The organism is Devosia sp., assembly GCF_028290625.1.
In the GTDB taxonomy this organism is placed as follows: Bacteria; Pseudomonadota; Alphaproteobacteria; order Rhizobiales; family Devosiaceae; genus Devosia.
In genome coordinates, this window is record NZ_JAQGJM010000011.1 from 54,972 (window position 1) to 97,447 (window position 42,476).

46 protein-coding genes are annotated in these 42,476 nt (G+C 63.4%); 26 read left to right on the top strand and 20 right to left on the bottom strand.

Annotated elements, in window-relative coordinates; all coding sequences use genetic code 11:
* Positions 1–27: 27 nt before the first annotated feature.
* The 4 genes from JWR51_RS05630 to JWR51_RS05645 all read right to left on the bottom strand — a co-directional run bounded on the left by JWR51_RS05630 (position 28) and on the right by JWR51_RS05645 (position 5,022).
* The gene (locus JWR51_RS05630; RefSeq protein WP_299744860.1) at positions 28–408 is read right to left on the bottom strand and encodes a VOC family protein; all 381 of its coding nucleotides are present in this window, start codon (positions 406–408) and stop codon (positions 28–30) included.
* Positions 409–435: 27 nt separating this feature from the next.
* Entirely contained in the window at positions 436–1,038 is a 603-nt protein-coding gene (locus tag JWR51_RS05635; protein ID WP_299744863.1) for a sigma-70 family RNA polymerase sigma factor, read from the bottom strand.
* A gap of 375 nt (positions 1,039–1,413) precedes the next feature.
* Entirely contained in the window at positions 1,414–3,543 is a 2,130-nt protein-coding gene (locus tag JWR51_RS05640; protein ID WP_299744866.1) for an EAL domain-containing protein, read from the bottom strand.
* 255 nt (positions 3,544–3,798) lie between these two features.
* Complete coding sequence (locus tag JWR51_RS05645; RefSeq protein WP_299744869.1) at positions 3,799–5,022, bottom strand: argininosuccinate synthase; 1,224 nt, start codon at positions 5,020–5,022, stop codon at positions 3,799–3,801.
* Between the two features lie 129 nt (positions 5,023–5,151).
* Between JWR51_RS05645 and JWR51_RS05650 the strand changes: the two genes are divergently transcribed.
* The 3 genes from JWR51_RS05650 to JWR51_RS05660 all read left to right on the top strand — a co-directional run bounded on the left by JWR51_RS05650 (position 5,152) and on the right by JWR51_RS05660 (position 6,682).
* Positions 5,152–5,616, top strand: a complete 465-nt coding sequence (locus tag JWR51_RS05650; protein WP_299744872.1) for an Lrp/AsnC family transcriptional regulator — start codon at positions 5,152–5,154, stop codon at positions 5,614–5,616.
* A 64-nt stretch (positions 5,617–5,680) separates the two neighbouring features.
* On the top strand, positions 5,681–6,031 hold the full coding sequence (locus JWR51_RS05655; RefSeq protein WP_299744875.1) for a hypothetical protein: 351 nt from the start codon (positions 5,681–5,683) through the stop codon (positions 6,029–6,031).
* A 3-nt stretch (positions 6,032–6,034) separates the two neighbouring features.
* Positions 6,035–6,682, top strand: coding sequence for a LysE family translocator (locus JWR51_RS05660; protein WP_299744878.1), 648 nt, complete (start codon positions 6,035–6,037; stop codon positions 6,680–6,682).
* A 151-nt stretch (positions 6,683–6,833) separates the two neighbouring features.
* On the opposite strand, the gene JWR51_RS05665 is transcribed toward JWR51_RS05660, so the two are convergent.
* The 5 genes from JWR51_RS05665 to thpR all read right to left on the bottom strand — a co-directional run bounded on the left by JWR51_RS05665 (position 6,834) and on the right by thpR (position 10,837).
* Positions 6,834–7,253 carry a GNAT family N-acetyltransferase gene (locus JWR51_RS05665; protein ID WP_299744881.1) on the bottom strand — a complete coding sequence of 140 codons (420 nt, stop codon included), beginning with the start codon at positions 7,251–7,253 and terminating at the stop codon, positions 6,834–6,836.
* Positions 7,254–7,404: 151 nt separating this feature from the next.
* On the bottom strand, positions 7,405–8,607 hold the full coding sequence (rlmN, locus tag JWR51_RS05670) for a 23S rRNA (adenine(2503)-C(2))-methyltransferase RlmN (RefSeq protein WP_299744884.1): 1,203 nt from the start codon (positions 8,605–8,607) through the stop codon (positions 7,405–7,407).
* Between the two features lie 272 nt (positions 8,608–8,879).
* A complete protein-coding gene (locus JWR51_RS05675; protein WP_299744887.1) occupies positions 8,880–9,383 on the bottom strand; it encodes an invasion associated locus B family protein in 504 nt (167 codons plus the stop codon).
* Positions 9,384–9,544: 161 nt separating this feature from the next.
* The gene (locus JWR51_RS05680) at positions 9,545–10,072 is read right to left on the bottom strand and encodes an invasion associated locus B family protein (RefSeq protein WP_299744890.1); all 528 of its coding nucleotides are present in this window, start codon (positions 10,070–10,072) and stop codon (positions 9,545–9,547) included.
* A gap of 225 nt (positions 10,073–10,297) precedes the next feature.
* The gene (gene thpR, locus JWR51_RS05685; protein WP_299744893.1) at positions 10,298–10,837 is read right to left on the bottom strand and encodes an RNA 2',3'-cyclic phosphodiesterase; all 540 of its coding nucleotides are present in this window, start codon (positions 10,835–10,837) and stop codon (positions 10,298–10,300) included.
* A 214-nt stretch (positions 10,838–11,051) separates the two neighbouring features.
* Between thpR and JWR51_RS05690 the strand changes: the two genes are divergently transcribed.
* Together JWR51_RS05690 and JWR51_RS05695 are read left to right on the top strand one after the other, a co-directional pair.
* Positions 11,052–11,822, top strand: coding sequence for a Bax inhibitor-1/YccA family protein (locus JWR51_RS05690; RefSeq protein ID WP_299744896.1), 771 nt, complete (start codon positions 11,052–11,054; stop codon positions 11,820–11,822).
* Between the two features lie 77 nt (positions 11,823–11,899).
* The gene (locus JWR51_RS05695; RefSeq protein WP_299744899.1) at positions 11,900–12,397 is read left to right on the top strand and encodes a GNAT family N-acetyltransferase; all 498 of its coding nucleotides are present in this window, start codon (positions 11,900–11,902) and stop codon (positions 12,395–12,397) included.
* A gap of 186 nt (positions 12,398–12,583) precedes the next feature.
* Here JWR51_RS05695 and JWR51_RS05700 read toward each other — a convergent pair whose 3' ends face one another.
* The 4 genes from JWR51_RS05700 to JWR51_RS05715 form a co-directional block, all read right to left on the bottom strand.
* A complete protein-coding gene (locus JWR51_RS05700) occupies positions 12,584–13,057 on the bottom strand; it encodes a GNAT family N-acetyltransferase (RefSeq protein ID WP_299744902.1) in 474 nt (157 codons plus the stop codon).
* A gap of 19 nt (positions 13,058–13,076) precedes the next feature.
* On the bottom strand, positions 13,077–13,469 hold the full coding sequence (locus tag JWR51_RS05705; RefSeq protein ID WP_299744905.1) for a DUF2794 domain-containing protein: 393 nt from the start codon (positions 13,467–13,469) through the stop codon (positions 13,077–13,079).
* A 483-nt stretch (positions 13,470–13,952) separates the two neighbouring features.
* Positions 13,953–14,690: a thioredoxin family protein gene (locus tag JWR51_RS05710; protein ID WP_299744908.1), complete on the bottom strand. Its 738-nt coding sequence runs from the start codon at positions 14,688–14,690 to the stop codon at positions 13,953–13,955.
* Between the two features lie 86 nt (positions 14,691–14,776).
* Complete coding sequence (locus JWR51_RS05715; protein ID WP_299744911.1) at positions 14,777–15,157, bottom strand: VOC family protein; 381 nt, start codon at positions 15,155–15,157, stop codon at positions 14,777–14,779.
* 148 nt (positions 15,158–15,305) lie between these two features.
* On the opposite strand from JWR51_RS05715, the gene JWR51_RS05720 reads away from it, so the two are divergent.
* Entirely contained in the window at positions 15,306–16,034 is a 729-nt protein-coding gene (locus JWR51_RS05720) for a hypothetical protein (RefSeq protein ID WP_299744914.1), read from the top strand.
* A gap of 51 nt (positions 16,035–16,085) precedes the next feature.
* Here JWR51_RS05720 and acnA read toward each other — a convergent pair whose 3' ends face one another.
* Entirely contained in the window at positions 16,086–18,758 is a 2,673-nt protein-coding gene (gene acnA, locus JWR51_RS05725) for an aconitate hydratase AcnA (RefSeq protein WP_299744917.1), read from the bottom strand.
* A 159-nt stretch (positions 18,759–18,917) separates the two neighbouring features.
* Here acnA and ccmA point away from each other — a divergent pair, with 159 nt between their 5' ends.
* Genes ccmA through JWR51_RS05760 form a run of 7 tightly spaced genes read left to right on the top strand, consistent with a single transcriptional unit; the run spans position 18,918 to position 22,303 of the window.
* Entirely contained in the window at positions 18,918–19,553 is a 636-nt protein-coding gene (gene ccmA / locus JWR51_RS05730) for a heme ABC exporter ATP-binding protein CcmA (protein WP_299744920.1), read from the top strand.
* Positions 19,550–20,215: a heme exporter protein CcmB gene (gene ccmB / locus JWR51_RS05735; protein ID WP_299744923.1), complete on the top strand. Its 666-nt coding sequence runs from the start codon at positions 19,550–19,552 to the stop codon at positions 20,213–20,215. The genes ccmA and ccmB overlap by 4 nt, the downstream gene beginning before the upstream one ends.
* 10 nt (positions 20,216–20,225) lie before the next feature.
* Positions 20,226–20,990, top strand: a complete 765-nt coding sequence (locus JWR51_RS05740; protein WP_299744926.1) for a heme ABC transporter permease — start codon at positions 20,226–20,228, stop codon at positions 20,988–20,990.
* Entirely contained in the window at positions 20,987–21,160 is a 174-nt protein-coding gene (gene ccmD, locus JWR51_RS05745) for a heme exporter protein CcmD (protein ID WP_299744929.1), read from the top strand. Before JWR51_RS05740 ends, ccmD begins: the two co-directional genes overlap by 4 nt.
* Positions 21,160–21,693: a DsbE family thiol:disulfide interchange protein gene (locus JWR51_RS05750; RefSeq protein WP_299744932.1), complete on the top strand. Its 534-nt coding sequence runs from the start codon at positions 21,160–21,162 to the stop codon at positions 21,691–21,693. The genes ccmD and JWR51_RS05750 overlap by 1 nt, the downstream gene beginning before the upstream one ends.
* 45 nt (positions 21,694–21,738) lie before the next feature.
* Entirely contained in the window at positions 21,739–22,014 is a 276-nt protein-coding gene (locus JWR51_RS05755) for a type II toxin-antitoxin system ParD family antitoxin (RefSeq protein WP_299744935.1), read from the top strand.
* Positions 22,004–22,303 carry a type II toxin-antitoxin system RelE/ParE family toxin gene (locus JWR51_RS05760; RefSeq protein ID WP_299744938.1) on the top strand — a complete coding sequence of 100 codons (300 nt, stop codon included), beginning with the start codon at positions 22,004–22,006 and terminating at the stop codon, positions 22,301–22,303. The genes JWR51_RS05755 and JWR51_RS05760 overlap by 11 nt, the downstream gene beginning before the upstream one ends.
* Here the strand turns inward: JWR51_RS05760 and JWR51_RS05765 are convergent.
* Positions 22,300–22,497: a DUF1674 domain-containing protein gene (locus JWR51_RS05765; protein ID WP_299744941.1), complete on the bottom strand. Its 198-nt coding sequence runs from the start codon at positions 22,495–22,497 to the stop codon at positions 22,300–22,302. The two genes, JWR51_RS05760 and JWR51_RS05765, sit on opposite strands and share 4 nt — an antisense overlap.
* A gap of 96 nt (positions 22,498–22,593) precedes the next feature.
* Here JWR51_RS05765 and htpX point away from each other — a divergent pair, with 96 nt between their 5' ends.
* The 4 genes from htpX to purH all read left to right on the top strand — a co-directional run bounded on the left by htpX (position 22,594) and on the right by purH (position 28,651).
* Positions 22,594–23,577 (top strand): zinc metalloprotease HtpX, encoded by a 984-nt coding sequence (htpX, locus tag JWR51_RS05770; protein ID WP_299744944.1) that lies wholly within the window; start codon positions 22,594–22,596, stop codon positions 23,575–23,577.
* A 9-nt stretch (positions 23,578–23,586) separates the two neighbouring features.
* Positions 23,587–24,891: an RsmB/NOP family class I SAM-dependent RNA methyltransferase gene (locus JWR51_RS05775; RefSeq protein ID WP_299744946.1), complete on the top strand. Its 1,305-nt coding sequence runs from the start codon at positions 23,587–23,589 to the stop codon at positions 24,889–24,891.
* A gap of 301 nt (positions 24,892–25,192) precedes the next feature.
* Positions 25,193–26,836: a heparinase II/III family protein gene (locus JWR51_RS05780; RefSeq protein WP_299744949.1), complete on the top strand. Its 1,644-nt coding sequence runs from the start codon at positions 25,193–25,195 to the stop codon at positions 26,834–26,836.
* 231 nt (positions 26,837–27,067) lie between these two features.
* Positions 27,068–28,651, top strand: coding sequence for a bifunctional phosphoribosylaminoimidazolecarboxamide formyltransferase/IMP cyclohydrolase (purH, locus tag JWR51_RS05785; RefSeq protein ID WP_299744952.1), 1,584 nt, complete (start codon positions 27,068–27,070; stop codon positions 28,649–28,651).
* Positions 28,652–28,786: 135 nt separating this feature from the next.
* Here purH and JWR51_RS05790 read toward each other — a convergent pair whose 3' ends face one another.
* Together JWR51_RS05790 and JWR51_RS05795 are read right to left on the bottom strand one after the other, a co-directional pair.
* Positions 28,787–29,959 (bottom strand): ATP-grasp domain-containing protein, encoded by a 1,173-nt coding sequence (locus tag JWR51_RS05790; RefSeq protein WP_299744954.1) that lies wholly within the window; start codon positions 29,957–29,959, stop codon positions 28,787–28,789.
* A 77-nt stretch (positions 29,960–30,036) separates the two neighbouring features.
* The gene (locus JWR51_RS05795; protein ID WP_299744957.1) at positions 30,037–31,350 is read right to left on the bottom strand and encodes a hypothetical protein; all 1,314 of its coding nucleotides are present in this window, start codon (positions 31,348–31,350) and stop codon (positions 30,037–30,039) included.
* Positions 31,351–31,564: 214 nt separating this feature from the next.
* Here JWR51_RS05795 and leuC point away from each other — a divergent pair, with 214 nt between their 5' ends.
* The 3 genes from leuC to JWR51_RS05810 all read left to right on the top strand — a co-directional run bounded on the left by leuC (position 31,565) and on the right by JWR51_RS05810 (position 34,952).
* Positions 31,565–32,971, top strand: coding sequence for a 3-isopropylmalate dehydratase large subunit (leuC, locus tag JWR51_RS05800; protein WP_299744960.1), 1,407 nt, complete (start codon positions 31,565–31,567; stop codon positions 32,969–32,971).
* Entirely contained in the window at positions 32,962–33,390 is a 429-nt protein-coding gene (locus JWR51_RS05805; RefSeq protein WP_299744963.1) for a metallopeptidase family protein, read from the top strand. The genes leuC and JWR51_RS05805 overlap by 10 nt, the downstream gene beginning before the upstream one ends.
* Before the next feature lie 260 nt (positions 33,391–33,650).
* The gene (locus JWR51_RS05810; protein WP_299744966.1) at positions 33,651–34,952 is read left to right on the top strand and encodes a GGDEF domain-containing protein; all 1,302 of its coding nucleotides are present in this window, start codon (positions 33,651–33,653) and stop codon (positions 34,950–34,952) included.
* Between the two features lie 12 nt (positions 34,953–34,964).
* On the opposite strand, the gene JWR51_RS05815 is transcribed toward JWR51_RS05810, so the two are convergent.
* Both JWR51_RS05815 and deoD read right to left on the bottom strand, forming a co-directional pair.
* Positions 34,965–35,264 (bottom strand): hypothetical protein, encoded by a 300-nt coding sequence (locus JWR51_RS05815; protein WP_299744969.1) that lies wholly within the window; start codon positions 35,262–35,264, stop codon positions 34,965–34,967.
* Between the two features lie 67 nt (positions 35,265–35,331).
* Positions 35,332–36,042, bottom strand: a complete 711-nt coding sequence (gene deoD / locus JWR51_RS05820; protein ID WP_299744971.1) for a purine-nucleoside phosphorylase — start codon at positions 36,040–36,042, stop codon at positions 35,332–35,334.
* 97 nt (positions 36,043–36,139) lie between these two features.
* Between deoD and JWR51_RS05825 the strand changes: the two genes are divergently transcribed.
* The 6 genes from JWR51_RS05825 (at position 36,140) to leuB (ending at position 40,439) form a co-directional block, all read left to right on the top strand.
* On the top strand, positions 36,140–36,601 hold the full coding sequence (locus JWR51_RS05825) for an SRPBCC domain-containing protein (protein ID WP_299744974.1): 462 nt from the start codon (positions 36,140–36,142) through the stop codon (positions 36,599–36,601).
* Between the two features lie 83 nt (positions 36,602–36,684).
* Positions 36,685–37,635: an N-acetyl-gamma-glutamyl-phosphate reductase gene (argC, locus tag JWR51_RS05830; RefSeq protein WP_299744976.1), complete on the top strand. Its 951-nt coding sequence runs from the start codon at positions 36,685–36,687 to the stop codon at positions 37,633–37,635.
* A 262-nt stretch (positions 37,636–37,897) separates the two neighbouring features.
* Complete coding sequence (leuD, locus tag JWR51_RS05835) at positions 37,898–38,503, top strand: 3-isopropylmalate dehydratase small subunit (protein ID WP_299744991.1); 606 nt, start codon at positions 37,898–37,900, stop codon at positions 38,501–38,503.
* 14 nt (positions 38,504–38,517) lie between these two features.
* Positions 38,518–38,904 (top strand): RidA family protein, encoded by a 387-nt coding sequence (locus JWR51_RS05840; protein ID WP_299744979.1) that lies wholly within the window; start codon positions 38,518–38,520, stop codon positions 38,902–38,904.
* 5 nt (positions 38,905–38,909) lie between these two features.
* Positions 38,910–39,323 (top strand): GNAT family N-acetyltransferase, encoded by a 414-nt coding sequence (locus JWR51_RS05845; protein WP_299744982.1) that lies wholly within the window; start codon positions 38,910–38,912, stop codon positions 39,321–39,323.
* A gap of 15 nt (positions 39,324–39,338) precedes the next feature.
* On the top strand, positions 39,339–40,439 hold the full coding sequence (leuB, locus tag JWR51_RS05850; protein WP_299744985.1) for a 3-isopropylmalate dehydrogenase: 1,101 nt from the start codon (positions 39,339–39,341) through the stop codon (positions 40,437–40,439).
* A 95-nt stretch (positions 40,440–40,534) separates the two neighbouring features.
* On the opposite strand, the gene JWR51_RS05855 is transcribed toward leuB, so the two are convergent.
* Positions 40,535–42,476: malate synthase G (locus tag JWR51_RS05855; RefSeq protein ID WP_299744988.1), on the bottom strand; the 1,942-nt coding region annotated here is incomplete at its 5' end.

Below are 42,476 nucleotides of genomic sequence, written 5' to 3' on the forward strand. Positions count from 1 at the left end.
GCGGGCGGCCGAAGCCGCCCCACATGGTTACTTCAGCGAGCGCGGCAGCTCGCCCGATTGCCAGAGCCCGAGGCCAAAGCCATCCGGGTCCAGAAAGTCGGCGCTCCAGCCTCCGGGCGCCTCGGACACCGGGGTGACGATGGTCACGCCCTTGGTGGCCAGTTCCGCCACGATGTCGTCGATACCCCCGTCATCGACCGTAAAAATCACTGCCGGCGTATTCCCGCGCACGCCATCCATCTGAAAGAAAATGAGGTCGAGGCCGCCTAGCGTGCCCTGCAGCCAGAACGGCTCGGCGCCCTCTTCGCGGCTGAGCGCGAGGCCAAGGGTCTCGCTATAGAACTTCTCGGTGCGAACAATGTCGCTGACATAAAAGACGATGCTGGCGCTTTTGGCTTTAAAGCTCATGGGAGCCCTCCTTGCTGGTTACGTCCCCTATTGCCGCGGCGCCGGCTTTTGTGAGCGCCGCACGATGAAAAGATGGCCATCCGGATCGTGGCTGGCAAACATGCCGCCATGCCGCAGCAGGCTGGGCAGCAGCGCATCGCGGATTTTGCCATAGGCAAGGTCGAGACTAAGCCCCGGCAGGTCGGCGGGCAGCGCCAGGCCCGCCAGCACCACGCGGCGCCGCAGGTCGCTGATGCGCTGGCGCAATGCGGCGTCGGTGAGATTGAGCAGGTAGGCGATTTCCCGCCGGTTGTGGCCCGAGAGGGTGAGGGCCGCGACGGCCTTGAGCGCCGGCGGCAATGCGGCCAGCAAGGTGGCGACGTCCGATGGCTCGGTGGTTGGCGCTGGGGGCGCCTGGGCCTGCCACAGGGTTTCGCGCTTGCTGCGCCGCGCGGCACTGCGGCTGGCCATACGGGCCTTGTTGCGCACCGTGCCGGTCAGCCAGCGGGCCGTCTCGGGCGCCTCGAAATCGGTGCGGCCCGCCAGCACCGCCGCCAGCAGGGCCTCCTGCACCATATCATCGGCCGCGCCCGCATCGCGGCCTTCGCGACGGGCTATGGCACGGAGCTGGGCATAAAGGGCGGGGCGCATATGCCACATTTGGCAAAAGGCCCAATCAAACGCAATCGCCGCCCTCCCGGGGGAAAGCGGCGATTACTGAAGAACGCCGCACCCCGGCGGGGGCGCGGCTGGCCGTTCCGGTCTTGCGGCTTAGGCCAGGAACGGCGTGGCGGCGGCGAGCACTGCAACCATACCGGCACCGACGCCGGTCCATTTGGAAGATGGCGCCGTGACGCCTTGGTCTGCATATCCATCTGAAATCTTCGTCGTGCAGGGTCGGGCCCTGCGCCTGGTTACTGACGATATGTTCAGCTACGGGCCAGGTCGGGCAGAGTTTCAGATTTCTGGATGCAAAATTTCTGCGCGGCGCCGCAACGTACGAAACGGCCACGCGGTCGCGTGCGGCTAAGAGGCTTTTTTGCGCTGCGTCTGGCGCGTCGCTACTTCGCTGTGGAGCAGATTGGCGAGGGCCGCGGGCGGCAACGGCGGCGAGAACAGGAAGCCCTGTACCTCATCGCAGCCCTGGCTGCGCACCATTTCGAGCTGGTCTTCGGTCTCGACGCCCTCGGCAGTGGTCGACATGCCCAGGCTCTGCCCCAACCCGATCACCGCCTTGATGATCGCAAGGCTATCGCCGCGGCTGGTGAGATCGCGCATGAAAGAGCGGTCGATCTTGATCTTGTCGAAGGGGAAAGATCGGAGGTAGCTCAGCGACGAATAGCCGGTGCCGAAATCATCCATGCAGATGCGCACGCCCATGGCGCGCAGGTCGTGCAGCGCCCTGAGTACGCTTTCGCTTTCGGCCAGCAGCAGCGATTCGGTGATTTCCAGTTCCAGCCGCGTCGCCGGCAGCTTGGCATCGGCCAGAGCCGACTTCACCAGCCCGACGAGATCGCGGTTCTTGAACTGCACCGGCGACAGGTTGACGGCGATACGGATATCGCCCGGCCAGGTGGCGGCGGTGAGGCACGCCTGACGTAGCACCCATTCGCCGATCGGCACGATCAGCCCGGTTTCCTCGGCAATCGGGATGAACTCGACCGGCGAGATGGTGCGCTCCTCATGGTCCCAGCGCAGCAGCGCCTCGACGCAGGTGACGCGGTTTTCGCTCAGGCCCAGCAGGGGCTGGAACACCAGCCGCAATTCCTGGCGCTGCAGCGCCATGCGCAAGCCCGCCTCGATCGAGCGGCGCTGCTGCAGCACCGCATCCATGCCGCTTTCGAAGAAATGGTAGGTAGAGCGGCCTTCGCTCTTGGCCTTGTAGAGCGCGAGATCGGCGTTCTTGACCAGGGTATCGGTCTTTTCGCCATCGCCGGGGCCGACCGCGATGCCGACGCTGGCGCCGATCTCGATCTGCTGACCGCCGATCATGAACGGGGCAGCGATGGACTTGATGATGCGGTCGGCCACGCGCGCCGCATCGGCCGCATCCTCGACCGGGCGCATCAAGAGGGCGAATTCGTCGCCGCCCAGCCGCGCCAAAATATCGGTTTCGCGCGTCGTGCCCCACAGCCGCGCCGAGGCCTGCTTGATGACCTCGTCGCCGACCGCATGGCCCAGCGTATCGTTGACGGCCTTGAAGTGATCGAGGTCGATATACAGCACTGCCGCCATTTCGCCGCGCGCCAGCCCGGCCTCGGCCTTGGCCATCTGTTCGAGGAACTCGATCCGGTTGGGCAGGTCGGTCAGCGCGTCATGGCGGGCCAGGTGGCGAATGCGCGCCTCGTTCTGGCGCTGCTCGGTAATGTCCTCGTGGGTCGACACCCAGCCGCCATCCTTCATCGGATGGTGCTGCATCATGATGGTGCGGCCATTGAGCTCGTGGATGTTCTTGCCATATTCGCGGCGCGCGATGACGTCGCGCCGCCACAGCACATATTCCTCGCGCGTGCCGCCGGCGCTCATGCCGACATCGAACAGATGGCCGAGAATGTCTTCGAGCTGGATGCCCGGCTTGATCAGCCGCTCGGGCAGATTGTAGATTTTGACATAGGGCTGGTTGCAGATGACGAGCCGCCCGCGCGGGTCGAACATGCAAAGGCCCTGGGAAATATTGTTGACCGCGGCGTCGAGACGGATGTTCTGGCGTTCCAGCTCGAGCTTGCGCTTCTGCACCATTTCGGTGCGGGCCATTTCGTCGGTCACGTCTTCATGGGTGACCACCCAGCCAATGGCTGGCGAATACACATGGGCGGTTTCGATAACGCGGCCGCCATGCACCACTTCCTGCGTCTTGGCCCGCGCGCCGCTGCGATTGTTCAGCAGCTCGTCCGTATAGGCCTCGTAGAACGCCTGGGGCGTCTGTTCAGGATGATTGCCCAGCGTGCCCGACAGGTTGACCACGTCTTCAAGCGTCATGCCGCGCCGCAATGCAGCGCTGGAAAAGCCATAGATATCGCGGTAATTCTTGTTCCACATGACCAGGCGGAACTGCGGCGACCAGACGCAAAAGCCATAGGGAATGCTCTCGAGCGCTGCATCGAGTAGCAAGGCCTCTGCCATTTCGCTCAGATTGCCTGCGTCTTCTGCCTGCACCCGATCAATCTCCCGCCCTAGCGCATTCTGCACGACGCTGTGATGACAAGCTAGAGGGCGCTGCTTAATGGGGACTTAAAACGATTTCAGGGGGGCCGGATGGTCGTGCATGCAGGCCCATGCGGCGCCCCACCCACGGACCTTCCCCCGGACTTGATCCGGGGGCCGCTCGTCGCGCATGCCGTGTTGACAGGGGCCCGCGGATCAAGTCCGCGGGAAGGCCGGTGGGGAGGCTAGATCGCCACCCTGATCAATCTACCGGCCAGCCTTCTTGTTGCGGGCAGCATAGGTCTTCAGGCGTAGGCCATTGAGCTTGATGAAGCCCTCGGCATCCTTGTGATCGTAGGCCACCGCGCCTTCTTCGAAGGTCACGAGGTCCATCGAATAGAGCGAATAGGGGGAGGTGCGGGCGATGACGCTGGCCGAGCCCTTGTAGAGCTTGAGCGTGACTTCGCCGGTGACGAATTCCTGACTCTTGTCGATCAGTGCCTGCAGCATGACGCGCTCGGGAGCGAACCAGAAGCCGTTATAGATCAGCTCGGCATATTTGGGCATCAGCTCATCCTTGAGATGGGCCTCGCCACGGTCGAGCGTGATGGATTCGATGCCGCGATGCGCCACCAGCAGGATGGTGCCGCCGGGGGTTTCGTAAAGCCCGCGGCTCTTCATGCCGACGAAGCGGTTTTCCACCAGATCCAGCCGGCCGACGCCATGCTTGCCGCCCAGCTCGTTGAGCTTGGTGAGCAGGTTCGCTGGGCTCAGCTTGACGCCATTGACCGAGACCGCGTCGCCCTTTTCAAAGCCGACGGTGATGATCTCGGGCTCGTTGGGCGCGTCTTCCGGATTGACGGTGCGCTGCGCCACATAATCGGGGGCCGGCACTGCGGGGTCTTCCAGCACCATGCCTTCGGACGAAGTATGCAGCAGGTTGGCGTCGACCGAGAACGGAGCCTCGCCGCGCTTGTCCTTGGCGATCGGAATCTGGTTGCGTTCCGCATAGGCCAGCAGCTGGGTGCGGCTGCGCAGGTCCCACTCGCGCCACGGCGCGATGACGCGGATCGAGGGATCGAGCGCATTGGCGGTCAGTTCGAACCGCACCTGGTCATTGCCCTTGCCGGTGGCGCCGTGGGAAATGGCATCGGCGCCGGTTTCCTGGGCGATCTCGACCAGCCGCTTGGCGATCAGCGGGCGCGCGATCGAGGTGCCGAGCAAATAGACGCCCTCATAGACCGCATTGGCGCGGAACATCGGGAACACGAAATCGCGCACGAATTCCTCGCGCAGGTCCTCGATGTGGATTTCCCGGATCCCCATCATTTCGGCCTTCTTGCGCGCCGGCTCGAGTTCCTCGCCCTGGCCCAGATCGGCGGTGAACGTCACCACCTCGCAATTGTAGGTTTCCTGCAGCCATTTGAGAATGATCGAGGTATCGAGCCCGCCCGAATAGGCCAGCACGACTTTCTTGATGTCTTTTGCCATGAGTAGTTCGTTCCCGGTGTGATTGCGTGGAACGATAAAGCAGATCAGGCGCAACAATCTTGCGAAAACGTCACGCATGGCCGATGGTGTGGCAGAAAACGCCGAACTCTCCGCGCCTGGAAGCAGAAAATGCCAACAACGCTCGACGCCATCGACAAGCGCATCCTGCGCGCCTTGCAGCGCGATGGGCGCATGTCCAATGTCGAACTCGCCAATGAGGTGGGCCTGTCGCCCTCGCCCTGCCTCCGTCGGGTCCGGCTGCTGGAGGAATCCGGCGTCATCGATCGTTACGTGGCGGTGCTGGACGGGGCCAAGGTCGGCCTGACGCTGACCGTCTTCGCCCGCGTTTGGTTCAAGACCCAGGACGCCGAGATTACCCACCAGTTCGCCGAGACGGTGCGGAAATTTCCCGAAGTGGTCGAATGCTACCTGACCACTGGGGAATGCGACGCCATCATGCGCATCGTCACCGCCGACCTGCACGCCTACTGGCGCTTCCAGTCCGACTACCTGATGCGCATTCCCAGCGTGCAAAGCGTCAAGACCGATGTGCCGATGGAAACCATCAAGCGCAGCTACGAGCTGCCGCTGTGAGGCTCGCCTATCCGCGCGCGGCGCGCTACAGCTAGGCCATTGCCGTATTGCCGCAGAGCCCGTCATGTCCGCCGCCTTCCTTCGCCCCGCAATCTTGATCCTGGCGCTTGCCGCCCCAGGCCTGCCGGCCTTTGCCCAGGCGCCAGCTTCGGTAAAATACGAGTGCGAAGACCCGACCGGCTTTGAAGTGCTGGCGTGGATCACGCTGACAGGCACGCATTACAGCCTTACCTCCCAGATGCAGGTCAGCGGCGAGGGTGACCTTTCCCTGCAGGACGGCGGCAGCGGCCTGGTGGTCCTGTCCGGCCCGCTCGCCAAGGATTTCGGGCTGCTCGGCGCCAAGCCGGCCTCGGGGCCAAAACTGACTTTCGTCGATGAACGCGGCCCCGTTATGATCTGCCAACAGCAAGGCTGACCCATGCCCAGTTTCGTGCCCGACCTCTCCGTGATCCTGACCTTTGCGCTGGCCGCCTTCGTGCTCGCCATCACGCCGGGCCCCGACATGGCGCTGCAGATGTCGCGCGCCATCAACTATGGCCGCGCCCATGGCTTTGCCACCGCCGCCGGGGCGATGACGGGCGTCGTCGTGCACACGACCCTGGTGGCGTTGGGGATTTCGGTGCTGATCGTAGCGGCGCCGACGGCGTTCTGGGTGCTCAAGATTGCCGGGGCGATCTATCTGCTGTGGCTGGCCTACCAAGCCATCGTGCATGGCGGCGGCTTGCGGCTAGCCGCCAAGGCGGCGCGAGTGCCGACGCTCAAGGAGAGCTTTGCCACCGGGGTGGGCATCAACCTGCTGAACCCAAAGGTGCTGCTGTTCTTCATGACCTTCCTGCCGCAATTCGTCGATCGCCATGATGCGGCGGCCCCGGCGAAACTGTTTTTCCTCGGGGCCGAGTTCATCGTGGTCTCGATCCCGCTGGCGATTGCCATGGTGTTGGCCGCGGAGAAGCTGGCGGGGGTATTGCAGGCCAATGTCTGGGTCAGCCGCGCGCTGAACTGGACGTTTGCGGGGGTGTTTACTGCGTTCGCGGCGACGATATTGCTGGCCGAGGGACGGAAATAGGCGGGCTTTGCGATACCCCGATGCGGCCCACTCACCGCATCCTTCCCGCGGACTTGATCCGCGGGCCTCTCATAGCACGGCGTGAGCGGATAGTGGCCCGCGGATCAAGTCCGCGGGAAGGACGGTGGTTGGGGAGCCACCTCGCTGAGCTTCAAAGCTTGAATTCGTAATATTTGATCGTGTCTTCCGCGCCGCCAAACCGGCGGTAGAGTCCGTTGGCCGCGTCGTTATCGATCTCGGTGCCGAGCCAGGCCTCGACACAGCCCAGCTCGCGGCCCCAGGCGAATAGCTCGGTGAGCATTGCGGTGGCTACACCCTGGCGCAGATAGGCCGTGGCGGTGCCGACTTCATCGACATAGAGCTCGGTGACCTTATCGGGATGGCGGTGCACCACGCCGGCGCATTGGCCGACCACCAGGTCGCCATCCAGCGCCAGCACCATGATGTGCCCGGGCGCGGTCAGATAGGCAGATAGGCGCTCGGGATGGATCGGCTCATCGAACACATCGGCGGCGATATTGGCGAAGAGACCAACGTCGACGGCAGTGATGCGGCGGATGGTGAAAACCATGGTCAATCCCCCAGATCCGGTGCCCGCCCACGTGGTTCGAGGCTCGAAGAGCTCGCACCTCGCCATGAGGGCTCAATCCTATCTCAACAGGCCCAGTAGTCCTCATGGTGAGGCAGGAGCGTAGCGACTCTCGAACCACGAGGGCGTGGCACTATCCCGCCAGCGCTTCGCGGTCTTTCTTGCTCAGGCGTTCGGTTTCGCTCTTGAGCTGGCCACACGCCGCAAAGATATCGCGGCCGCGGGGGGTGCGGACGGGGCTAGCGTAGCCAGCCGCGTTGACGATATCGGCGAAGCGCTCGATGCGCGACGAGGGCGAGGTGCCGTAATTGCTGCCCGGCCAGGGATTGAACGGGATCAGATTGATCTTGGCGGGAATGTTGGCCAGCAGCCGCACCAGTTCGCGCGCATCGGCATCGGTATCGTTGATGCCGTCGAGCATCACATATTCGAAGGTGATGCGGCGGGAGTTGGAGACGCCGGGATAGTTGCGGCAGGCATCGAGCAGTTCCTTGAGCGGATACTTCTTGTTGATCGGCACCAGCACATCGCGCAGGTCGTCATTGACCGCATGCAGCGAGATGGCCAGCATCACGTCGATTTCGCGGCCGGTCGGCTCGATATAGGGCACGACGCCCGAGGTCGACAGCGTGATGCGGCGGCGGCTGAGGCTCATGCCATCGCCGGCCTGGGCGATCAGCAGCGCCTGCTTGACGTTCTCGTAATTGTAGAGCGGCTCGCCCATGCCCATCATCACCACATTGGTGATGGCGCGGGTATCGCCATGGGGCACGAGGGCCCCATCGTTCGGGCGCACGCCGCCGGGGAAATCGCCCAGGCGTTCGCGCGCCATCAGCACCTGGCCGAGGATTTCGCCTGCGGTCAGGTTGCGCACCAGTTTTTGCGTACCGGTGTGGCAGAACGAGCAGGTCAGCGTGCAGCCCACCTGGGAGGAGACACACAGTGTCCCGCGGTCTTCCTCGGGGATGTAGACGGTCTCGACTTCGACCGGCGGATAGTTCGGATTGGCCGGGTCGCGAAAACGGAACAGCCATTTGCGGGTGCCGTCGCTCGAAACCTGCTCGGAGACGATTTCGGGGCGGTCGAGGATAAAACTGTCGGCCAGCAGCTGGCGCACCGGCTTGGCCACATTGGTCATCTTGTCGAAATCGGTGACGCCGTTGACATAGAGCCAGTTCCACAACTGGCTGGCCCGCATGCGGCTTTCCTTCTCGGCGATCCCGACACCCTGCAGCGCTTCGGCCAGCATCGGCTTGCTCAGCCCGATCAGCGACGGCCGACTGAGCGAGGCAGGACGGATGGCGCTGGAATGGTCGAGATTGAGAGCAATGCTCATGGCAAAGGGCGTCCGGACTTTAGGGAGTGGCGCGGCCAATAGCATATAGGCGCAGTTTGCGCAAAGTCAGGGGGTGCGGACGGGCAATGCGTGGAGCGCAGCGCGCACTTTAGGTGGAGCAACAAGCATCCCCAACCACCGCGCCTCCCGCGGACTTGATCCGCGGGCCTCTGACAGCTTGTGCCGAATTGAGAGTGGCCCGCGGATCAAGTCCGCGGGAAGGCCCGTGGTTGGGGAGGCATTTGGGGATATACAATACTCAAGTTAAAGTCTTAGCTGCAATCCGCCATCGCCTGCGAGGCAGCCGTGGCGCCGGACAGCGAGAAAGTCTCGGTGATCTTGATGCCGGCAGCGGACGTGCCTTCGACCACCATGCTCGAGCCGGCGCGGATGGCGCTGGCCAGCGTCGCGCTCTGGCTGGCGTCGTCGAGCCAGGCAGCGTCGTTCTGGGTGAACAGGTTAAACACCTGCCCGCTGACATTGACCGTGGCGGCGCTATCGGGCGCGAAGGTGAAGCCGGCGACCAGGTTGAACTCGTTGGCGATGTTCTCGCCCGGGCGATTGGTGATGTAGAGGCTGCCCTGCGTATAGCCATCGGGCTCGGGCGAAACCTTCTTGGGCTTGGTCATCGCAAAGCAGACCGGGCCGGTGCCATCCGCCGCCGCATAGGACGACCAGTCGCGATAATCTCCGAGCAGGCGCACATTCTGCGCAGCGGCCGATCCGGCCATGATGACGGTGGCGGAGATCGCCAGCAGCAGTGCGCGCAGGGTCATTGAACTTGGCCTCATCAATTCTGCAGACGATATCGCAAGGATCGCCTCGCCCAATTATGGCGTTTGCGCGCCGCGGGCAACCGCAAACTCGCGCCCTTCACACCATAGTCATGCAAAGGCCCCCGCCACTGGACGGAGGCCGGAGCCATGTGGGGTGCCGATCAGGCGCAGGCTGCGTCGATGGCTTTCATCGCCGCGGTGGCGCCGCTGAGCGAATAGGTATCGCTGGTATTGGTGCCGCGCTGGCTGGTGCCTTTGACGACCAGATTGGTGCCGGCCTTGAACGCCGCCACGAACCCGCCTTCGTCGCCGGTCGAGGCCAGCCAGCCGGCCGAGCCTTCCACCACCATCGGATAGACCTTGCCATCGATCGCCGCGCTCGCCTTGGCGTCGGTGGCATTGTACGGATAGCCGATTATGGTCTGGACTTCGTTCTTGGTGCCCATTCCCTTGCGGTGGATGATCATGAAATGGATCGGGTCGCGATTGGCGCCACTGGGTTCACTCGCGGAGGGCGCGGCTGAGATATAGCAGATCTTGCCGCTCGCATCGGTCGCTGTCCAGGCGGACCAGGCGTTGAAAGTGCCCAATTCGGTTGCGGCCTGTTGCTGTGCCTGCGCGGCAGGCGCCAAACCCATCAATGCGGACACCGCAAGCCCAAGGACCAGGCCACCGGTTTTCGTCATCATTGCCAATACATCCTCTGTTTAATCGGTCCGTGGTCGAGAACACGCGCCCGCAAGCTTGCCCCCAACAGCGTTACCAGGAAGTCAAATGCCGCCGCATTTGATTAAAACCTGCAATGGAAGCCAATCATGACGGCAATTTGGCGCGAAGTTCAGCCGTTACCAGCGTTTGCGCCGCTATGGTTAAGGTTTCGCTAACATAAGCGTGAACGTGATGGTTTTAAACGCCTATGCGGCAAGGGGGTAGCTCTGCTCGACCACATAGGGACCGCCGCCAACGGAGTCCTTGCTGGAAAACAGCACGAAGCGCCCCACGGTGAAGCTCAGTGGCTCGAAGCGGCCAGATTGGGCCAGGAACCACGCCACATCCTGCGCGCTCGATCCGCGCAGCCGCGCCAGCGACACATGCGGCACGAATTTGCGCCCCTCTGGCTCCAGCCCTGCCCGTTGCAGCACCCGCTCCTGCGCCGCCTGCAGCCGCACCAGGTTCTCGTTGACATCGACGCCGGCATAGAGCGCCCGCGGGGTATTGCCCCCAAAGGTCGCCAAATGGTTGAGCCGCACCTGGAACGACATGGAATTGCTGAGCCGGTCGAGGCTGTCGGCAACATCATTGGCGGTGGTGTTGTCCACGTCGCCAATAAAGCGCAGCGTGATGTGATAGTTTTCGGGATCGATCCAGCGCGCGCCCGTGAGGCCACCACGCTTCATGGAGAGTGCCAATCCCACTTCGGCGGGGACTTCGAGGCCGGTAAAGAGCCGGGGCATATAACCCTCCTCTTTGAAAAGGACGACGAACACAGGAGCGACTTGCCCACCAAGCCTAGCACAAGGATTCCGGGCGAACAGGGCCTTATTGTCACGCTCCGCGGAGCGGCCTTGTAAAAGACTGGGTCTGCATCCATATTCTTGGCCAAGTGGCAGGAAATGCCTCCGGCGGAGCAGAAATCCGCATCCGATTGCTAGGGAAAGGATCACGACTATGGCTGAATATGACCGTCAGACCCTCAATACGCGGGCCGGCTCGGCCGCTGCCATTGACGAGGGCCTACGCAGCTACATGCTGCGCGTTTACAATTACATGGGTATCGGCCTGGTCGTGACCGGCCTCGTGGCGTATTTCGCCAATGCCGCCGCGCTGACCACCAATGCCGACGCCGCCGTTGGCACGCTCGCCAATGGCACGATGGTCACCCAATGGGGCGCCCTGCTCTATACCAGCCCGCTGGCCTGGGTCGTCATGCTGGCCCCGCTCGCGTTCGTGATGGTGCTGAGCTTCGGCATCAACAAGATGAGCGTCGGCACCGCACAGCTGGTGTTCTGGGCTTTTGCCGCCGTCATGGGCCTGTCGCTGTCGTCGATCTTCCTGGTCTATACCGGCGCTTCGATCTCCAAGGTGTTCTTCATCACCGCCGCTACCTTCGGCGCGATGAGCCTTTACGGCTACACCACCAAGCGTGACCTGACCTCGATCGGCAACTTCCTGATCATGGGCCTGATCGGCCTCATCATCGCCTCGATCGTCAACATTTTCCTCGCATCCTCGATGCTCGACTTCGCCATCTCGGCTGTCGGCGTGCTGATCTTCGTCGGCCTGACCGCCTATGACACCCAGAAGATCAAGGAAAGCTACAACGAGGCGCATGGCATGGACGTGATGGCCAAGAATGCCATCATGGGCGCGCTGTCGCTCTACCTCGACTTCATCAACCTGTTCATGATGCTGCTGCGCCTGTTCGGCAACCGCAACTAAACACCAGATTTGGTGGACGACAAATCGGGCCGCGGTCTACAAGGACCGCGGTCTTTTTGTTTTTGCCGGTAGCCGCCATGTCTGAAATCAGCCTGCGCCCCTTCGCCTGGAGCGACGTCCCCGCCATCACCGCCATCTACCGGCACTATGTGGAGACCTCGACGGCAACGTTCGACACCGAGGCGCCGGGCGAACTCAAGATGGCCGAGAAATTCGGCCACATGCTCGAGGAGCGCCACCCCATCGTCATCGCCGAACGGGCGGGCGAGCTGGTCGGCTATGCCTATGCGTCGACCTATCGCCCCCGCTTCGCCTACCGCTTCACCTGCGAGGATAGCCTCTATATCCGCCCCGATGCCACCGGCGCGGGCCTGGGCCGGCGGCTGCTGAGCGAACTGATCACACAGAGCCAGGCCTTCGGCTTCAAGCAGATGATCGGCGTCATCACCGCCGAATCCGCCGCCTCCATCGCCCTGCACGAGAAATTCGGGTTTCACACGGTGGGCCGGCATACGGCGCTAGGGCTGAAGTTCGATCGGTGGCTGGATGTCGTGCATATGCAGAAGGCGCTGTGATGAGTGCGACCCAAAAGGGCCCGCCGCCGGATGACTATGATCCAGTCGCCCCGCTCACGGATTAAGAGATCAAAGGGTTGAGGCCTGCTCGGGAATTCTTCGCCGAGCACGGTCTGCCTATGCCCAAGCCGCTCAGCCGGCCGAAAGCTGAGCGCACCAAGCTGACGTGAAGACAAGGACAATGCCTTAGGCCACGAGCTGCTTGCGCATTGGGTAGCCGTTGACCACGCGACCGCCGGCCTGTGGGCCAGCCGCTTGCCAGCCGCGGCTTTCATAAAACCCACATGCGGTCAGGGTCGCTTCGAGGCGACCCTCGCTGTGCCCAAGTGCGAGCAGGGCTGCTTCGAGCCGCGTCAGCATGGCGCTGCTAATGCCAGAAAAACGTGCGGCGGGGTCGACGTAATTGAGGGCGACATGGCCATCTGTGGTCACCGCGCCGACGGCGACGATGACACCCTCGCGCTCGGCCACGTAGATGTGCAAACCTGGATTGGCCAGCATGGCGGCTACGCCGGCCTCGCTCTTGTTGCGTGTCCACGCTGCGATCGCGCTGGGATCGCCTCCATGGTCGGCAGCGCACAGTTCGGTGATTGAATTCGTCAGCACTAGACTCATGGCCGGCACATCGGCTGGCGTCGCCAGGCGAATTGCGTCACTCACAATCGGGCACCGGCGATAATTACCCCACCACGGCCAGTTGCGGGTCGAGCACGCGCAGCACGACCGCGATGTCGTGGCCGCGCTTGAGAATGCGGCCCTGCTGGTTGGTTACGGTGTATTGTCCCTGCTTGTTGCGCATTTTGGGGGTCTTTTCCACGATGAACAGCGGTCGTTCGGAGACGCGGGCATAAATCGAAAACACGGCCCGGTCGCGCAAGAAATCCATGGCATAGTCACGCCATTCGCCCTGGCCGACCTTGCGGCCATAGACATTGAGAATTGTCGCCAGCTCGCGCCGGTCGAACGCCACGATACCCGGCACCTTGCTGGCTGCCGGAACCGCCGGCGGATCACTGATATGGACCAGCGACAGGCTGACATTGTCCTGGTCTGGGGTACGGCCTTGCGCCAAGTCCCTAAGCCTCCGCGTCATTGTGCTGTCATGATTGCCAGATTTGCCGGGACTGGCAAGCGCTTTGCGCGCGCCTCGCTCACAAATGAAGATTCCCCATTTTGGTCACATTCTGTCCCTGTCCTCGCCAAAATGCGCAGTCAATGTCTCCCCATTGCCTCCAGTGATCGGCAGCCGGGCTGAATGAGCCCCCAAACCTGAGGCCCGGCTGTTGATCGCCTCCAAGTTGACCAGTCAATCTTCTCCCCTCCCTGCCCCCAGGGAGGGGATTTGTTTTTGGGGGTATGGTCCGCGTGAGTTGTGTTGCCGGCTGCATGCCACGCCCTCGTGGTTCGAGGCTCGTGAAGAACTCGCACCTCACCATGAGGGCTACTGGAAAATCATGGTCCGTCAGTAGTAGTCCTCATGGTGAGGTGGGAAGCGAAGCTGACCCTCGAACCACGAAGGCGTGGCACCGTATCCAGGCAAATTAATCCAGCAGCCTTACTTCTCGAACGCCGCGGCCCCGATAATCGCGCCCGGTAGGCCATCATCGTCCTGCTGCACCAGCACGGCGACGCCGGTGCTGTTCTGGTCGAGCACTTCGTCGAGCGGCAGCTTGAGCTGGGCGCCGGTTGCGGCTTCCCACATGCCCAGCACCTGCCGCTTGGTCACCACCTGGGTATAGACCATGGTCTTGCCGGCATTCTCGCCGCTGTCGATCTTGACTTCCGCACGGTCGCGATAGGTCACCAGCCACACCACCGCATCACTCTCGCCGGCGCGCGGCGGCACGGCAATCTTGAGCATGTTGCTGGTGGTGGTGATCGTCACCGGCAGGCTGAGCGTGGCGACATCGAGCGCCGTCTGCACTTCGGCGCGGCGCGAGCCGACCACGTCCTTGGTGCCGTTGATCACCATTTGCGGCGTGTAGATGCGCGAGGAATGCCAGCCCTTGGCATAGGAGCGCTGCAGGTTGGAATTGTCGGCATTCCCGAACGTGTCGGGCCAGCCCACATAATCCCAATAATCGACATGATAGGCCAGTGCGATGACGTCGTCGTCGTCGGCAAGGCTCGTCAGCAAAGCATCGGCCGGTGGGCAGGAGGCGCAACCCTGGCTGGTGAACAATTCCACCACCGCCTTGGGATGCGCCCGCAGCGTCTCCGCCGCCGCCGGGGCGGCAAGGGCGAGGACTGCGGCAAAACCGGAAATGGGGCCAAGCAGGCGTCTTGCGATCATGGGCATCGTTGTAAGTCAGCCCGACATGGTCTCGCCAGTCAATTCAGGGTGAGAAGCTAAATTGCAGCGGCCCAGGGTTTTACGCCTCAATAATCGCGAAAAACCGCTTCGACATTGTAGCCATCCGGATCCAGCACATAGGCAGCGTGATAGCGCGGATCGTATTTTTCGCGCGGACCGGGCGCCCCATTATCGCGGCCGCCAGCCGCAAGGGCTGCGTCGTAGAACGCCTGCAGGGCCTGCGCGCTTTCGGCCGGAAAAGCGAAGTGGATCGCCTCGGGATGCGGCACACCCTGCTTGAGCCAGAAATACATCGCGCGATTGCTGCCGAAGCCGATCAGGTCGGCATGACCGTGCGGCCCCTCAAAGTGCACGCCATGGGTAATGCCGAGCGGCGCCAGGGCAGCGCGATAGAAAGCAGTGGAACGGTCGGTGTCGGAGACCGTGAGGACGATATGGTCGAGCATGGCGTTTCCTGTGGCTGAATGTCGATTGGTCCTAAGCGTCCAGCGCGACAGGCGCTGTCAGCAGTGCGATGTCCTAAGCCTTTGTGGGAATACAAATTGCCGGATTAGACCGGTTCTGCTCTGGTGATGGCTTTGGGGGAATAGACGCATGCGAACATTTCTGGGACGGCTGCCGCGGATACAGACGGCGCTGTGGCTGGTCATCATGGCCCTGCTTTCTGCAGCCCCGGCTACCGCCCAGGATCTGGGCGGCGTGACCAACATGTCCCGCAGTCCCGGGCATGGCACCCAGGTCGAATATGTGGCCGAGGGCGGCAAGACCTATCTCTGGTATCCGGGCAATACCAACATCCTCAAAGGCCAATGGAAGGTCGAGGACGGCAATATGTGCTTCGCCTATGGGGCCAACAGCTACAACCCGGTGACCAAGCAGCGCGGCGGCTGGGAATGCCAGCCGGTCCGGGCCTATCAGGGCGGAATCGCCCAGCAGGTGTCGGGCGACCCGATGGGGCTGGCGGGACGACGGGCCGTGCCGTTCGATCTGACCGGCCAGTCGATCTCGCTCGACCAGATCCTCGCCAGCGTGATTAATCCGGGCCCGCCTGCCATTGGCGGGGACTTCAGTTGCGAGGGGGTCATCGCCAATGCCGAACGCAGCAAGAGCGACATGTCGATCGCAGCCGGCACTTATTTCAGCGGCATGTTCATGGGCAAACGCTGCGTCGACGTGGACTACGCGCGCGCCTTTGCTCTAGCCGAGAAATCCGGCACCGGCGTGGACGGCTATCTCAAGGTGCTGCGCGAGCGCGCCGCCACCGGCAATCCACGGGCCGAGTCGGCGCTGCGACGGCTTGGCTACGAACTCACGGCCCAATAACAAAAATGGCGGCCCGGAGGCCGCCATTTTCAAATCCGAAGCCCGAAAGCCCTACGCGGCGACGAGGCTGCGCAGCACATATTGCAGGATGCCGCCATGCTTGTAGTAGTCGAGCTCGTTGGCGGTATCGATGCGGCAGAGGGTTTCCACGTTGAGGCTGGTGCCATCGGCGCGGGTGATTTTCACCGTCACCATGGAGCGCGGCACGATCGAGTTGACGTCATCGATCGACACAGTTTCGGTGCCGTCGAGGCCCAGGGTCTGCCAGCTTTCGCCGTCCTTGAACTGCAGCGGGATGACGCCCATGCCGACCAGGTTCGAACGATGGATACGCTCGAAGGACTGGGCGATCACGGCGCGCACGCCGAGCAGGTTGGTGCCCTTGGCCGCCCAGTCGCGCGATGAACCGGTGCCGTATTCCTTGCCGGCAAACACCACCAGCGGCGTGCCGGCGGCCTGGAACGCCATGGCGGCATCATAGATGGCCATCTGCGAGCCATCGGGCCCCTTAGTATAGCCACCTTCGACGCCGGGCAGCATCTGGTTCTTGATGCGGATATTGGCAAAAGTGCCGCGCATCATCACTTCATGATTGCCACGACGGGCGCCGTAGGAATTGAAGTCCCGGGGCGCAACCTGCCGCTCTTCGAGATACTTGCCCGCCGGGGTGGTGGCCTTGAACGAACCGGCTGGCGAGATGTGGTCGGTGGTGATCGAGTCGAGGAACAGCGCCAGCACCCGTGCATTGGACACATCGGTGATCGGCTTGGGCTCCATAGTCATGCCCTCGAAATAGGGAGGGTTCTGCACATAGGTGGAGCTGCCGTTCCAGCCATAGGTTTCGCTGTCATCGATGGCGATGTTCTGCCAATTGGTGTCGCCCTTGAAGACGTCCGAATAGCGGCCCTGGAACATCTCCTTGGTGACGTGCTTGCGCACGATCTCGGCGACTTCGAGGTTGGTCGGCCAGATGTCCTTGAGGTAAACCGGCTGGCCATTGCTGCCAGTGCCGATCGGATCCTTGGTGATATCGATCTTCATCGAGCCGGCCAGCGCATAGGCCACGACCAGCGGCGGGGAGGCGAGGAAGTTCGCCTTGACGTCGGGGTTCACGCGGCCTTCGAAGTTGCGATTGCCTGACAACACCGAGGCGGCGACGATATCGCCGGCCTGCACGGCCTTGGAGATTTCCACCGGCAGCGGGCCGGAATTGCCGATGCAGGTGGTGCAGCCGTAACCCACGAGGTTGAAGCCGATGGCGTCGAGGTCGGCCGAGAGGCCGGCGCTATCGAGATAATCGGTGACCACCTGCGAGCCGGGGGCCAGCGAGGTCTTGACCCAGGGCTTGGAGTCGAGGCCGAGCGCGCGGGCCTTGCGGGCCACGAGGCCGGCGGCGACCAGCACCGAGGGGTTCGACGTATTGGTGCAGGAAGTGATCGCAGCGATCACCACGTCGCCATGGCCGATGGTGTAATCGGCGCCATCGACCGGCACGCGCACGTCATCGGTCTTGCCGAATTCCTTGGGCAGGGCCAGGGCGAATGCCTGCTTGGCATTGTCGAGTGCGATACGATCCTGCGGGCGCTTGGGGCCCGAGATCGACGGCACGACGGTGGTGAGGTCGAGTTCGAGCGTCGAGGTGAACACCGGATCGGGCGAATTGGCGTCGCGGAACATGCCCTGCGCCTTGGAATAGGCTTCGACCAGCGCCACACGATGCGGGTCACGGCCCGAGGTGGTGAGGTACTGCAGCGTATCGGCATCGACCGGGAAATAACCGCAGGTGGCGCCGTATTCGGGCGCCATATTGGCGATGGTCGCCTGATCTTCCAGCGAGAGATAATCGAGCCCGGGGCCGTAGAATTCGACAAACTTGCCGACCACGCCCTTCTTGCGCAGCATTTCGGTGACGGTCAGCACCAGATCGGTTGCTGTGATGCCTTCGTTGATCTTGCCGGTCATCTTGAAGCCGACGACTTCGGGGATCAGCATGGTGATCGGCTGGCCCAGCATGGCGGCTTCAGCCTCGATGCCGCCGACGCCCCAGCCGAGCACGGCGAGGCCATTGACCATGGTGGTGTGCGAGTCGGTGCCCACCAGCGTATCGGGATAGGCGACGGTCTCGCCGTCTTCGTCGCGGATCCAGACGGTCTGGGCCAGGTATTCCAGGTTCACCTGATGGCAGATGCCCGTGCCGGGCGGCACGACGCGGAAGTTGTCGAATGCCTTCTGGCCCCAGCGCAGGAATTCGTAGCGCTCGCCATTGCGCTCATATTCAAGCTCGACGTTCTGGCCGAACGAGGCGGCGCTGCCAAAGCTGTCCACCATCACCGAGTGATCGATAACGAGGTCCACCGGCACCAGCGGGTTGATCTTCTGCGCATCGGCGCCGAGCGCCTTGGTGGCATCGCGCATGGCGGCCAGATCCACCACGGCGGGCACGCCGGTGAAATCCTGCATCAGCACGCGGGCCGGGCGGTAGGAGATTTCCTGCTCGGAGGTGCGGCTCTTGAGCCATTCGGCGACGGCCAGGATATCGGCGCGCGTCACGGTGCGGTCGTCCTCGAAGCGCAGCAGGTTTTCCAGCACCACCTTCATCGAGCCGGGCAGCGCCGAAACGCCCGCCAGACCATTCTTTTCGGCCTCGGGAATGGAAAAATAGGTGTAGGTCTTGCCGCCGACCACCAGGGTCTTTTTCGACTTGAAGCTGTTCAAAGAGGCCATCGGGTCCCGCCCTGTCATTCGATTTGCTGCTGTGAAGACAGTGTTTAGCCCGCCGGCCGTTAACACCGCCTTTTCTGGAATGACTCCAAACTATTGGGGTTATAGAGAACAAAGATTGGGCTTGCCAGCACGACCATGGCTTCAATACGAGAAGGGGTCATGACCGAACGGCAAGTCTTTGGCCCCCTGGCCCTTTCCGCGCACGCTCTGGCCGTCGGCCGCGGCGGGATAGCGCTTGCCCAGGGGCTGGAATTTTCGGTCCAGAATGGCAAATGCCTGCTGTTGCGCGGACCCAATGGGGTGGGCAAATCCACGCTGTTGCTGACGCTGGCTGGAATCGTCGAGGCGCTGGATGGCGGGTTCAGTCTCGACGGCGCCACGGCCGAAGATGGCCCCCTGCTGCATTATTGCGGCCACCGCAATGCAATCAAACCGCGGTTGAGCGTCCTGGAGAACCTCGACTTCTGGGCGCAGCTCAATGGCCCGACCGGCGCCGCATCCCTTGAGGCTTTGGAGACCATCGGTCTCGAACATGTGGCGGGGCTCGACGCTGGCTATCTTTCTGCCGGCCAGGGCCGCCGGCTCGCCCTCGCCCGGCTGCTGGTTAGTGCCCGGCCGCTCTGGCTGCTCGACGAGCCTACCGCCGCGCTCGATACCGAAGGCCATGACCTTGTCACGCGGCTGATCGACGCGCATTTAGATGCCGGCGGGCTGGTGGTCGCGGCCACCCACGATCCGATCACCCCTGCCGATCCCAACCGCGTCGAGACTCTGGTTATGGCGGGCGGGCATTGAGCGCTTTCGCCGCCGTCATCGCCCGCGAACTGCGCCTTTCCATCCGCACCGGCGGCGATGTGCTGACACTGGTGCTGTTCTTCGTCATGATCGGCGTCGTCGTGCCTTTCGCCGTCGGCCCCGACCGCGACCTGCTGGCCCGCCTCGCGCCCGGCGTGGTGTGGATCGCCGCATTCCTCTCCATGTTGCTCGGGCTCGACCGGCTGTTTCGCGCCGACCACGAGGACGGCACGCTGATCCTCCTGCGTCATGCCGACCTGCCGTTTTCGGCGATCGTTGCCGCAAAAGTGATTGCTCACTGGATCGTCTCGGCCGTGCCGCTGATCGTCGCCAGTCCTCTCCTCGCGGTCATGCTGGCGCTTGATGGCGCGGCATTCTGGCGTGTCGTGCTGTCGCTGCTGGTCGGCACCCCCGCACTGGCCGCCTTGGGTGCCATCGGGGCCGCCGTCACCGTCTCGATCCGCCGTGGCGGGCTGATTGCGCCGGTGCTGATCCTGCCTTTGGCAGTGCCCGTCCTCATCTTCGGCGTCGGCGCCATCTCCACCGGTCCTGGGCCGGACCTTTCGGGCTCCGCCCTGCTGTTCCTTGCGGCAATCAGCCTCATCACGCTGGCGCTCTCTCCCTTCGCCGCCGCTCTTGCGATAAGCTCAGGCGAGGATTAGGACCGTCCCGATGACCACCGATACCGCGCCCAAACCCAGTCTCTGGAACCGCCTCGCCCATCCCGGCCAGTTCGTGGCGCTGACGCGGTCATGGCTGTGGCCCCTGACCATCGTGACGGCGGCCCTGTTTGCCGTGGGCCTGTGGTTCGCCTTCTTCAATTCGCCCGAAGACTACCAGATGGGCGATACGGTACGCATCATGTACATCCACGTGCCCACCGCCTGGCTGAGCCAGTTCGTCTACGGCATCATGGCGGTGTCGGCGATCGGCTCGCTGGTCTGGCGCCATCCGATGGCCGATGTGTCGATGAAGGCCGCCGCGCCCCTAGGCGCCACCTTCACCGCCTTGGCGCTGTTCACCGGCTCGCTCTGGGGCCGTCCCACCTGGGGCACGTTCTGGGAATGGGACGGCCGCATGACCTCGACCCTGGTACTGCTGCTGATTTATCTCGGCATCGTGGCGCTGTGGCGTGCCTTTGACGACCAGCTTCGCGCCGCCCGCGTCATCGCGGTGTTCACCCTGGTGGGCGCCATCAACATCCCGATCATAAAATTCTCGGTCGATTGGTGGAGCACTTTGCACCAGCCCTCCAGCGTCTTCACCATGAGGGGCCCGCATATGCCGCCCTCCATCCTGACGCCGCTGCTGGTCATGGCCATCGCCTTCACCATGCTGTTCCTGACCCTGCATCTCAAAGCCATGCACACCGAAGTCGCCCGCCGCCGCCTGATGGCGCTGCAGCGCCAGGCCGCGCAGACCGGAGCCTCGGCATGATCGATCTTGGTCCCCACGCGGTCTTCATCATCGCCGCCTACGCGGGCGTCACCTTGGCCGTCGCCGCGCTGATCTTTTGGACGCTGTTCGATGCCCGCCGCACCGCGAGCAAAACCGCGGCGCTCGAAGCCCGCGGCATTCGCCGCCGCTCCGCCGGACCCGCCGCCTGATGCGCTATGTGCTGTTTGCCTTGCCGCTGATTGTGCTGGTCGCGCTGTTCGCGATCTTTGCCGGCTCGATCAACCGCGATCCCAGCCTGATCCGCTCGGTGATGATCGACAAGCCGGCGCCGCAATTCACGCTCGCGCCCGTCGATCAGCTCGGCGTTCCGGGCTTCGATACAGCCAGCCTCAAGGGCCAGGTGACCGTCGTCAACGTCTTTGCCAGCTGGTGCATCCCCTGCCGCGCCGAGCATCCCCTGCTGACGGCCATGAAGGACGTCGCCGGGGTGCGCCTCTTCGGCATCAACCAGAGCGACGCGCCCGAAAATGCCAAGAAATTCCTCGACGAACTCGGCAATCCCTATGACGCCGTCGGCGCCGACAGCGACCGCCGCGTCTCCATCGACTGGGGCGTCTACGGCGTGCCCGAGACCTTTGTGGTCAATGCCGATGGCATCATCACCTTCAAGGTGACCGGCCCGCTGACCCCTCAAACCGTGGACAACGAACTCCTCCCCGCCATCGCCAAGGCGCGAGGATAGCAATCTTTGTGAATTTTTGTTATTTTGTCGCCAAAGGAGATTCCCATGGCGACAATGACAGTGTCCCTTCCGGACCCGATGAAGGACTGGATCGAAGAACAGGTAAAGCGCGGCGACTACGCCTCGACCAGCGACTATGTGCGCGATGCGGTGCGACGGGACAGGGACCGGCGCGATCCGAACTATCAGTACACGTTGGAAGAATTCCAGCAGATGCTGGAAGACTCGGCTAATAGCGGAATCAGCGAAAAGACGCCCAAGGAGATATTCGAAGAAGCACGCCAGCTCGTGGCAGCGCGGCGGGCTCGCTTTGGCTTATAAGCTTACAGTCGAAGCAAGCGATGATCTGCGGGCAATCTACGCCTATTCTATTGAAACATTCGGAGACGCGCAGGCCGAACGTTATCAGATTGAGCTCGATGCGTGCTTTAAGCTTATCGCCAAAAATCCTGGAATTGGTCGACCAGTGAACAACAAGCTGTCGCGGCAATGGCGCCGCCATCCGCACGGTTCGCATGTCGTAGTTTACGAGGTAGATGGCACCACCGTCTTGATTCTGGCAGTGGCTCATATGAGTAATCTCAGCAAGATCAGGCAGTTCGACCCTTAAAAGTCGCTGGTCAGCCCCTTGATCTCCCAGTCCCCATAGCGCGCGGGCTCCAGCCCGCCACGTCCACCTTTTTCGGCTGGCGCCTTGGCCACCTTCTCGTCGATTTCGCGCCGCCGCGCTTCGGCCTCGGCGAGCGCCCGCTGGGCGGCCGGCGTCAAGGGCTTGCGCGGCGTCTCGTTGGTCTCGTCGGACATCGAGCCCTCCTTCATTACGCTTTGGTCAGGCGCACTTGCATGCAACCATTGGCTGCACAACATATTTGCCTGTCATACGTGTTTGTCGAGGTCCCGATGTTCAATGCCTTTCGCACCACCGTCCTGCTGGCCGCGCTGACCGCGATCTTCATGGCGGTCGGCTACTTCATCGGCGGCACCGGCGGCATGATGATCGCCTTCGGGGTGGCACTGGTGACCAATCTCATCGGCTACTGGAATTCCGATCAACTGGTACTACGCATGCAGAATGCCCAGCCGGTCGAACGCTCCCGCGTGCCCGAGCTCTATGACATGGTCGATACCCTGTCCAAACGAGCCGGTATTCCGACGCCCGCGGTCTATGTGATCGAAACCGACCAGCCCAATGCCTTCGCGACAGGGCGCGACCCCAATCACGCCGCGGTCGCCGTCTCCACCGGCCTGCTGCGGAGCCTCGAAACCCGCGAAATCGCCGGCGTCATCGCCCACGAACTGGCCCATATCCGCAACCGCGACACGCTGACCATGACCATCACCGCCACCTTCGCGGGTGCGATTGGCATGCTGGCGCAGTTCGGCTTCTTCTTCGGCGGCGGCAATAACCGCAACAATCCGCTCGGACCGTTCGGCGGCATCCTGATGTTGATCCTCGCCCCAATGGCCGCCGCCTTGGTGCAGATGGCCGTCAGCCGCACCCGCGAATACGAGGCCGACCGCGATGGCGCCGAGATTTCCGGCGATCCGCTGGCTCTGGCCTCGGCGCTAGGCAAGATCGCCGCCAGCGCCGGGCACACCGTCAATGTGGCGGCCGAACGCAGCCCCGCCATGGCCCACATGTACATTATCAATCCCCTGTCGGGCCGGGCCATGGACAACCTCTTTTCCACCCACCCCGATACCGCCAATCGCATTAATGCGCTGCGCCAGCTTGCGGCGGAGATGAGTGTGGACGATAAGGGCCGCAGGCCTCAGCCCCGTCCAACCCCGCAGAATGCTGCGCCGGTGAGTGGCGGCGGCTGGCGCGTGCCGACCGTCGGACGAACCGACGAGGATGGCGGACAACGGGGTCCCTGGGGCTAAGAGCACCTATTGGCTAAGTCTAAAAAACCTGAACCGGCGGGGCTTGCGCTCCGCCTTGCCGCCGCCCAGCGCCTGCGCGCCGTCCTCAATGGCGACAATTTCATTCCGCTCGGGGCGAGCGATGTTGCCGACAGCCGCGACCGCGCGCTGGCCAACCGGCTGATCACCACGGCCCTGCGCCGCCAGGGCCAGCTCAACTTCATCATCCATGCGCTGCTCGATAAGGGCATGCCCAGCAAGTCCGGCAGTTTTGAAGCCGTGCTGCGCCTGAGCCTGGCACAACTGGTGTTTCTGCCCGATCTCGGCGCCCATAGCGCGCTGTTCCTCGCCGTCGAAGCGGTCAAACGCGACGCCAAGGCGCGCCACCTATCCGGCCTGATGAATGCCGTTTTGCGCACCGCGCAGGCCAATTCGGCCAAATTCTCCATGCTCGAAGACGACCTGCTGATCCCCGACACCTTTGGGGATACCTGGCTCAAGGCCTATGGGGAGGACGCCATCGATGCCTTCACCGAAGCATTGCTGGCCGGCGCGCCGCTGGATATCACCCTCAAGCAGAACGACGCCGACCTCATCGAAGCACTGGGCGCCAGCCCGGTGATCTCCGATACGGTCCGCGTCGATACTCGCGACCGCCCGGTCGAAGCCCTGCCGGGCTTTGCCGATGGAAACTGGTGGGTGCAGGACGCCGCCTCCGCCATTCCCGCGCGCCTGCTGAACCTGCCCGCCGGCTCGCGCGTGCTCGATCTCTGCGCCGCACCCGGCGGCAAGACCGCGCAACTAATCAAGGCCGGCTACACCGTCACCGCGCTCGACAACGATGCCAAGCGCATCGAGCGGCTCAGCGAAAACCTGGCCCGCCTCAACTACAGCGCCGACATCGTCACCGCCGATGCCGGCACTTACGCGCCCGCCGGTCTCTTCGATGGCGTGCTACTCGATGCGCCCTGTTCGGCCACCGGTACCTTCCGCCGCCACCCCGAGGTAATCTGGCACCGTTCGGTCGCCGACGTAGAAGGCCGCGTCCGGCTGCAGCGATCCCTGCTGATCAATGCCCTGCGCTGCCTCAAACCCGAAGGCGTGCTGATCTATTGCGTTTGCTCGCTGGAGCCCGCCGAGGGCGAAAAGCAGGTGCAGTGGGCGCTCGACACCCTGCCGGGCCTCGATCTGCTGCCGATTTCCAAGGATGAAATGGCCGGCCTCGAACAGGCTGTGCTGCCCTCGGGCCTAGTGCGCACCCATCCGGGCATGCGGCCCAATAACCTCGATGGCGGCATGGACGGCTTCTTCGTGGCCCGCTTTCGTCGCCGCTAGGTCGTGCGGACAGTTGCGTCAGGCCGGAGCGAAAATGGTGGTTTTCGAGACCCGGAGCGCAGCGTACGTTTGTACGTGAGCACCGGAAGCGCAGAAAATCGTCATTTGCAGCCCGGCATCACCAACTGGCCACACGAGCTGAACCTTGCGGGGATTACCGGCCGTGGTTACGGACAGGTTAACTTCATGATGCTAGTCTGCGCCATGCAAGTGCGAACCAGAAGACGCCCGAGACCAACCTATTGAGCGGCATGACCACACACATTTGCGCGCCGGCAGGAAAGCCGGCGAGGCAGTCCTGATGTTGGAAGGGGTTCGCTTTGGCACGCGCCGGCTGGCGCTGGGCGTCGCCGACTATGTGCTGACCGTGCCGGCTTTGCGCTGGAGCTGGACGGGCCTGGCCGATGACGCCTTTGCGGGCGATCTGCCCGAATTCCGCCCCAGCGACCGAGAAGCCGTGCGCGAAATGATGGCCGGGCGTTACCTTTTGGCCTCCAAGCTGATCGAAAGCGGCGGCACCTCGCCCTTTGGCCTCGAGGTCGACCATGCCGACTGGCTGTGGAGCCTCAACAGCTTTTCCTGGCTGCGCCATTTCCGCGATGTGCGCGACGCCGGCGAACGCCGCTTTGCCCGCACCCTTGTGCTCGACTGGATCGGCCGCGACGGCCAGTTCACCCGCGACACCTGGGCTCCGGCGCTCTGCGCCCAACGCGTACTCAACTGGCTGCGCCACCTGAGCCTGCTGCTCGAGGACGCCAATGCCGACCAAAGTCGCACCATCCAGCGCTCGCTCGGCACCCAGATTCAATCGCTGAAAGTGCGCCGCAAGCTGGCGGGCGACCCCACCGACGAGATGTTCGCCGCAATTGCGCTGGTGGGCGCCGAACTGTGCGAACAGGGCGACAAGGTCAATATCGACAAATATGTCGAGCGGCTCAACCTGCTGCTCGATGTGCAGCTCGACAATGACGGCATGCATATGTCGCGCAATCCGCGCCTGCAGATGCAATTGCTGGTCGAACTGGCCAGCATTCGGCGCGCCTTGGGCAGCCACAAGACCGAGGCCAGCGGTGAACTGGCGGCGCAGGTCGAGCGCATGCATGAAAGCCTCGACGCGCTGACGCTCGGCTCGGGCGAGCCGGTTTATTTCAACGGCTGTGGGCAATTGCCCCACGACGTGCTGATTGCCGTGCAGGCCAATGGCTCGACCCGCAAGCGCAAGAGCATGCTGCTGGGCGGCTACGGCATTTTGCGCGACGGCGACGCGGTGGTGGTCGCCGATAGCGGTCTGGTGCCGCCGCCCGGCCTCGCCAATGAGGCCCATTCCAGCGCGCTGGCCTTTGAATTCAGCCACGGCACCGAATTGATCCTGGGCTCCTGCGGCCCCGCTCCGTCTGATCTGCCGGCCAGCAAGCCGCTGTTCCGCCAGGGCATCGCCCATTCGACCCCCACCATCGATGCCGAAGACGCCCAGCCGGTGGCGAGTTCAGGCTCCAGAGCCGGAAGGCTGCTGCAGGCCGGGCCGGCGCCGGCAATGACCCTGCACGCCGCCGATCATCTTCTTACTTTAACCACCTCAGGCTATGCCAAGCGCTTTGGCGTAACCCTCGAACGCCGGCTGACCCTGCTGTCGGGCGGCACGACGCTGGTCGGCCAGGACCGCATGATCGCTGCCGGCGGGACCGCCAAAGGCCTGCTGGCCGTGCGCTTTCATCTCGCGCCGCGCGTCGCGGTGCGCCGCATACGCGGCGAAAGCATCGTGCGGCTGGTGCTGCCCAATGGCGCAGTGTGGAGCTTTTTGTGGGAAGGCGCCGAATTCCACGAGGAAGACAGCGTGCGCCAATCCTCCTATGTGGGCTTTGCCAAGACGCGGCAACTGGTGCTGGAGGCCGAGGTCAATCCCGGCGCCGAAGTGGCATGGATCTTTACGCTGGAACAGCCTTAAGCCTTTGAAGTCATAAGTCGGGCACAACGCACCCCACCCACGGTCCTTCCCGCGGGCCCCTCTCAACCCGGCACAAGCGGCAAGAGGCCCGCGGATCAAGTCCGCGGGAAGGGACGGCGATTGTGAGAACGATCACAGCTCAATCCGCCTACCCCTCATGCCCTTTCCCCGGTTCCCCTGCCCCCAACTTCGTGTTAGCCACCGCCCATCATTCCAGCGCGAGGCAAAATCATGGAAACGGTCAAGATCACCCGAGCCCTTCTTTCGGTGTTCGACAAATCCGGCATGACCGACTTTGCCAGGGGCCTCTCCGATGCGGGGATCGAGCTGGTCTCGACCGGCGGCACCCACAAGCTGATCAGCGACTCCGGCCTGCCAGTTCGTGAGATTTCCGAATTGACCGGTTTCCCCGAAATGATGGACGGCCGCGTCAAGACCCTGCACCCAAAGGTGCATGGCGGCCTGCTGGCCGTGCGCGACAACCCCGATCACAAGGCCTCCATGGACGCCCACGAGATCGGCCCGATCGATCTGGTCGCGGTCAACCTCTACCCGTTCGAAAAGACCGTGGCCTCGGGCGCCAGTTATGACGACATCATCGAGAACATCGATATCGGCGGTCCCGCCATGGTGCGCTCGGCGGCCAAGAACCACGCCTTTGTGACCGTCGTGGTCGATCCCGCCGACTATCCGGCTATTCTCGCCGCCATCGCCGAGACCGGCGGCGTGCCCTACGCGTTGCGCCAGCGGCTCGCCGCCAAGGCCTATGCCCGTACCGCCGCCTATGACAGCGCCATCTCGACCTGGTTCGCCAAGGCGATCGATTATCCCGAAATCCCCTATCGCTCCTTCGCCGGCTCGCTCCGCGAAGTGATGCGCTATGGCGAAAACCCGCATCAATGGGCCGGTTTCTACGCCAATGGTGACACCCGCCCCGGCGTCGCCACCGCCAAGCAGGTTCAGGGCAAGACGCTGAGCTACAACAACATCAACGATACCGACGCGGCGTTCGAACTGGTCTCCGAGTTCGATCCCGCCACCGTCGCGGCCGTCGCCATCATCAAGCATGCCAATCCATGCGGCGTAGCCGTGGCCGGCGATCTCCTGACCGCCTACAAAAACGCCCTGCGCACGGATCCGGTCAGCGCCTTCGGCGGCATCGTGGCGCTCAACCGCGAACTCGACGCCGCGACCGCCACCGAAATCGTCAAAGTGTTCACCGAGGTTATCGTCGCGCCATCGGCCACGCCCGAGGCTGAAGCCATCATCGCCGCGAAAAAGAACCTGCGCCTGCTGCTGACTGGCGGTCTCGCTGATCCCAAGGCGGATGGACTGACCGTGCGCTCCGTCGCCGGGGGTCTCCTGGTCCAGACCCGCGACAATCGCAATGTCGATGACAACGAGCTGCGCGTCGTCACCAAGAAACAGCCCACCGACGCCGAAATGGCCGACTTGCGCCTGGCCGCCAAGGTGGCCAAGCACGTCAAGTCCAACGCCATCATCTATGTCAAGGATGGCGCCACCGTCGGCATCGGCGCCGGACAGATGTCCAGAGTCGACTCCGCCCGCGTCGCCCATCGCAAGTCGATCGACGCCGCCGAAGCGGCCGGGATCACCGGCGCGCTGACCCAGGGTTCGGTCGTCGCCTCCGACGCCTTCTTCCCGTTTGCCGATGGGCTTGAAGCCCTGGTCGCCGCCGGCGCCACCGCCGTGATCCAGCCGGGCGGCTCGATGCGCGACGACGAGGTGATTGCCGCCGCCGATGCCGCCGGCATCGCCATGGTGGTCACCGGCATGCGCCACTTCCGGCACTAGGCCGTTTGGCGCGCACTCTTCCACCTTCCTCTTCTTCCTTCCCGCGGGCCTGACCCGCGGGCCACTCGCCCCTTGTGCCATGCTGATAGAGGCCCGCGGATCAAGTCCGCGGGAAGGGCGGTGGTTGGGGACAGATCAAGCTTGAGCCGGATATAGCCGGCGCAGCACCTGGATGGGAAGCTCCATGAGCGCCGGCAGCGGGTCGTCCAGCGCGAAGATCGCCGGGCCGGCGCGCAGCGACAGCGAGCGGCCGGCAGCGTAGCCAAGGCCGCCGCTGCGCTGCAGCGACTGCACCAGCGACAGGGCATTGGGAATAGCACGGACCCAGCTTGCGCCGTAGGTCGGCTTGAGACCGATCGGCAAACGCCCCTTCGCCATGGCAGCCGCCAGCATCGGAAAATCCAGCCCCGCAGCCGCACCCAGCCCGATCCAGGCCCAGATACGCGTATTGACGTCGAGCAGTTTCAGCCGATCATCGCGCGCGTCGAGCTTGAATTCGACTTCGACCAGCCCGTGATAATCGACCGCCTTGAGTAGTGCCTGCGCCTCGGCCAGCACGCGCGGCTGCTCGGTAGTTTCCACAAATGGGCTGGTGCCAAACTCGGCGGGAAACTGCCGCGACCGTCGGGCCGTCAGCCCGCACACTTCCACGCCCCGGTTCCAGAGCCCCGCATAGGAGAACTGGCTTTCCCCACCGCCGGGGATCAGTTCCTGCACCACGAAACCGCCCGGCCCCATGTACTCCGTCGCCAGCGCATATTTCTCGGCATAGTCCGCCGCGTTTTCGGCCTTCCACGCTTTGGCCTTGGTCAGAGGATTGGATTTTTCCGTTGAGGACGGCTTGATCACCACCGGAAACCGCATCTCGTCCGCCGGCCGATCCGCCGCGATGCCATCGGCATAGACACGCGGATAGTCGATCCCCAGCGAATCGGCGAGGCGATAGAGCTGCGCCTTATTGTTGAGCTGTTCCAGCGCCGCCCAGTCCTGCGTGACCAGCGTAAATCGCGCCGCCAAGGCGGAAAAGTTCTGCGCCACGAACTGCACTTCCGCATCGCCGCTGGGCAGAAGCAGCCAGCCATTCATGCCCAGCCGGTCGGCGGCCGCGAACAGAACGTCTAGCGCATTCAGATCGCCCGGTCCCCGCCAGGGCACATGATGGGTCACATAGCGCGAATATTGCGCCACGCTGCGCGCAGCGCTGAAATAGCCGACCGCGATGCCCTGTCGGCCAAAGCTGCGCGCCACGGCGAGGCTCCCGTAGGAGCCGCCGAGGATAATCGCTCCAGCGATTTTTGGATCACTCACCGCAGGCCCGATCACACTGAGAACACCGCACGATGGACCACACTGGGAGAAAGATTAAGTTCCGCAACGGCTTATTCTTAGCGGGACGCCGTAAAGAATTGATGAGTTGAAAGCCCCTGGAAAATATCGCCGCGCCGTCCTTCGAGCCGCTGCGTCAGCACGCCAAGGCTGATCGCCCAGAACACTTCGGCGCCCAGCGTCGCCAGCGCGATGCCGACCAATCCCCAGAGCGGCGTCAGCACTGCGGCCAGCACGACCAGCAGCACCACGGCCACCACGCAGGTCGCTGCACTGCGCACCTGATGGCCGCCCAAGGCGAGCAGTTGCCCGTTCATGCCACCCATCACCCGCACCACCTGGCTGATGAGAAAAATCAAGAGCGGCCAATAGCCTGCGGCGTAATCGGGCCCGAATAGCGCCAGCACCAGATGGCCGAACACCAGCACGAACAGCGTAGCCGCCAACATGGTGGCGAGCCCGGTAATATTGGTGCGCCACAGCAGCGCATCGACCTCGCCCCGGCCGAGCCTCGCCATCGCCGACACCAGATCGCGCAACACGAATTGTTGTGAGGCCGAACTGAAAAATCCTACCAACGCTGCCACTCGCACCGCCACGCCGAGCACGGCGACATCGCTGGGGGCGAGGAAAAATCCGCCGATCAAAACGACGAGATCAGCCGTTGCCCCGGCCACGACGGTGAACATCAGCATCGCCGCCGCCCGTCGCCGGTAGAAGCGTCGCAGATCGCGCGATGGTTTTGCCCGGCCGCGCACAAAGGCGTTGTCGGCTCCGAGCAGTATCGCCTGTCCGACCGCGACCGCGACCGCGATAACCACCATGGCCACCAGCACATAATCGATATTGCGCTGCACCCCGAGCAGCACCATGGCGCCAATGAAGGCCAGCAGCAGTGCCGGGCGCACTACGAAATCGGGTGCATAGGAGAGGGTAAAGCGCTTCTGCGCATTGGCCGCGCTGTTGTTCAGGCGGATCGCCGCCAGTGGCACAGCGGCCAATGTGCCGTAGAGGAACGCCTTGGCGGTATCGTGATCGGGCAGCAGCACCATGGCCAGCAGCGACAATGCCACCAGCACCACGGCGACGATCATCATGTCGCGCCGCGCCGCATGGAGAAACGCCCAGACCAGTTGGCTGCGCCCAAAGGCCTGGAACCGCGCCAGATAGGTCAGCGCGATAGTGTGATAGCCGCAGGTGATCAGCAGGCTGACGAACGAGGTGACGCTGATGGCGAGGAACGCCACGCCCACATCATGGGGCACGAAGGCGCGCGCCAGCACGATCTGGCTGACAAAGCCAAACCCCGCCCCGGCCAGTCGCGCTCCCATAAGCCCGAAAACCGGCATGATGACCTGCCAGAACGATCGCATCCATGGCTCCATGGCGGACGCCCAATAGCTCGTCCCGCCGCGCCTGATCTATGGGCCGGCAGGCATGAGAATTCGGTTAAATGGCGCTCTCCTAACTACGCGCAAACGCCAGTGTGATCCAAAACCGTACCCGGCGGTACGCCAACGCTTGACCCATCGCCGCTTGCGGCTTAGAACGGCTCCAAACTTTGCTGTCTTTTGCTGGAACACCGATATGACCAAGGCCCGCACGCTCTACGACAAGATCTGGGACGACCATCTGGTCCAGAACAACGAAGACGGCACGAGCCTGCTCTATATCGATCGCCATCTGGTGCATGAAGTGACCAGCCCCCAGGCCTTCGAGGGCCTGCGCATGAACAACCGCAAGGTTCGTCACCCCGAGCGCACGCTCGCCGTGGTCGACCACAATGTGCCCACCACTGATCGCAGCCTACCCAATCCGGACCCCGAAAGCGTCATCCAGATCGAGGCCCTGGCCGAGAACACGCGCGATTTCGGCATCGAATATTATGACGCCTTCGATCATCGCCAGGGCATCGTGCACATCGTCGGCCCCGAGCAGGGCTTTACGCTGCCGGGCATGACCATCGTGTGCGGCGATAGCCACACCTCGACCCATGGCGCGTTCGGCGCCCTGGCCCACGGCATCGGGACGTCCGAAGTCGAGCACGTATTGGCCACCCAGACGCTGATCCAGCAGAAGGCCAAGAACATGCTGGTGCGGGTCGATGGCAAGCTGCCGCCCCATGTCACCGCCAAGGACATCATCCTCGCCATCATCGGCGAGATCGGCACGGCCGGCGGCACCGGCCACGTCATCGAATTTGCGGGCGAGGCCATCCGCGACCTCAGCATGGAAGGCCGCATGACGGTCTGCAACATGACCATCGAAGGCGGCGCCCGCGCCGGCCTGATCGCGCCCGACGAAAAGACCTTCGAATACGTCAAGGGCCGCCCGCGCGCGCCCAAGGGCGAAGCCTACGACATGGCCGTCGACTATTGGCGGACCCTCAACAGCGACGAGGGCGCGGTCTATGACAAGGTCGTGGTTCTCGACGCTGCCAACCTGCCGCCGATCGTCTCCTGGGGCTCCTCCCCGGAGGACGTGATTTCGGTGCTGGGCGCCGTGCCTAATCCCGACGATATCGCCGACGAGAACAAGCGCGCCTCCAAATGGCGCGCGCTGGATTATATGGGCCTCGTCCCCGGCACTCCGATCACCGAAATCGCCGTCGATCGCGTCTTTATCGGCTCCTGCACCAATGGCCGTATCGAAGACCTGCGCGCCGCCGCTGCCGTGTTCAAGGGCAAGAAGGTGGCGTCCACCGTCAACGCCATGGTGGTGCCCGGCTCGGGCCTGGTCAAGGAACAGGCCGAGGCCGAGGGTCTCGATATCATCTTCAAGGAAGCCGGCGCCGAATGGCGCGAGCCCGGCTGCTCGATGTGCCTGGCCATGAACGCCGACAAGCTCAAGCCGCAGGAACGCTGCGCCTCCACCTCCAACCGCAATTTCGAAGGCCGCCAGGGCTTCAAGGGCCGCACTCATCTGGTGTCGCCCACCATGGCTGCCGCGGCGGCCATTGCCGGCCACTTCGTCGATATCCGCGAGTGGCAATAAGCCCCAACCAGTGGGGAGAGCGCCTGGCGCCCTCCCTCGACGACTTCGAGGCTTTGGCACGCGAAGCGCTCTATAGCCTGCCCGAGCCGTTTAGGTCGCTGGCATCAGATATTACCTGTTCGGTCGCCGAGTTCGCCGAAGAGGACGTGCTCGAAGAATTCGACATGGAAAGCCCGTTCGAGCTGATGGGGCTGTTTGTCGGCACCGGCCTCACCGAGGGCGGCGCCGTGCCGCAGACCGGCCAATTGCCCAACAATGTCATCCTCTACCGCCGCGCCATCTTGGACTACTGGGCTGAGAATGAGGGCGACACGCTGGGCGAAATCGTCACCCACGTGCTGGTCCACGAAATCGGCCATCATTTCGGGTTTTCCGATGACGATATGGAAGCGATCGAGACGGCGGCCGAGCGGGAATAAGGCTTCGGGCCACTAATGACCCCACTCCCGCCGGTCTTCCCGCGGACTTGATCCGCGGGCCACTCGCAGCCAGCGCGACACTCGGACAGGCCCCCGGATCAAGTCCGGCGAAGGGGCAGTGGAACGGCACCATCAGCACGGCTTCACTCGCAATTGAGCGCGTCCTGTCCCAAGACCTTGAAAATCCTGAGGGTTCGCTCCCGCTCAAAGGTTGCGTTAACGCACCTCCTCTATGCTCGCGTGGCGAGGGAGTGGACGCCGTGGCCCAAGTTGATGTGTTCTCATTGGCCGCCGCCATAACGGCGCTGCTGCTGGCGGTCGCCCTACTGGTCGCCTATGCGATCAATCGTCGACTGAAGGCCTTTGTCTGGTGGGCTGGCAGTTTCGTCTTGCTGGCGCTGTGGCTGGGGACGATGACACTGCGCTTCGGCATGCCGGTTGGCTGGATCAAGTGGTTCAGTTGGGGCAGCCTCTATGCGGCGGCGTGCCTGGTTGCCTATGGGCTGCACCACGCCGGCGCGACCCGCACCAGTCCCATTGGCCGCATGCTGGCCTGTGGCGTCCTGTTCCTGATCACCGCCACCATCCTGACGCTGCTGCATGCGCGTCCGCATTACTGGTTTCTCATCGGCCCCCTTCCCACCCTGGTGTTCATGGCGTGGTCTGCCGTGCTGGTCTATCGCGCGGGCGCCTGGGCCTATGGGCTGACGCTGAGCATCGGTGTCGCCACCATCATCATGCTGCAACTGATCCATCCGGGCGGCCTCGCGCGCGCCCTCGCCCCGGACCGGCAGCCTGCCGTGCTGCGCGGCGCCTTGGGCGCGGGCAGCGATCCCGGCCAGGCGATAGCCCTCGATCCACCACCACCCATGCGCGGTCTCCTCGATTTCACGCCGCCACCAGGTCCGCACCCGCCGGTGGAGCAACCCTTGACGGCGACGCTGATTACCGTCGTGGCGCTGCTCACCCTGGCCATCGCGCTGGTTCTGCGCGACATGCTGGCCGAGCTGGACAGGATGCGGGAGCGCTCGACCATCGATGCGATGACGGGCCTGCTCAATCGCGTCACATTCGAAGAAACCGCGGCCGCCCTATTGCGCGAGCCCAGCGCCCGGCCGGTCTGCGTGATCCTGTTCGACATCGACCATTTCAAGCGGGTCAACGACACGGCCGGACATGCGGCGGGCGATCGGGTGATCGCCCGGCTAGGCCAGCTTCTGCGGGAAATGACGGCACTGCACCAGACGGCCGGTCGCGTCGGTGGCGAGGAATTCGCGGTTGTTCTCGGCGGGAGCGATCCGGGGGCGGCGCGAGTTTTCGCCGATACGATCAGGGCGGGTCTTTCGGCGTCCGATTTCGGCGACGAGATCGGCTGGGGCGTAACTCTCAGCGCCGGTATTGCCATGCACCAGGAAGGTGAAAGCCTGCACGCTCTGATGGCCCGCGCCGATATGGCGCTTTATGCCGCCAAAAAAGGCGGGCGCAACCGGGTCATCACGCAAGACGTCGCAGAAGATCGGCCTCGGCATGCCCGGCAAATCAATCTCGCCGCCAGCGCATAAGGCCCGCCTGATTTAGCCCCGCTCGACGAACTCGAACTCCGCCTCGCTGCCGCCCGAGGGATCGTCCGACACGCGTAGCGACAGCTTGTTGGCATCCAGCGCCTCGAACCATTCCTCCCAGCTCACGAGCTGATAGCCACCGACACGGTCGGGACCTTCATTATTGTCCGAGTTGAGCGCCTCCTGCCCGAAGGTCAGGTTGAGCAGCGTGCGGCTGCCGGTGCCGTCCGGGGTTTCCATCAACATCGGATTGCCGCCGCGCGCCGTCGCCCATTGGCGGATATCGTCGCGCGATGTCAGAGTCTTGGCCATGTGGCGCTCCTGGATTGTCTCTATCGGACAATCGTGGGCGCCCTTTATGGTTCCCGCAAGCGGTCTCTTAGCTTTCCACCGCCACGTCCAATGCCAGTTCCACCATTTCGGTCAGCGAGCTTTGGCGCTCGTCGGCGCTGATTTCCTCATGAGTGATCAGGCAATCGGTCATGGTGCAGATGGTCAGCGCCTTGACGCCGAAACGGGCCGCCAGCGTATAAAGCACCGCGGCTTCCATTTCGACGCCCAGCACCCCGTGCTCGGGCAGCTTGTCGTAACCCGCAAAGCCGTCCGCATGATAGAAAATGTCCGAGGACAGCAAATTTCCGGCGTGAAAGCGCAGTCCCGCGGCCTCGGCCTTGTCGGCGGCGGAGCGCAGCAGCCCGAAATCGGCGATCGGGGCGAAATTGAAGGCGCCAAAGCGCCCCTTGACGATGGAACTGTCGGTCGAGGCGCCCTGGGCCAGGATCACGTCGCGCACCTTGACCTTGGCATTGAGCCCGCCGCAGGTGCCGACGCGGATTAGCGATTGCACGCCGTAAACGTTGATCAGCTCGTGCACATAGATGGCCAGAGATGGCTGGCCCATGCCGCTGGCCTGCACCGATACCGGCTTGCCCTTCCAGGTGCCCGTATAGCCCAGGCAATTGCGCACCGAATTGACCAGGCGCGGCGCTTCGAAGAAGGTTTCGGCAATCCATTTGGCGCGCAACGGATCACCCGGCAGCAGCACAGCGGGGGCGTAATCGCCGAGCTTGGCGTGGTTATGCGGGGTCATGGCGCGCTCCTGTGAGAATAGGTGCGCAAACTGCCATCGCAACGCAGAGCCAGCAAGCCGCGTTGAATGGGTATTGCGATTGCCAGAGGAGGACGACATGGCCGATACCATCGAAGCCAAGGTAACTCACAAATCGCCGGCCCGCGCGGCCGCAATCTATGACGCCTGGCTCGATCCCAAGCAGATTCGGCTGTGGATGACGGCGTCACTCAAGCAAAGCGGGCTGGCGGGCGAAATGCTCGCCTGCGGCACCGATCCCGTCGTGGGCGGGGCTTTCCTGTTCACCGACCGGCGCGACGGGCAGGAAGCGCGCCATTGGGGCCATTACCGCCATCTCGACCGGCCCAGGAGAATCGTCTTCACCTGGATCACCAGCGATGCGGTGGCCAATGATCCGTCCAAGGTGACGCTGATCATCGAGCCCGACCCGGACGGCCCCGGCGCGGTGGTGACCCTCTATCATGAGATGCTCGCCAAATGGGACGAGCATCGCGAGCGCACCGAACGGAGCTGGCGGCAGATGCTGGAGCAGGTCGACGTTTTGCTGACCAGGCCTTGACCCGCAGAAGTCCTGGTCCGCATAGGTCTTGACCTTGTCATGGTTGAAGTCCATTTACGCAAAACTGGACGAGGAGCCCAATCATGGTCGCGAAAATCTTCATTGATGGCGAAGCTGGCACGACGGGCCTGCAAATCCGCGATCGGCTGGCCGGACGGCGCGACCTCGAACTGCTGTCGATCCCCGCTGACCGGCGCAAGGATATCGGCGCGCGGGCCGAATTGCTCAACGCCGCCGACGTGGCGATCCTGTGCCTGCCCGACGATGCGGCCCGGGAAAGCGTCTCGCTGATCACCAATTCGACGACGCGCGTCATCGACGCCTCGACGGCGTTCCGGACCGATCCCGAATGGGCCTACGGCTTTGCCGAGATGGACAAGGATCAGGCCGATGTGATCGCCAATGCGCGCCTCGTCACCAATCCCGGCTGCTGGCCGCAGGGGCTGATTGCGGGGCTCCGGCCGCTGGTCGAGGCCCGGCTGGTGCCGGCCGATTATCCGATCAGCTATCACGGCGTCTCCGGCTATACGGGCGGCGGCAAGCAGATGATTGCCGAATATGAGGGCGCGGCCACGCCGAGCCAGTACATGCCCTATGCGCTGACCTTCGTGCACAAGCACCTGCCCGAAATGGCGTTCTATGCCCGGCTCAACCGCACACCGCTGTTCGAGCCGGTTGTCGGCAATTTCGCGCAGGGCATGACCACCACGGTGCCGCTCCATCTCGACCTCATGGCGGAGATTTCCACCGGCCGTGATCTGCATGCAGCCCTTGCCGATTACTACGCCTCCATTCCCGATAGTTTCGTGCGGGTTGCTCCGTTCGCGTCGGGACAGACCAAGTCGGCCGCGCTTGATCCGCAGGTGCACAATGGCACCAATACGATGACCCTGCATGTGTTTGCCAACGACGACCACCAGCAGGCCGTCATCGCCGCCGTCTACGACAATCTCGGCAAGGGCGCCTCGGGCGCCGCAGTGCAGAATTTGAACTTGATGCTGGGTGTGGACGCCGCGATGGGTCTGGCGGCCTGACCTTTCTGCCTCCCTTCTCCCCTTGCGGGAGAAGGTGCCCGAAGGGCGGATGAGGTGTCGCGATCTCGCCGCAGTTTGCTGATGCGGAGGCAACCCCTCACCCGGCTTGCCCGCTGGACGCGGTCAAGACGCCCTCTCCCGCAAGGGGAGAGGGGTGACGACTGAGAGCGTGGTGGTCCCAACCGAACGGATTCCCCCAATCGCGGCTTGACCGCGTACCCAAGAGTACGGCATGAAAGCCCCAACCAAGGAAGGCTTTCCCATGGACAAGTTCACGACATTGACCGGGGTCGCGGCGCCGCTGCCGATCATCAATATCGACACCGACATGATCATCCCCAAGCAGTACCTCAAGACCATCAAGCGGACGGGTCTGGGAACGGCGCTGTTTTCCGAGATGCGGTACAACGAGGACGGCACCGAAAACCCCGATTTCGTGCTCAACAAAGCCGCCTATCGGGGCGCCAAGATCATCGTGGCCGGCGACAATTTCGGTTGCGGCTCCTCGCGCGAGCACGCCCCATGGGCCCTGCTCGATTTCGGTATCCGCTGCGTGATCTCGACCAGCTTTGCCGACATCTTCTACAATAACTGCTTCAAGAACGGGATTTTGCCCCTCGTTGTCTCGCCCGAGCAGCTCAAGCTGCTGCTGGATGATGCCGAGCGCGGCGCCAACGCGACGCTGACCGTCGACCTGCAAGCCCAGACCGTGCGCGGCCCCGATGGCGGCGAGATCCATTTCGACATCGACCCAAGCCGCAAGCAGATCCTGCTTGAGGGCCTCGACGATATCGCCGGCACGCTGAAGTCCGATCCGGCCATTTCCGGGTTCGAAAACAAAATGGCGGAAAACCGCCCCTGGCTCTAACCAAAGGCCCAAAAATGCAGCGCGTTTCTACCGGTTCGCCCTTCGAGGCGACTTTTGGCTATTCCCGCGCTGTGCGCCACCAAGACACCGTCTATGTGTCGGGCACCACGGGCTATGATTACGCCACCATGACCATGCCCGACGATGTCGGCGTGCAGGCCGCCAACGCGCTCGCAACCATCGACAAGGCGCTCAAGGAAGCCGGCTCCTCGCTTCAGGACACCGTGCGAGTGGTCTACTACATCGGCGACCGCAATGACGTGAACGCCGTCGTCGCCGCCGTCGGCCCGGTATTCCGGGACATCCGCCCGGCCGCCTCGATGCTGATCGTGCAAATGATCGAAGCCGGCATGAAGGTCGAGATCGAAGTCACCGCCCGCATCGGCGCGAGCAACAGCTAAACGCCATGGAAATCGTGCTCGACGCAGCGCCGACGGAGGCCGACCGCAAGGCGATCCAGGATGCACTGGTCGCCTTCAATCGGTCCAAGACCACGCTGCGCGATTATCGCGATGTCGCGGTGCTAATCCGCGATGACGCCGGCACCACCATTGGCGGGCTTTCGGGCTACACCTCCTATCGCTGGATGTTTATCGAACTGCTATTCGTGCCCGAAAGCCTGCGCGGCCAGAATATCGGCACGCAGATCATGGCTCAGGCCGAAGCCCATGCGCGCGCGATGGGCCTCGTCGGTATCTGGCTCGACACCTTCTCGTTCCAGGCCCGCCCGTTCTATGAAAAGCTGGGCTATTCGGTGTTCGGCACCATCGAGGATTACCCGCCCGGCGGCGCCCGCTATTTTCTGTCCAAAACCCTCTAGGTCCGCGAGATCACCATGACCCATTCCCTGTTCCTGCTTCCCGGCGACGGCATCGGCACCGAAATCATGGCGGAGGTGGAAAAGGTCATCGCCTGGACCAATGCCGAACAGCTCACCGATTTTGTCACCGACCGGGGCCTTGCCGGCGGCTCGGCCTATGACAAGCATCAGGTGGCCATCACCGACGAGGACACCCAGAAGGCGCTGGCCGCCGATGCGGTGATGTTTGGCGCGGTGGGCGGGCCCAAGTGGGACCATGTCGCCTATGAGCAGCGCCCGGAAGCCGCGCTGCTGCGCCTGCGCAAGGAAATGGCGGTGTTCGCCAACCTCAGGCCCGCGATCTGCTATCCGGCGCTGGCCGATGCCTCCTCGCTCAAGCGCGAACTGGTCGAGGGCCTCGACATCCTGATCGTGCGCGAGCTGACCGGCGGCGTCTATTTCGGCGAGCCCAAGACCATCACCGATCTGGGCAACGGCCAGAAGCGCGGCATCGATACCCAGGTCTACGAGACCTATGAAATCGACCGTATCGCCCGCGTGGCGTTCGACCTGGCCCGCACCCGCAACAATCGCGTGCATTCGGCCGACAAGAAGAACGTCATGAAGTCCGGCGTGTTGTGGGACGAAGTGGTCAAGGGCGTCGCCCAGGATTATCCCGACGTCAAGCTGGAGCACATCCTGGCCGACAATGCCGCCATGCAGCTGGTGCGCAATCCCAAGCAGTTCGACGTGCTGGTGACCGACAATCTGTTCGGCGACGTGCTGTCGGACGAAGCCGCCCAGCTCACCGGCTCCATCGGCATGCTGCCCAGCGCCTCGCTGGGCGACAAGAAGGCGAACGGTTTGCCGTCGGCCTTGTACGAGCCCATACACGGCTCGGCGCCCGACATCGCCGGTCAGGGCCTGGCCAATCCCATCGCCTCCATCCTCTCCTTCGCCATGTGCCTGCGTTATTCCTTCGGCATGAAGGACGAGGCGGCGCGTCTGGAAAAGGCGGTGGACCAGGTGCTGGCCGACGGCTTCCGCACCGGCGACATCATGCAGCCGGGCATGACCAAGGTCGGCACCACGGCCATGACAGATGCGATCCTCAAGGCGCTGGATAAGTCCGCCTGACTCTCCATGGCCGGCCTTGAGCCGGCCATCCAGAGTCGCAATCACGGTATCTGTTGCCCTGGATGGGCGGGTCAAGCCCGCCCATGGTGAGGTGTTTAGTCGCCCTTCAGATCACGACGCGCCTGATGCAACAGCGGCTCGGTATAGCCGCTCGGCTGTTCCTTGCCCTTGAACACCAGGTCACACGCCGCCTTGAAGGCGATGCCATCGTAGGCGGGCGCCATGGGCTGATACAGGGGATCGCCTTCATTCTGCTGGTCGACCACCTTGGCCATGCGCTTGAGGGTTTCGGTCACCTGTTCCGGTTTGCAGATGCCGTGCTGTAGCCAGTTGGCGATATGCTGGCTGGAAATGCGCAAGGTGGCGCGGTCTTCCATCAGCCCGACATTGTGGATGTCCGGCACCTTGGAACAGCCGACACCCTGATCCACCCAGCGCACGACATAACCCAAAATGCCCTGGGCGTTATTGTCCAACTCCTGCTGCACTTCGTCTGGCGACCAGTTGGGGCGGTCGGCCAAGGGGATGGTGAGGATGTCCGACAGTTTGGCGCGCGGGCGCGACTTCAGCTCATCCTGCCGCGCCTTCACATTGAGCTGGTGGTAATGCAGCGCGTGCAAGGTCGCGGCGGTGGGCGACGGCACCCAGGCGCAGCTGGCGCCGGCATTGGGATGGCCGATCTTGGCTTTCAGCATGTCGGCCATCTTGTCGGGCATCGCCCACATGCCCTTGCCGATCTGCGCCTTGCCCTGGAAACCGCAGGCCAGGCCAATATCCACATTCTGGTCTTCATAGGCGGACAGCCATTTGCTGGTTTTCATTTCGCCCTTGCGCACCATCGGCCCGGCATACATCGAGGTGTGCATCTCATCGCCGGTGCGATCCAGGAAGCCGGTGTTGATGAAGACGATGCGGTCCTTGGCGGCGCGAATGCATTCCTTGAGATTGGTGGAGGTGCGGCGTTCCTCGTCCATCACCCCCATCTTGATGGTGTGGCGCTCCAGCCCCAGCAGGTCCTCGATGCCGTCGAACATGGTGTTGGTGAAAGCAACTTCGGCGGGGCCGTGCATCTTGGGTTTGACGATATAAATGCTGCCCTTGCGGCTGTTGGCTTTGCTGCCCTTGATGTCGTGCAACGCGATCAGCGAGCTGACGACGCCGTCCATCAGCCCTTCGCCGATCTCGCTGCCATCCGGCAGCAGGATGGCGTCGCTGGCCATCAGGTGGCCGACATTGCGGATGAACAGCAGGCTGCGGCCGGGCAGGGTGAGCGGCTTGCCATCGGCGCCGGTATAGGTGCGGTCCGGATTGGCGCGGCGCTCCAATGTTTTGCCGCCTTTCTCGAAGCTGGCGCTCAGGCTGCCATTCATCAGGCCCAGCCAGTTGGCATAGGCGTCGGCCTTGTCCTGCGCATCCACCGCGGCGATGGAGTCTTCGCAGTCCATGATGGTGGTGATGGCCGATTCCAGCACCACATCGCTGATGCCGCACCTGTCGGTCTTGCCGATGGGCGTGGTGCGGTCGAGATGGATTTCGATGTGCAGATTGTTGTGCACCAGCAGAATGACGGACGGCGCATCGACATCGCCGACATAACCCTTGAATTGCGACGGGTTCTTCAGGTCCGGCTTCAGCGAACCATTTTCAATCGTCAGCGCGCCAACGTCTTTCCACGAACCGCCCGCCAGCGGGACTGCCCCGTCCAGCACGCCGCGGGCAAGGGCGATGACTTTCTCGCCGCGCTTGGGGTTATAGCCCTTGCCGGCGGCCAGCTCGCCGTCCTGCGCAATCGCATCAGTGCCGTACAGCGCGTCATACAGGCTGCCCCAGCGCGCATTGGCGGCGTTGAGCGCAAAGCGCGCATTGGTCAGCGGCACCACCAACTGCGGTCCCGCGATGGTGGCGATTTCCGGATCGACATTGGCGGTGGCGATCTGGAAGTCGGCGCCTTCGGGCACCAGATTGCCGATTTCTTTGAGGAAAGCGGTGTTGGCAGCCGCATCGATGGGGCGGGCCGGGTTTGCCTTGTGCCAGCCG

Bases quoted from the DNA above. Each gene is read 5' to 3' on its own strand.
- JWR51_RS05630 (WP_299744860.1), bottom strand. From the start codon at position 408: ATGAGCTTTAAAGCCAAAAGCGCCAGCATCGTCTTTTATGTCAGCGAC.
- JWR51_RS05635 (WP_299744863.1), bottom strand. From the start codon at position 1,038: ATGCGCCCCGCCCTTTATGCCCAGCTCCGTGCCATAGCCCGTCGCGAA.
- JWR51_RS05645 (WP_299744869.1), bottom strand. From the start codon at position 5,022: ATGGCAAAAGACATCAAGAAAGTCGTGCTGGCCTATTCGGGCGGGCTC.
- JWR51_RS05650 (WP_299744872.1), top strand. From the start codon at position 5,152: ATGCCAACAACGCTCGACGCCATCGACAAGCGCATCCTGCGCGCCTTG.
- JWR51_RS05655 (WP_299744875.1), top strand. From the start codon at position 5,681: ATGTCCGCCGCCTTCCTTCGCCCCGCAATCTTGATCCTGGCGCTTGCC.
- JWR51_RS05660 (WP_299744878.1), top strand. From the start codon at position 6,035: ATGCCCAGTTTCGTGCCCGACCTCTCCGTGATCCTGACCTTTGCGCTG.
- JWR51_RS05665 (WP_299744881.1), bottom strand. From the start codon at position 7,253: ATGGTTTTCACCATCCGCCGCATCACTGCCGTCGACGTTGGTCTCTTC.
- rlmN (WP_299744884.1), bottom strand. From the start codon at position 8,607: ATGAGCATTGCTCTCAATCTCGACCATTCCAGCGCCATCCGTCCTGCC.
- JWR51_RS05675 (WP_299744887.1), bottom strand. From the start codon at position 9,383: ATGACCCTGCGCGCACTGCTGCTGGCGATCTCCGCCACCGTCATCATG.
- JWR51_RS05680 (WP_299744890.1), bottom strand. From the start codon at position 10,072: ATGATGACGAAAACCGGTGGCCTGGTCCTTGGGCTTGCGGTGTCCGCA.
- thpR (WP_299744893.1), bottom strand. From the start codon at position 10,837: ATGCCCCGGCTCTTTACCGGCCTCGAAGTCCCCGCCGAAGTGGGATTG.
- JWR51_RS05690 (WP_299744896.1), top strand. From the start codon at position 11,052: ATGGCTGAATATGACCGTCAGACCCTCAATACGCGGGCCGGCTCGGCC.
- JWR51_RS05695 (WP_299744899.1), top strand. From the start codon at position 11,900: ATGTCTGAAATCAGCCTGCGCCCCTTCGCCTGGAGCGACGTCCCCGCC.
- JWR51_RS05710 (WP_299744908.1), bottom strand. From the start codon at position 14,690: ATGATCGCAAGACGCCTGCTTGGCCCCATTTCCGGTTTTGCCGCAGTC.
- JWR51_RS05715 (WP_299744911.1), bottom strand. From the start codon at position 15,157: ATGCTCGACCATATCGTCCTCACGGTCTCCGACACCGACCGTTCCACT.
- JWR51_RS05720 (WP_299744914.1), top strand. From the start codon at position 15,306: ATGCGAACATTTCTGGGACGGCTGCCGCGGATACAGACGGCGCTGTGG.
- acnA (WP_299744917.1), bottom strand. From the start codon at position 18,758: ATGGCCTCTTTGAACAGCTTCAAGTCGAAAAAGACCCTGGTGGTCGGC.
- ccmA (WP_299744920.1), top strand. From the start codon at position 18,918: ATGACCGAACGGCAAGTCTTTGGCCCCCTGGCCCTTTCCGCGCACGCT.
- JWR51_RS05740 (WP_299744926.1), top strand. From the start codon at position 20,226: ATGACCACCGATACCGCGCCCAAACCCAGTCTCTGGAACCGCCTCGCC.
- ccmD (WP_299744929.1), top strand. From the start codon at position 20,987: ATGATCGATCTTGGTCCCCACGCGGTCTTCATCATCGCCGCCTACGCG.
- JWR51_RS05750 (WP_299744932.1), top strand. From the start codon at position 21,160: ATGCGCTATGTGCTGTTTGCCTTGCCGCTGATTGTGCTGGTCGCGCTG.
- JWR51_RS05755 (WP_299744935.1), top strand. From the start codon at position 21,739: ATGGCGACAATGACAGTGTCCCTTCCGGACCCGATGAAGGACTGGATC.
- JWR51_RS05765 (WP_299744941.1), bottom strand. From the start codon at position 22,497: ATGTCCGACGAGACCAACGAGACGCCGCGCAAGCCCTTGACGCCGGCC.
- htpX (WP_299744944.1), top strand. From the start codon at position 22,594: ATGTTCAATGCCTTTCGCACCACCGTCCTGCTGGCCGCGCTGACCGCG.
- JWR51_RS05780 (WP_299744949.1), top strand. From the start codon at position 25,193: ATGTTGGAAGGGGTTCGCTTTGGCACGCGCCGGCTGGCGCTGGGCGTC.
- purH (WP_299744952.1), top strand. From the start codon at position 27,068: ATGGAAACGGTCAAGATCACCCGAGCCCTTCTTTCGGTGTTCGACAAA.
- JWR51_RS05795 (WP_299744957.1), bottom strand. From the start codon at position 31,350: ATGCGATCGTTCTGGCAGGTCATCATGCCGGTTTTCGGGCTTATGGGA.
- leuC (WP_299744960.1), top strand. From the start codon at position 31,565: ATGACCAAGGCCCGCACGCTCTACGACAAGATCTGGGACGACCATCTG.
- JWR51_RS05815 (WP_299744969.1), bottom strand. From the start codon at position 35,264: ATGGCCAAGACTCTGACATCGCGCGACGATATCCGCCAATGGGCGACG.
- deoD (WP_299744971.1), bottom strand. From the start codon at position 36,042: ATGACCCCGCATAACCACGCCAAGCTCGGCGATTACGCCCCCGCTGTG.
- JWR51_RS05825 (WP_299744974.1), top strand. From the start codon at position 36,140: ATGGCCGATACCATCGAAGCCAAGGTAACTCACAAATCGCCGGCCCGC.
- argC (WP_299744976.1), top strand. From the start codon at position 36,685: ATGGTCGCGAAAATCTTCATTGATGGCGAAGCTGGCACGACGGGCCTG.
- leuD (WP_299744991.1), top strand. From the start codon at position 37,898: ATGGACAAGTTCACGACATTGACCGGGGTCGCGGCGCCGCTGCCGATC.
- JWR51_RS05840 (WP_299744979.1), top strand. From the start codon at position 38,518: ATGCAGCGCGTTTCTACCGGTTCGCCCTTCGAGGCGACTTTTGGCTAT.
- JWR51_RS05845 (WP_299744982.1), top strand. From the start codon at position 38,910: ATGGAAATCGTGCTCGACGCAGCGCCGACGGAGGCCGACCGCAAGGCG.
- leuB (WP_299744985.1), top strand. From the start codon at position 39,339: ATGACCCATTCCCTGTTCCTGCTTCCCGGCGACGGCATCGGCACCGAA.